Here is a 57,671-nt window from a genome sequence, read left to right on the forward strand (position 1 = left end):
TAATTTTTCCGATGGAGTTAATTATGAAGAAATATTAAACATATTAGCCGATTTAGATATAGAATTTGAAGAAGAAACATTTATTGAAACTGAAGTAAAACCAAACTTAACTTCATTAGAGCTATATTCATTGATATCAAATGAAAAGAACCTAAACAGATGTATTGAATATTTAGAAGAGTATTTGAAAAAAAATAAAGATTCAAGTCATGAAATGATTATTTCAAATTTTGAAAATGCTTATTACCATAAAGAGATTCAAGAGTATTTGAGAAAAATAAATTACAATACTAACCCAGAAATAAAGGAACCTTTATTTAAGTCTAATTATCTCAAAAATATTTATAAACAAATAACAAACGATAAACAATTAACAACTCTCACTTTACTTAAAATTCATTTTCATGATGAAATTGAATTTTATAAATTAGATTATTGGATTGAACAACCTCTATTTTCAGAATATTTTCACCCGAAACTACAAATAGATATAGTAGATAGTTTTGTGACTTATCAAAGCACCTCAAAATTCTTAATTGAGAAAATTTATGATTCTAAAAAATTACAAAATATTGATCTTTCTGACAAAAGAGGTTACGGAATAGGAATGAAAAACCTCTTTTTTGATAACCATTTTTATCTTGATGAAACTATTGAAAATATTCTTTTTGAATTAAAACCATTATTAGATTTAAAAAAATGAATGATATTGAACTAATCAAGTTAGCCGTTATTGAAAAAAAAATTGATAAGGCTTCAAACTATCTATTCGAATATCTAAGAACAAATACTTTTAATAAAGACTTTTTATTAGAGATCTTGTCAGAAGCTTATCATTATGAAAAGTTCAAAAAGATAATTGATGATTTTACATTCAAAAAAGAGGGAATTAAAAATAATATAAATATCTCTGATGAAGTAAAAGAAATAAGAACAGAAAAAGATCTTCAAAAAGCTGTTCAAAAATTGGATAGATTCTTAGATAAATATAAGGAACTTTCTAATCAAGAATTAGAAGATTACTTTTTAGGATCTATACATAGTGAGTTATTACTTGAAATAATAGATGAAAACACAACAATTTTACCCCAGAATCAAAATCATACACAAAACAAACCTGATGAAGAAAGTTATGAAAATCTTATACAGAGAATCATAAATACAAAAGAATCGAGTGAACTTGTCTCTAAAATAAATGATTTCCACAATAAATATACATTCACTTCATTTTCACAAATAGATGATTTATTTAAAGGTGCGAAATTATATGATCAAATAATTGACATTATCTATCAACTAGAAATAAATAAGGATTTTGAAGAAAACTTAGAAGACCCCTCTTATTTAGTTAGCGATCTAACTTATGATGATGATGCAAAAGAACCTAACAATGATGAATTAATTGAAAAATATAGTAAAGATCCTTATTATAAAATTTTAATTAAAGACTTAACTACAAATAAAGAATTTGTAACCTTAAACTATATATTAATTGAAATCAATAATACCCAATATTGGAAAATTGATATTTGGACAGTTAATATTGATGACCCCACATATTTCCATAAAAAAGCTATATTAAAAATTATTGCATCATTCCCTACATATAAAAGTACTGCAGAATACCTAAAAGATGAGTTTTATATGGAATACAATATAAAGACTTCAGATTTGTCAGACGAGAAGGGTTATGGTGAAGGCATGAAAAATATTTTCCAAAAAAAAGATATTGACTGGGATAATAAAATTACTGAATACCTTAATGGAGCAAGAGAAGTCTTTGAATTGAAATTATAATTTCAATTCAAAGACCTTAGATAAATTTTGATATACCCTTAGCAATTCCTTCTGCCATCTTTGGAGGTACAGCATTCCCAATCATTTTATAATTAAATCCCATTGATTCATTAAATTCATAATCTTTAGGAAAAGACTGAAGCAACGCAGCCTCTCTAACTGTAATTGACCTAGCCTGTTCCGGATCGGGATGAAGAAACATTAACCCATCTTTATTCAAATGTGCTACAATTGTTGGAGATGGTTTATCCCATTCAAGGTTTCTGTATTTAGCATGTTTAGAATCTTTATTAAACTTATGATTATAAAATGCTATTTTATCTTTAGAAGGTTTATCATTCCAACTATCCTTTATCCATTCCCTGAAAAAAGAAATATCTCTATCATTTTGAAAACGTGCTATTTGATTTTCATTGATATTTTCAAGATCTAAACCATTAGGAAGATGAGATACCTTTCTTTTAAAAAATTTTTGAGGTTCCTTTAATGGGTAATGCTTAGGTTCATTGCCTATGGCACTTTTTATAGATATTTTATTATTAGAAAATTGGTCTTTAATTGAATTATAAACATCATCCAATGTTATTGAATTTTCTTCAGACCACTTTTTATTAAGTCCTACTAAAATTACTCGATTTCTCTTTTGAGGAACACCAAAATCTACTGCTGAAAAAATGGCTCTTCTAAGCTTATTAGGTTTCAAAATAGAATACCCTATTTCATCAAAAGCTTCAAATATTCTTTCTGTAACAGGTTTCCCACCTGGTGTTGCACTAAGCATTCCAGGAACATTTTCAAAGACAAATAATTTTGGAGTAAACTCTTTTACTACTTTTACAAAACTCTCAAATAAATAATTACGATAGTCTTCTTTCATTGAGTCCTTATCTTGAGCTCTACCTGCTATTGAATATGCTTGGCATGGTGGTCCTCCAATAATAACATCCACACTTTTATTTCCAACCAATCCTTTTAATCCTTTTTCTTTAGGTAATTCACCGTTTGATTTCCCATAATCTAAAATGGATTCTTTTGTCCAATTACCATTAATCAATTCCTCAGATTTTTGAATATCAAAATGGATAACACTATTTCTTGCTTCTTCACTTGAATGATTCCATTTTTTGTGAAGCCTATTTCGTAAAGTTCTTACCATGGGTAACTCCCATTCTACATGAGCAAGTCCATGATTACTTTTATCAGCATTAAGAAAGCCTTCAGAAAGTCCTCCACAACCTGCAAATAAATCTATGAAGTTCATATTTATTTATTTAAGCTATCCAATACTATTTTAAATTGCTTTGCAATCTTCGAAGCCAATAATGGTGGAACAGCATTTCCAATTTGTTTAAATTGATTTCTTGTGGACCCAGTAAAGAAATACCAATCAGGAAACGATTGTATTCTAGCAGCTTCTCTAGGTGTTATGCTTCTCGGCTTTTCCCCTGGGTGAACATAGGAATTACCATCTGTTTCTAGATGTGCTATTATTGTTTTAGATACACCTTTGGAATTCAATTTAAAATATTTATCACCAAAACTTCTAACAGCTTTATTTCCTTCTTTATCAACAGAAATACCGTATGTAACTTTTGAAAGAGCTTTCTTATTTTTTGGATCATTAAGGTATTTTCCTTCCACAAGGTGCTTATATATAAAAAGATCTCTTTCGTTATTATACCTAGATTTATGGTTAAATAAATGTTCAGGGGTAATTAACTCACCATTATAAGAATTGATCTCATTTCTATAATTTTTTGATTTATTTTGGTCAACTATTTCTAAGAATTCACCTTTTGATATATTTTCTCCAAAATAATTATGTTTACCAAATGCAATTTCATTTTTAGAATCATAATTATTAGGCTTAGGGTTTACTCCAATTTGAGGTAAATCAAAAATTGTTTCTTTTAAAGTTAATTCTTTTTTTACTTTTTCTTGGAGTAGTAAATCAAAGATATATTTAGCTGTAATATCTTTTGAAACTATATCATTTCTAACACCAATAAAGAATATTCTTTCTCTATTTTGAGGAACACCAAAATCTTTAGCATTCAATATTTCAGAATGTACATTGTACCCTAAATTACCAGTTTTTCTTAATGTTTCTTCGATAAGATCTCTATAACCTGAGGCTGATGCTAATCCTTTAACATTCTCAATAAGAACTAATTTTGGAGATAATTTTTCAGCAAATTTTAAGTAATATTTAAATAGTTGATTTCTTGGGTCATCTATAAAACCTTTTGCCCTCTCCTCAAGAGTTGCTTTTTTTGAACGACCAATCATTGAAAATCCTTGACAAGGAGGACCTCCTACTAATACATCAACTGAAGTTATCTCACTCAAGATTTTATTAATATCATCATCATCTTTTACTGAGGGTGCTTTTTTTCTAAGATTCTCTTCTGCCATTGTCTTAATAACTTTATGGCCTTGACTTTCCTGCTCAACAGCTCCTACACCCAAGTGTTCATATAATTCAATAATATCACCATGAATAATACGATCCAAATTCATTTCCGGGTGTAAATACTTTGCTGTATTGTATTTTAAAGTATCTAGTGCTGGTTTAGCAATGTCATTAGCAATTTCAAGATCAAAACCTTGGTTACCAAAACCTATTGACAAACCTCCTGCACCTGCGAATAAATCTATATATGTATATTTTTTAGTCATATTTTTATTTAAAAAGCGAACAAAACTACAAAAAGAAAAAATAAATTTTACATTCTATGTAGCTATATTGACAATGAAAAAGTGAAGACCGTATCTATGATACGGTTTTCACTTTTTAACATAAAAATTATATGCTTTTTAATTATAGTTATTTTGTAAAAATCTGTTTATTTCAACTACACCAACCATAACATCAATTATTCCCTCTTGATTGATTACTAAAAGGATAGCTTTAGGCACTTCATTATTTATGTTTTCCAACCATTTTTCTAGTTTTGGTGAATTTCTATCTATACCAAGCAAAACAGCTTCAGGATTCCTTTTAGGATTACTCTTTCTTGTATTAGTTAAAATATATTCTACTTTGTGTGATTTATAACAGACTTCAACAAGTGAATCATCCGTCCTCCAATCTTCATATAATATATTAGCTAATTTGGTATTGATTGCCGTATTATGATCTTTTCGCTCTATTATCAATTGTACCATAATATTTAAACATTAATTCCAAACTTATTACCAACTTCAAGAAATGTATTCATAGAATCATATTCATTTGTTAGTAATGGCTCATTCCTTCTTATTTTAATAAAAACTTTCTTAGAAATTGCCAAATCTTTTGGATCTAATTTACCAGATTGTTCAGATAACAAAGTAATTCTATCCCAATCATCTCTAGTAATTAATTTTAATCTATTATATATTTCAGAAACATTATATTTATTTTCTTCCTCTTTGATAGTACTCAGTTTTTTCATTTTATCAACTTCAAGATTAAGACTTTCTAATTTTGATAAAATATCCACACCATAATTAATTTCTCTTTCTGATAATGGTTTATTTTGAATTAATTTTTTTCTTATTTGTTGAACCATTACTTTTTCTCTTGTTGTTAAAACCTGTGATTCAGTTTTAATCCAATTCCACAAACCATCCCAATATTGTATTCCAACATTTTTAACTTTTTCCAAATCTAAGGTAACTTCCATTGCACCACCTTCCTCTTCATTTGCAAATCTTGGTGTTGTGTCTTGATTTACTAAATAGTATTTAATTCTTTCAAAATCAAGCTGGTAATTAGTATTTTTTAGATCTTCCCATGCACTTATTTTTTTAGCATATTCACTTTTTAGACCTGTAGTTGTATTTTCAAAAAAGTTATAAGTATGTTTTAGTAACGTAAATAATACATTTGTTAAATTTTCATCAATAGTTTGATCATCCCAAATCTTAGAAAGGTTTAATTTATTTTTTGTCAATTCATGAAAATAAGATAAAGTATAAGCCACTGTTAATGCCTTTATATTTGTATCACCAATATTATTACCTTTTCTCTTATTACCGAATAAATTATCGGTTGATTTAAATAAAATTGCATTTGCTATTAAATCATGATAATAAGCAACTGTAGGAACTTTTCCTTTGTATTCTTTTTTAACAATTTTCATGAACTCAGTGTAATTCTTTTGAGCTCCTTTTGAAACATTATAAGGTTCTCTATTCCAAATATTCATGAATTTTGATAAATCTGATTTAGATACTAATTGTTGTTTAGGGTATTTAGTATCAAAAGCTTTTTGTCTAGCAGGTGTAAATTCTTTGTTTCTTGCTTCTTTATACTGACCTTTAACCCTTTCAAAAAACCAAATTGTTTGCTTAGATTTATCATGAGGATCAATAGCAAAAGTTCTTCTTGAATGATTTTCAATATGTTGTAAGAAAGGATTATTAGATGTTAAATCAATCTCAGTTACCTTATTTTGGCTATTAGCATATCGAGATATTAATGGTACCTTATCATGTTTTTCTACTTCATCTCTAATAACAGTAATTTTAGTCTGTACAAAAACCTTCTTAAGGTCTACATTATTCTTCTTACCAAAATTTCTTCTAGTATAATATAATGAAGCTGTAGTTTGACCACCATTAACTATTTGAAAATCAGTTAATCTTTCAATTCTAGGAACTCCCGATGTTGCATCAATTTTAATATTCAATGCTGTAGTTGCTAACCCATTATTGTATGGTAAAAACATGTCAGGATCATCAATAATCGTACTTTTAATTCCTTTGTTTACTTTACCTGTTTGCTGGAGAAAAGCACGTACATTACTTTCTAGTAATCTTGTTCCATAAATTTGATACAAATCAGCTAATAATTCACCAGGTATTATTGCTAAATAACAATCATACTTATCATTCGCTGTAGGCATTTGTAGACATTCAATTGTTGTATCAAAATCATTTTTAAGATCTATTTCAATAGGCTCTGTATTGTATTTCGATCTGTGTAAACGATTAAGCCTTTCAATATCCCAAACATGAATGTTTAATTGGACATCAGAATTTTTCTTTAATTCAATTTTAGGTGTATCTGATAAAACTTGAGCATTAGTTAACACATAAATGTTTGCTCTTACAAATGTGTTTCTTTTTTCAAATATTACCTCTGCAGCTTCATGAGCAGGGTTAGAAGGGTCTAAAAAGTTAGGCCCTGATTTAAAAGATCTATTAAAAAAAGATTTAGCTTGGTTAATAATTTTTTCTAAAGTAGCTTTTGTTGATATCGTATAATGATTATCAGTATGAATATATGAAGTGATAAATAAATCTACGGTTTCATAATTCTCATCAAAAGCATATCCATTTAATTTACATGTCACCTTTTCTTTAATATCTTCTTCAATAAAACTTGCCACACGAGCAGCGTCTGTTTCTTGTGCATCTGTAAGAACTTCTAAAACATATTCCGTAAATTTATCTTCTTTTGATGCATTATCTTCATCAGCATAATATGATGCATCGATATCAATGTAAAGTTCTTTTAAATAATTTTTTAGTTCAAAATTTATATTATTATTCATTGCTATTATAGGTAAATATCAAAAGGTTTGTTGTTGTCAATTATATAGTTTTGTATAGCTGATAGTTCAATTTCATAAGAAATATTTACTATCTGTTTATTAGTATTTGATGACAAAATTTTCGGAAATTCATCAGTAACTTCATAAGTAAGAATATTCTTTTCATAATAGGATGTATTAGAATATAATTTATCATCACTTGGGTGATACCCTATTATTTCTAAATTAGAATAAAACCCTTCAATTAATGAATCATGTTCTAATAAGTGTTCAATTTCATAAATAAGACTTGGTAAGGTATTATCATCATTATTTTTCCTATCAAGTTCAAATAAAACTAAGTGTAAGTTTTCTCTATTAGTTTTATCCAATTGATACTCATTACTTATTTTTATTAAAGGATGATTTTTAATAGAAGTTTTAATCTCTACAGCAGAATTGTTAATAAAAAAATCTTGATTATCACCTTGTGGTCCTACCCATGATTTAATAACATCAAAAGAATCAATTTTTTCTTTTAGTAGTAGTTTTATGAATAACAACTCTCCATAAAGTCCAACTTGTTGGTTTGGTGTTAAACCTCCTTTTCTAACTTTCCCAAAAAGTTGGGACCATTTTGTTATCTTACGATAAATAATAGTTATTATCTCTTGTTCATTTTCTTTGTCATTACATTCCTCTACAACATCATTAATAAACAAACAGAAAATATCATACAAAGTAGAATCTTGAAGAATGAACGTAATATTATTTCTAGAATCTTTTCTAATTATTTTTTGTATTGTTACTCCCTTGAATGACTTCAACATTTCATCATTCACTGATACAGAGTCAGACAAGTCAATTACTAAAGTCTTTGCTCCAGTGATTAAAATCGTACCTATTGAAATATTAACGGATTGAGAAGAGTTTATTTTATTTGTAATAAAATCAACTTCCAATTCGGATTGATTCGTCTGTTGCTCAAAAATTTCTTTTATTCTATACTTCATAATTTTCTTCCATTTCAAATCCCTTATCTATATCTGTAGATCCTGACTTTCTTACAGAAAATTCTAATTTCACATCGTTGTCCTGTTCAGGAAATGATAAGGCAAAACCTATAATTGGTTTATCAAATTCTGTTTCGGTTGATTTAGGATCTAATGGGTAAATTATCAATACAGCTTTTTTCTCAGATTTTCTTCTTTCTTTGATAACATCTTTCTTAGGTGAAGATCCTATTCCATTTTGATCAAGATCAATATATCTATCTTTTGAACCTGTAATTGAGTTTTTATTGATCTGATATAAATTCCCAATATATCTCGTATCACTTATATCATTTCTAACAGTTAAACCTAACTCAACAGGTTCACTACCAACTTTAATTTTATAGTTATTTATTGGAGCTTCTTTTGAAATTATTTTTTTATTAGAGTCTAAGCTTCTATAAACCACATTCTTGGAAGAATTATTAATTAATACAATTGACCATTGTTCTATGGTTCCTAAACCTTCTTGCTTTTCTATATATTGATTTAAAATATCACCATTTATATTTGGTTGGTTGGAGATAAAACCAGCTAAAAATTCAGTGATAATATTTGTATCAAAATTATTTTTCCACAAAAAGTTATTACTTATTTTATGGGCATCATCAATTTTCAGTTTCGAAAGTAAAATTTCAGCTTGTTTAAGATTATTCTCTAACGAACCTATTGATCTGTCAAGAGAATATGTTTCTAATAATGATCCAGAAAATGAAATATTCAAAGTTTCAAATTCTTTCATTTTTCCTGCTGATGTTATGGCAAGTTTTGTTGGGCTATTTAGAACCTTTAGTCTAAAGTCTTTAGGTGATTTACCTTGGTATGACATCATATCAAAGTCGTCTCTCATAACTTCTGTAGCAATGGTAACATGTCTAAACCATTCCATCAATTCTGTTGTTGTATATAATCTACACAAATCACCATATCCTGGTCTATAACCAAACCATCTTCCCATTTGCATTAAAGAATCGTACATTTTTGTTGTACGCAAAAAGTAACTTATCATTAACCCTTCTAAAGTTACTCCTCTTGACATTTTATCTCCGCCAACTGCTATTACTGAATACCCTTTCTCATAATCATGGTAATTTAGATTTCCCACATTGGTATATTCTAAACCTCTTGTACTTGTTCTGCCATGTACTGCTTTTACTTCTATTTTTGTAGCAGCTAAAATTAATTCCGATTTGACATCTTCCCACTTTAGATGCTTTATCTTAGGGTCTATATACTTACCTTTTTGTTCTAAAATGTGTTGTGTAGTTGCATCAATTTTCTCATAAAACAATACCTCTAGTTCCTTTAAGATTCCTCCTTCTTTAATGTTTCTAAGGACTTCTTTTAATTCATTATTTACTAATCTAGCTACTCTATCTATCCATGCCACATATCTACCAATATGAATTAACATGGAATGGTCTTTATTTCCTTGTCCTCTTACTCTTCTAGCAGCAGAACATAAAACAAAGACTTTAATAGCCTCTTTTAAGCTTTGAGGTAAAGTATCGGGTAAATCGTCTTTATTATTTTTATTAATAACAAGTGGAAATTCTGGTTCTTGATCAGTTACATAGCTTATAATATTTAAACCTTCAATATCAATATCTTTTTCTATATCTCTGTAACCAAAGATTTGAGCCGCTCCCATATAATTATTAGGTGCAGGGAGGTTTATTATAAAGTCTTTAGGAAAAAGATCAGGACCAACTTCATACTCTTTTTCTTTTACTAGGTTAAGGTGTTCGTTTTTCCAATTATCCGGAATAAATAAATTAGCAAAAGGTGTTGCTGTATACCCTATAAATGATTTTTGATTAAATAAATTTAAAAGGGTTCTGATATGTCTATTAATTGTTTTTGCTTCCTCTATTTCTTTAGATGTATTTACAGAAGCGTTATCAGCTTCATCATCTATCATTAGCATAGGTATATTACTAATTTTCAGTTTACCCTCTGGTGTAGCATTAGCAAACCTAGTTAACCATGAAATTAGATTTTCTAAAACATGTTTTTGTTTTTTTATTACTAATACTACTGGATGTTTAGTTTGATCAAGACTAATATTTAACCTTGTTGCGATATCAATATTAAAATCCCCCTCATCATCTGCAGATGTAAAAGATTGAATAGGAATAATTCCTTCATCATGTATTTTACCGACACCTATTTTACTACCACTATTACCATTTATCAAATCGATACTAGATCTACCAATAAAACCTTCATCTATTCTACTTTGGGTTTGCGCCCTTAAGGTATTGTGAATACCTGCAATTACAATTATTAAACTATATCCAATATCTGCTGCTTTATTAATTAACCCAATGAAATTAGCAGTTTTACCAGATTGTACATGTCCAACTACCAAACCTCTTCTATCCCAAGAAATATTTTTCTCAGGTTTTACAAGTTTATCGATTATTTTATCTGTTTGTTCATCAATTGAATCAACTGGAAATGAAGCATCTTTTCTTAAAAGGTAGTCTTTATATCTTTTCCAATAATCCCACTTTATAGTGTGTTTTGCATCATTCAGCCAAGGTTTAACTTTATCATGTACAAGTTCTGTAGTTTCTTTAGTATTAATATTAAGATCTGCCAAAATCATTTCCAACATTTCACCTTTATCTAATGAAGAATAATCAGGCATTAGCATAACATTATTAATAGCATTGTTAATTGCATCCTCATCTTTTGTACTATTATTCAACATAATATGAATAATATTCTGAGCACTTCTGTATAAGTCTTCCATAATTAAAATTAATTTCTTAATGTATCTTCTAGTTGTGGATAGTTATTGAAAGGTTCCATATTAAGTATATGCTGAATTGCTTGATCTTGAGATAAACCATCATTCAGTTTCATGGTATATATAGTTCTAGCAATATTTACTGTATTTGGATCTAATTCCTTAAATGGTTTTCTCAAATCATGTTTTTGAGGATCTTCGTATTGGTTTTGAATAATTGTTTCTACAGGCAGAGATTTACTAACAAAATCTAAAACCTGTTTAACTTCTTTCTTAGTTATTGTATCATTATTTAATATTCGGTCAATTAATTGATGTTTATAATTTATGGAATATAAAAAGCCATTTTCTCTAGTTTTTACGACATTCCACAAAGGTTGGAAAGCACCTATAGCTGTAGAATTTGCCCTTCTCATTACTTCTTTTCCTCTGAACTTATGTACTTCAGATGCTTTTTTTCTCGCAATTAAAGCTACTTTTTCTAAGTCTTTCCTTAAATAAGAAGGTGGAATAGCAGTTGATTTTTTTATATCAATTTGCCAATCAAAATCAGTATTATTAGGTATATCAATAAGTACTCTAGCTAATTTATAATGCTCCATTTTTGGAAACATACCTAACCAACCTCCATGAATTAATAACCTTTCATTTCGGTAAACATAAAATCCTTGACTCTCAAACCAACCTTGATGACCTTCTGCTTTTTTTAATTGTTCTTCAGATAAATTGGAGGCATGTGGTAAAATATAACCTTTAACTTTTACTCTACCATTATACATTTCCTCTGTAGCCAACACCTCTCCACCGATCACACCTTTCATGAAGGGATCCCATGGGTCTAATTTGTAGCCATTCATGTATAAATTAATTTTTCCCTTTTCAATATATCTATGAAAAACCATTGACAAATGTCTTTCTACTTCTTCAATTTTTTCAAGAAAAACACTTTTAACGACCTCATTATCTATTGAAATATCTTCCCCAATAAGTCGATCTAACTTTTCCCAAATAACAACTGTCCCACTTTTGACATCATTTAGATTATCTAATAAATTTATATCTGAAATAAAATCTAGTAGTTTCCATTCACCTGTTTTATTGACAAAATCCAAATCCCAACATCTTTTAATTACTTGCATGTCTACTTTTTTAGTTGCAACAGTAAGCATTTTACATTGCGAAAAAGAAGCTGTCTTTAAACCTAAGCCAAATCTCCCTAAGTCATCATCACTTCTTTCATCATTTGGATTTTTACTACCTGGAGTCATTCCTTCAATAAGCTCTAGTTTAGACATACCTAAACCATCATCTTTTATAATTAACCTGCTTTTGTCTCCATCCCAATGATAATTTATCCATATATTTTTAGCTTTTGCGGTAATCGAATTATCAATTATATCTGCAATCGCACTTGGTAAATCATAACCTATGGCACGAAATGTATTGATCATTGCACTTGCCTTTGGTGGTACAATTTCAATTACATCCTCATTATATGAGTAATTTTCCAACATGATGTTCGTTTTTTTGAAAGTAAAATCAGTTATTATAGTTTTTTATAAAGTATAGTGAATTTATATATTCGTAGAATTTTATAAACTTTGGATAATGAATATTTCTTTCGTTTTTAGTCTATTTGGATACATAAAACCAATACTATTCAATAATTCACTTGTTTATACGAATATAAACTAATTTTCATTACTATTATTCTTCAAATAATTCTTAAATCTACATTTATTAGATAAAATTTACCTTAACACACTCCCTCATTCACCTTCTCAATCAACTCCTCTCTCATCTCTTTTTCAGACTTCCCATACAGGTTAATATCCGGATCATAAGACATTAATACTTTGTATTTATAAAGATCTTCAAAAGTACCCAACCAATCAATTTGTGTGTTTCTAAAAAGTGAATTGACTAACCGAAAGATTTCTTCGTTGGGAGGTTTTTTTTCGTAATTTTCTTGGAGCTGCTTTCTAATTTCGTTTATCTCTTCTTTATAATCTTCAGGTGAAGAATAATCCATGTACATGAAACTACCATTACAAAGGTTGTAGAATAATTCATGCTTGTCTTTGAACCACATCATTCCAGAAACACAACCACAAATTGGAGAATTGTCATAAAAGTGCATACCTAATTCTCTTTCACCTTTAATGTATTCAGTACATTCAGCATCCATGTCTTGAGTTACTTCTAGGAAGTTGTCTTCTGTGATTTCTACGAAGGTTAATTTTTCCATTTTGTTGTTTAGTTTAAATTATCAAGTGAATTAAAGTGGCTCGTGGACGTTGCAATGCAACGTCAGTACAAAGGGTTCATTTCTTAAATAGTTTCTATTTATAAGAATGAATACCTTTTTATTTACCTAGCCATAAATCTATTTTAATAATGATCCATTATATATGATATGAATGGATCTTTTCTTATCTGATGGTAAAGATGTAGTACACCTGTGCAACGTAACTGCACTTTAAATAATTCTATTTTTTTATTGTATCGTAAATGAAAGGGCGATGAACGTACCAGTGATACGTTGAAGAAAAAAACTACTAATCATTTGTATTTATTCACAATAGCTATTAAACTTGCATCGCATTGTTAATCAACAGTGTACCTAACTTGCAAAAGTTAGGGTATAGTTTAATTTTTTTATCACTGCTAAGCTATTCTCTCTTACTGCAACGATGATTCACTCTTCACTATTAACGATTTATATCTCCCAGATGAAGAATGTATTTAGAAAAGAAAGAATTTGATCTATTGAGGTTGGGTTTCAGGCATTGAATTGAATTTTTCAAAGACATTAGATAGGAATTTGCCCTATCCGAGTCAGTTTTTGTGCAATTCCGTTGCCTTTTTGTCCAATTCGAGTCGGTTTTTGGGGTATTCAGGTCGGTTTTCGTCCAATTCCATTGCCTTTTTGTACAATTCGGGTCGGAATTCATGGTATTCGAGTCGGTCGACGTCCAATAACGCCTTGGATTCATCCAATTCGTCTCGGTTTTTGAGGTATTCGGGTCGGTTTTCGTCCAATTCCGTTGCCTTTTTGTACAATTTGGATCGGAATTCATACTTCAAGATGACATAAAGAAACAACTCTTCTTTTCAAATCACAGTACAACAGAAACAGCTTAACTAACTATTTAATGTCATGCAATTAAGCAAATTAACTGAAGCACAACTTTTAGACCGTGCACAAATTATCTACACCAACGCCGTTACTGTAGAGTCTATCCGTAAAGAATTGGAACTTTCTGGCTATGATGCAAAAAAAATTGAGGAAGGCAAGACTTTCTTCGAGGAAGCAAGCAACATCAAAAAAGAGAATGATCAGAAAGATCTTGAGGTGAAACAATTATCGGAAGAGTACAAAATGAAAAGTGCCCAACTGAGCGATACCTACAAAGCACATCGTGATGCCTTAAAGCGTATGTTCAAAAACGAAGCAACCACCTACAAAGCTTTGGGTCTAGATATAGTTATGAAAACAAAATCCATCGATTTTATCAATGAAACAGATAAGCTCTATTCTGCTTTATTGGCTAACGAAGAAGTACTAGAAAAAATCAAGATGATTCGCCTTAATACAGACATCATCAACGAAACTAAATCACTCATCAACGAAGTGGCTCTTCTAAGATCTCGTATCTTCCAATTGAAAGCAGAAGCTCAAAATCTTACGCAAACCAAAAAAGAAAAAATCAATGACCTAAAAGCAAAAATGAATGAAATCATTCTTGTGGCTGAGGTGGCGTTGAAAGGTCAGGACCAGATGTTGGAGGCGTTTGGGGTGGTTGTTAGGTAGTAGGTAGCAGGTAGCAAGTAGTAGGTGCTGAGTTAACGCTCGTTTTTAACTTAAAATCTCTGCTACTTCTACCTTGGTTCTTAATATACTAACTATTAATAAGGCATAATATTATGAACTGAGGTTTGGGAAACTTCGATCTGAAACCTTGGTTCTTTTTTTAGTTTGTATATAGCAGATAAAAAGTAGAGCTTATGAAAGCATCTTGTACGGAGGTTGCACTGCAACGTCCCACGTACCGGTTACACGAACCCATTAACATTTCACGTTTTTCACTTTTCATTTTTAACTTTTAATTTCCATACCTATCTATTTAATTATCAATCAACAAAATCAAAAATAACTTCATCGTTTTATTGTAATACAATTAATTATAAATAACTTGCAGCAGCTATTAACAAATTTCTCATAAAGCAATGAAAACTACATTTTTTCTACTAATCGTCTTGTTCTCAGTGCCCTTTACGACGTTTGGACAGACGGACTCTATTCCTGTAATATACTCTTACGACAAAGCTAAATTACATGAAGTTTTAAAAAGCAGTGATACTACTACTATTACTGTAAACCTTATTGAAAAGGAAACAAAAACAGTAAAAGATACTGTTATCACATCAAGTGAAAGTTCTACATATTACTTTAAACTATATTCAGATAGTATAGTAACAGAAAATGTAAAAGTATCTCTTGAAAACGAAAAGATTACTTCTATAGGAATTAAAGATTCTCAAAAAAGGACCTTTTCATATTTCAAAATTGATTCAATAGAATCTTATAAAGATTTAAGGTATAAACCCTTATTTCTAAAAGCCAACAATGGATTTTATTATGATTTCTCAAATGAGATATACTCCTACTTATTAGAAAACGAAAATAAATTATTCCAGATTAAAAATGATAAAGTAAAATATTACTCATTTGTCAAAAGCAATACTAATACAAACTTGATTTCTGAAATTAAGATAAACTACAATGACACAATTCTTTATGCAAAGAATTTGGATAAGTCTCTTTCTGATTTATATGATAATTGGTACTCAATAGAAGTTGATAATAGTTATGACTCTTTAAGCAGAAATGATTCTACTACTGCTAATTCAGACATTAAAAAAATCAAACTTTCAGAGTTAATTAGCTCTAAAGAAATGGGGTTTAATGAAAGTAAAATAAAGAATAAAGATACTTTTTTAGAGGGTAGCAAAAAAAATGAAACGAATGAGTTTACAATTACTGGAACTAAAGGATATAGAAAAGAAAAAATTAAATCTGTTGTCTTAAAAATAAGAGACAATTTAATTACAAAAGGTCATATCCAGCTTGATAAGCAATTAATCAAAATGGGTCGAATTGATTATAAAGATCAAATCGGAGAAAAAATATATCTAAAACCTAATAAAACCTCAGATGGTATTAATAGAGTCGAAAATAGTTATTTCCATATTAATGAAGTTTTTAATATTGAAAACCTAGAAACTAATATTGAATTTAAGGATGTAAAGCTTAATCAAGAAAATCCAAGTTTTGAGATTAAAAAAGTCAATTCAATAGATAATTATATTACCGGTACGGCTTTTACAGATGTTTTACGATTATTTGGTGAGGAGGAAAATACCTATTTATCAACTGAATTTAATTCACGAATTTCATTAAATAAAAAGCATTGGAAAGCCACAAATAATCGATTTTTATTCTTCTCATTTGTTGATCTGAAATTCCGTTGGTCTCAATTTGATGATGATAGTAAATATCAAATTATCGATAGATCATCAACTAAAAATCAAATAACAAATGAAAATAGTGATCAATTTTCTACTCAAGTAGGTGGCGACTCTCTTCAGAATCAATTTAGCCAAATAAGGTTTAATCAACTTTCATACCTTGAAGTATCTGCAGCAATCAACTTAATGAAAATAAAATTAGGTTCAACAAACTTTTCAATTAATGGTGGTATTGATCAAAAAATGTCTGATGTCTATTTTTCACAAGATTCTGTATTAAAAAAAGTCAGAGCATATTCTTATTTTGTAGAACCTTGCCTGGAAATTTATCAGGATGAACATTTTGTATTTAGTGGTAGATATCAATTTTATTGGCAATCTCTTTTAGGTGAAACAGAAAAAAACCATTATCAATTCTATGGTAACACATATTTTGACCTGAAATATCATCCAAATCCCGATAAAAACTCTAATAGTATATACGCAAGAATGATGGTTATGCACGATTGGGGAAATAATAAAGCCTTTACCCAAATGCAAATAGGATATACATTTAGTATTGCTTCCTGGATTACCAAGTTAGACTAAAAAGAAAATAAATTTATCACATATAGTTAATAGCTAAAATAGGCGATGAGAATTAATTGTTCTCATCGCCTATTTTTTACTTAAGTTAATTCTAAAATCTCTAAGAGCTCCGGTGTCCAACGAGATGGCTTTGGTAAATTCTTGCACGGACTGATTACACAGATCTGATACTGACAGTTAATTGTTAATCTCAACTATTCATCCGGTTCGTGGGACGTTGCAGTGCAACGTCCGTACATGGAGAACATGGAGCACATGAAGAACATGGAATGGGATATGCTCAAATAAATTAGGTGTTTTTTATACTCTCCTCGGATACAAATAACCACTCCTATTAGTTATTCCCTATTACTTATTAATTCAACTCATATTCTCCTCACACCCAAACATGGGACAATGCAATACAACTTCCATAAAAATTCCATCCCTTCCCTCTTACTTCTTACCTCTTACTTTTTTACAACCCTTACAACTTTCCCTAATCTCGTTTTCAAAAAATACACCCCATTTTCTAACATACCAGCTTCAAGCGTGATTTTATTTTCCGAAGATGAGATTTCAACAACAGATTCCGTCACCTCCCTGCCCATCATATCAAATAGTTGGAAGGGGTCAAGATCGTTGCTTTCTATGGTGAATTGATGTTGGAATGGATTAGGATAAGCGTATAAGTAAATATCGTTATCGTTGGATTGAAGACGGATGGATGGGAAGATTTCCTCGGTGCCATCAAAGTTAATTTGTTTTAGTTGATAGAAGACTGTACCGGTTATGGGTTCATCATCAAAGAATTTGTAGTGCAGGAGGGTTTGGCTGTTTCCGGCTCCTTTCACTTCGCCTATCTCCTGCCAATTTCTTCTGTCTGTACTTTTGCTGAGTACAAAGCGGTCGTTATTGATTTCAGTGGCTGTCGACCAACTTAGTTTAACGGTATTGCTTTCTTTTGATGCTCCGAAATCGATTAACTCTACTGGTAAATCGTTGGATGGATCTGCGGTAACGAAAGTGATGTAATTTTCTCCATCCTCTAGGTTGGAAAGGGTTAAACTTGAGGTCACACGTTGTGCCGCTTCGTCTCCCGACAGCTCTGCATTTCCGTAATTTACCCATTCCCCACTCACGTATCGTCCTACTCCCAAAGTGGTATAATCTCCGATATCGGAACAGTCGTCCCATGTAATATCCACATTTACGGCATGACCTTGAGTGTTTGTAAGCTTCCAATATTCGCAAGTCGACACATTTTCGATGCCCAATTCTTTATCTTCTAATCCTGATGAACCTGCGTAAAATTCTGCTGTAAATCTGGAGTTACTTGTTGGTGGAGCACTAATACCAATGGGATGAAGCGCCGTAGCATCACCTAATGGAAAGGTAAACGCATCCAACCCTACTTTTGTAAAAGGACCTACCACATGAGAAGTCGTTGAAACATTGGCGACCACTCCTCCATTGCTCAGCTCAAGCGTATTGAAAATATCGGTGTTGACCAACCCTTTAGTGAAATCTATTTGATACCTCACTATGGTCGGCACACTAACAGTAAGCTCTCCATCGGTGTTGACAATCAGACTAGATATACGAGCAGAAGAACTTCCACTTAAATCGATTATACTTTGGTTGGAAGTCCCGTTAAATTCCACGACTCCACTTACCCCTCTCGCCAATTCAACCACCGAGGTAGTGTTTAAATACACATCCCCTTTATATTCCGTTTTCGATACCGAAGTCTCCTCAATTGTCCCCGTAGAAGTGGTCTGATACGTCACGTCTTTATGATAAATATTGCCATTATTATTGGCCGTCCTCAACGTACCTGTACCCGTATTTCTTATCGTCGTATTTTCGTAAAACTGATTATTACCTGTCGAGTTCAGATTATTACTCCCCGACTGTGTTATGCTTGTTTCCCCATAAAAGTGACTATCTGATACTAAAATTTCGGGTGCCTCTAAAGTGATATTTCCATTAAAAGTAGAGGCCGCCACAGTCAACAAAGCATTTGATATTGACAATTGCTGTGTAGTAGTCCCATTCTGCGTGAGGTTATTGATGCTGAGATCTGTTTGATAGTTGCTCGGATCGTTATCTTTAATCTGAATCACCTTAGTATCCGCCAAAGTGGAAGTTCCCCCTTGTGCGCCAAAACGGATATAATCGCTATTTGTCGATGTATTTTCCAATATCACATTACCGTTAAAAGCAACCGTCGTCCCCGAGTTTTTACTCACTTCTATCCATGAGCTATTCGCTGTTGCATTATTGATCAAATGAACATCACCATTAAAGATAAACTGACCTGATTCTGCAACAACCACCTCCGATTTAGTATTCACTGCATTGTTGGTAATACTTACCGCTTGATGAAAAGTAGCATCACCACTCTTCCCCAAAACAATTAGATTCTGATTCGCCGTAGACGTATTCTGTATATCCGAAGTACCGAAGACAAAGGCCTCTCCTTTATCGGGAAACCTCACTTCTTTTTTTGTCCCTGTCAACCCATCGTTTTCTATCAGTAAGTTGCCATTAACTGTGATTTTAGATTTTGCATTTCCACTCAAATAGATCAACGACTGATCTGAAGTAGCCGAATTACGTACCGTCAAATTTTGATCGATAGTGATTTGTCCGTTTACCGGAAATTTGATCAACTCATCATCAGCCGAACTTTGTGTTTCGAGTAGCACATTTCCCTCAATAGTAAACTTCGCATCGATATTATTTACCGACAACAAACTACTTGATACCGCCCCGCTCGTAGTACTGAGATAGGTGAGATCACCTTTAATTGTTGTTGTCCCTACCTTCACCAACATCACCGTACCAGTATCGTTATTTTCTATCCTCACATCGCCCTCAAATAAATTGGTTTGATTACTTGCGATTTCCCAATAACCAGAAGAATTATGAATAAAAGTCGCCGCTTTCTTAAATGTACTCGACCCATTCGAATGCGGATTAACAGGCACCCCAGTAAGCGTAAAACTCACCGTCTCCCCAAACGTAGCACCCGAATAATATATTTTACCACTGCTGGCCACCACATCAACATTTATCATTGTATTTCTAAATAATAAATCTCTGTCAGCATCATTTACTACCAAAGAACCATTATCCAATGTCCCCCCTAAAATCTGAATATCCCCAGCTCCAGATACCGTTAAAGTAAATCCATTAAAATCAATCGTCCCCGTATAATTGGCATCAATCGATACACTTGCCACCTCATAATTGGCATCAAGAAGTACATCTGCTAACCCTTTATTATCAAAAAAGATATCATCTAAAGCACTCGGTACAGAGAATCCCCCCAATCCTCCAGAAACGTCCGACCAATTGTTCACATCATTCCACGTAGATGTCCCCGAACCAATCCAATATCGGTTATCAGCATTAGTAGTAGTGATGAGAAGTAAACTAAAAAGAATTGTAATTAATTTATCCATGTGTGTCTGGTTGAAGTAATAATACGTTTCAATTATACCTCATTTTGGACTTTAGAAACTTTGGAATTCTAAATGAAAAGAAAAATTAGGTAATAGGTAGCAAGTAGTAGGTAGCAGGTGCTGAGTTTACGCTCCTCATAACGCGGGCAAAAGTTCGGAAACTTGCGCTAGATATAAATGATGAATTATCTAATACCACATTCTCCTTAACGAGTCGACTTCAGTCACTCGTACGCGGACCACTTACACGAACCATCTACAATTTCTCCTCAACATTCTACGTTTTTCATTCTTAACTTTTCATTTTTAATTGAATTAAAGCTCGCTCTTCACTCTTCACTTGTACAAGTTGAAAACTTGTACATCTCCTACTTTCTTAATAACTTATAACTGAATCAATTATCTTCATCGGATATGCGTTTGTATTTGTGAACCATAAGAAAAACGTATGAAACTAATTCAACTATTTGCTTTACTGTTATTTGTAGGTTTGGGAGTTTCTTCTCAAGCACAAACAAGGTTTAAAATCTCGGAGATGGAAGCTTATCCTCGTTTAACGGAGATCGAAAAAGCTCATTTTGCTGGATTGGAAGTAGACGCAATTGTGAATAAAGATAACATCGAATTAAGTTTCATTACGGGTGGAGATGATAAAAATCCGTTTATCAATACCTATGATTTCAGAGAGAAAATTCAAGGAGAAAAGATATATACTGAAAATACTTCCGATGGTCACGTAATGGTGATGATCACCTACAAGAAAGGCTTATTCGAGAAAGATGAGCTGACCATGCGACAGTTTAGTCCGAATGGCGACTGTATCGGGTCTTTCGTATTTAAGGAAGAAAGAAATTAGACAATTAATTCACACAACAATTACGGAGGTTGTTTCATATTTTATGAAATCAACCTTTTTTTTATGAATGAAAAGTTAAAAATGAAAAATGAAAAACGTGAAATGTTAAGGGTAACGTGTAAGTAAGGCGTGAAAGAGGTTCGTGTAAGTGGTTCGAGTACGAGTGACTGAAGTCGACTCGCTGAGGAAAGTGGATATCGAAAAATCAGAGTAACTTTTCGCTTATCAGTTATTCCCTACTACTTATTAGTTACTCATATTCTATTTCCAGAGTACTGAATTCAACATTTAATGAAGGAGTTTTTGAGAATTCAATCTCGCATTTACCTTTTACTTCTTACCTCTTACTTTTTTTAAACATATTACCTAAAAAACGAGGTCGGGAGACCTCTAAAGTCTATAGGCACAGATGTCGCTTCGCTTAACATCTGCGCCAGTATTAGTTTGGCCACGAACCATCTCTACGTTACCCCCTAACATCTCACGTTTTTCATTTTTAACTTTTAACTTTTCATTTCAAAAGGAGTTTAGCATTTGCCACTTCAACTCCATTCACTACTCTAAGAAAGTACATTCCCGAAGGAAGGTTGTATTCTAAAGGTTGGATATAAGAGGTTTGGTTTTGTTCGGTGATAGTAAAAGTATCTATCAGTTTACCATATTTGGTGTAGATACTCACTTGAGTTGGGGTATTAATTGACATCCCTTTTATATAAAGTTGTCCTTTTTGCTGGTTAGCAAGTGGATTCGGGAAAACTTCCACAGTAAGTAAGCCTGTATTTTCAGAGATAACTTGAATTGGTCCAAATGTTTCTGATGATCCATCGTAATCCACTTGAACGAGTTTGTAAAAATTTTTAGTTGAAGGATCGGTATCTATAAAATTGTAATCTATTCGGTAATTACTGTTCCCTGCCTGAGAGGTAACTGTCCCTATCTTTTCCCATTTGATTTTGTCAACTGATCTATAGACATCAAATTTTTCGTTATTTATTTCTGTGGCTGTTGCCCAGTTTAGTGTTATAGTTTGATCTTCGTTTTTTATACCATTAAAGAAAATAAGTTCTACCGGTAAATCCCCATCATCTGTATTGATGATGATTTCTTCGACTGTTGCTGCCATCATTTTGCTAGAAGACGCTATGTATTCAATTTCAGAGGCTCCATCGACAAAGGAAACTATAATTTTACGAGTGTCTGCGAAGTAATCGGTGATTTCCGTTTTTATTGGATCAGTAAAACCATCACGATCCGAGCCTCCGTGATGCAACAATACGTTATCATTTACAGTGGCATTCTTCACAGACCATTTGATTTTCTGAAGAATATCTTCCAACTCATCAAGGCTGGTAATTTTGCTATTAAAATAGATTGAACTCGATGATAATTCACCATCATCAAATCCTTCTCCTCTAAGTTTGATGTATTGATTATACCACCCTGAAGCAGTTACTACTTTTATTGTTGTAAATGGCTCTGTTGTTAATTCTCCATTTCCTTGATCTGTTGGATCTATTTGAGCTCCTTCCCATAGGTTTAAATCATAATTATGTTGATCAACATTTAATCCATCGTCTGTAGAAAACGGATTAGAGCCAATATTTCTATCAAGTAATGCTCGCTCTTCATCAGAAAGCCTGGAACCATCGTTTGGTGTTTCATAACTTTCTTCGATGAAAATATTCTTAGCGTTAGCAGGATCAACAAAATCGAGGTTCGCCTGTCCTCCAATATAGATAAGGCCATTACCATTAATATCTATATCGCCAAAACCTCCATTATCGGAACGATCTGAGTTTAATAAATCGCCTGTAATAATCATGTTCCCCTCCAAGGTGATGTCGGTATGCGTACCTATATCCAGATTCCCATCGATAATAAGCATTGAGCCTTCACGGATAACTAATTCTACAGCGTTAACCCCAGGGTTGGTATTTCCTGTACCTCGAGTAGATAGGGTGTATGTACCTTGAAGATCAATAGTAAAAGTAGAATTGTCTTTGATTTCTAGATCGTAACTTGCTCCATCAGCTAAATAAGTAATGTCGGAGGTGGCTGCACTTGTTGTCTGTGTAGCATTAATTACATTATCCCCTGTGAAGGTTACATCTTTGCTATAATCCTGAGCAAATGAAAATTGCCCACATAGAATGAGGGTCGCAACGAGTAAAAGGTGTTTCATTAGAATAGAAAAAAGTAGTAGTTAATTTTTTAAAGTCGTAAATACGTGAGCGAATATAACATTATAAATGACACTTTGTGAATTATCATTCACTTTTTAAGAAAACATTGGACGGAATGCTACATGTTTTGTACGATATGACACATTTATTGTAGAGTTCGGTGTTAAAAAGGCTCTTTTATTACAATATTTTTGTCGATGGAATGAGGTATTTGGAATAAATTAAAAATGAAAAGTTAAAAATGAAAAACGTGAAATGTTAGTGGTAACGTGGAGATGGTTTTTGAAGGAGGTTCCTGTAAGTGGTTCGTGTACGAGTGACTGAAGTCGACACGTTAAGGAATGTGATCTAAGATAATTCATCCAAAGCATTAAATCTAGCACGAGTTTCCAAACTCGTGCCCGCGTTATGAGGAGCGGAAATTCAGCACCTGCTACTTGCTACTTGCTACCTACTACCTAATCTACAGATGTCGCTTCGCTTAACATCTGCGCCAGTGTTGACAACGAACCACCTCCACGTTACCCTTAACATTTTACGTTTTTCATTTTTAATTTCCAACTAATTTTTAATTTCCAAAAGCCATTTTTGATACGCCTCAACAACCTCAACATCCCTCACTTTCAACATCGATTCATTATTAAAACGCAACGATCTTGCTCTGAAATTGTGGGCTCCGGTCCATACACAGCTGTTTTCTCCGTCGTTAATATAGATGGTTTTGTTGTGGATGCTTGGTGAGGAGATCCATTTAAGGGTAAAGTTATCGTAGGTCTGATCCCATTCGATTAATCGGTTTTGCCAGTCTTTATCGAGGTTATCGGTTCTTGATGGTGGGGCAATAATAGTCAGGTCTGTGCCTTGATCAAGTAATCTTTGTAATGTGGAAACTAATTGGGGTCTATCGTCTTCCCATTTTGAATTCATGATGATCACTTCTGCTTCGGGAGAAGTTTCTTCGAATATATCCATGATGATATCAGCGCCTGATGTTTTAGGAAGAAAACCCACCTTGTATTCGCTGTTATCTACCCATAAGAAGTTCCAATGTTGGAGGGTTTGCTCCTCTTCTACTTCAATCATTTGATGAAAATTATGGAGGAATGACTCGTACACAAATTCGTTATCAACTAGGAGCATATCCTGATATTTCGAATTATCACTTGCTGTGAAGTTGTAGCTTGTCGATAGTACGATATTCCTTCTAAGAGAATCGGAAGTGCTAATGGCCGAGCTGAGCACGTACTTATTATGATTAATCGCCTTACTATCGAGGTAATTATTGTATCTCAAAAATGTAGTGAGGCTGTCTTGAAAAACTTTAGCGGTGTAATTGTTCACCTCGTCAGAATCAAGAATCATATGCACGTTTACTCCTCTCCTTTGAGCTGCTAAAATGTTTTCTCTTAATGTACCTTGAGAGAATTTAAAGATGTTGATATACAAGTCTTCACCTGATGGGGTGGCATCGATAATATCTTGAATGGGCTGTAGAAATAAAGTGTTATCAGATTGTAATTCCTCGGCGGTAGGTAAAACCGTGATGGGGAACTTGGTATCAAATACCGGTCCTTCTGGAACGTAAACGATCTCGTCGTTGGTGGTGGTGTCACATGAGAATGCAACCAACGCCAATAAAAAAAATGATAAAATGTGTCTCATGGTGTGAGTAAGGGCGTATCGCATACACCCGCTTGTATGTTTGAAAAAAAAGGAACCACTTCCGTGGTTCCCCTAAATAAATTGATAATTGGTTTAAGTTATTTTGTACCAAAAGCACCAATGTAATCCGCCGATCTCGGAACAGTATATGTTTTTCCAGCAACACTAATTGAACCATACATTGGCTCAACATTTACAGAACCAGCGTCCAATGCTGGAGAACCTGATTTTAAGTGGAAATCAAATTTTGTCCACTCATCAAAAGTTTTGTCTTCGTTAGGAGTTGGGAATTCGTCGTCTTCTGTTGTTAAAGAGATAGTGAATTCGTTTACTACATCATAGTTTTCAAACATTGGATCGTTACCTGCGATAGAGTTTTCAGCAATTTCTGTCAAGAAACCATTGCTTGGAGCAAATTCTGAAGTCATTCTAGCGTGGTTACCATAGTAGTATTGATTGTCGATTGTAGTGTTTTCCATATCAACGTTAGTACCTTCAAGGGCATCACCTACCACACGCACACCGTAACGACAGTTTACAATCATGTTGTTTACGATCATTCCTCTAGCAGTTTCTTCGATGTTTACAGAACCACCACGACCTGATTTATTTCTTCTCCATCCACCTGAAACGATAGTGTTATTGTAAGCATTGATGTTCGTTTGTACATCTACACCACTTTTGTTTGACCACTTAGGACCGTTTGTAGCGATGTGGTAGAATAAGTTATAAGCGATATCGCCTGTAGTACCTTTTTTGATGTTTAATGCCTCACCACCTGTTGAACCGATGTAAGCAAATACATTGTTGTAGAAAGAAACTTGACCACCTTGTGGACGGAAAGCATCGTCTGACATATACGCAACTACTGAGTTATGAACGATTACTTTTGTTTCTGGATTTTCAGAGTAGAAACCGTAAGATGGCTCACCAACTTCCATGTCTACTACACCTTCTTGGATAGAGATATGGTCGTCTGTTAGCGTAGCGTTACCGAACTCCATAACCACGTGATCCATCACGAAAGTTTTTGCTGTAGAAGTACAGATAAAACCACCCCAAGCTTGTAAGTTGAAGATGTTTGCTTCTGTTCTGTCAGCTTCAGGAACTGTTACATAGATAGGCTCATCAGCAGTACCTAATGCATGCAAGTTACCTTTGATATAGAATTCTGGAGCAGCAGTTTTGTTCGCCAATACTTTAACGCCAGGCTCGATAGTTAATGTTACGCCTTCTTCGATCACCACGTGACCACCCCAATTGACTGTGATACCTGATTCCCAAGTCTCATCTTCTGAGATTACATAAGTAGAAGTAATACTAATATCTTCAGCTTCTTCTTCCTCTCCACCTGGAGTTTCAGGAGTCTCTGTATCATCATCATCAGATCCTAATAAATCTTCTTCGTTTGCTGTACAAGAGAACATGAAGAAAAGAGTTGAAAGGAAGAATACACCTTTCACCAAGAAGTTGTTTAAATTTTTCATTTTGAACGATTAATAAATAAGAAAGATTAAGTTATAGTTTGTATTTTAATCCAATTTGGAAGTTGCGACCATAGCGATCGTCTCTAACTACCAAGTTATCTCCTGGAGCACCTTGAGCCGGATATTTGGATTGATTTTCTGTTGAAGGTTCTTCGATGTAAAGAATACGATGTGTATCCAATAAGTTTCGGGCTTTGACAAATACTGTCAGTCCGAAATCGAAGTGTTTTTCCATGGAGAAGTCCATTTGCCACATGGCTTTCTGCCAATAGTCTTTTTCGTAATAGACCATTAATTGCTCGATACGTTTACCTGTAAACACATTCGCCAATTGAATGTCTAATCCATTTTTCTGGTTCTTGTAAAGTAAGGAAACGTTACCAATATGTCTTGCTTGTCCTTGTAACGGACGCTCCTGATCCACTTGTAATGGAACGATATTCGAAGAGTTATCTTCCGGATTTTCTCTAGTATACAAGATCTTTGTCGTCGTAATACTAGAGTGTGTGTAGGTATAATTGGCTTTTATACCGAAGCTTCTGAAATACTTTGTGGCATCTACTTCTAGTCCGTAATTGACTGCCGTACCATAGTTTCCTGGCTGTACAAAAGTGTTTCCCTTTTCATCGACCACAATACCGTTTTCGATAGGATCCATAATGTTTTTGTAGAAAGCACCGATGAAAAGATTATCTCTAGTCCCTGGGAACATTTCATAACGTAAATCGAAGTTATCTGTGATCGTTCTCTTTAGGTCTGGGTTACCTCTTTCTGCAAATTCACTATCAGAAATTTCTGCTCCGATTTCGTAAGGGATAATCTCAAAGAATCCCGGACGAATAACCGATCTAAAGTAAGAAGCTCTAAGATTAGATTTTTCATTTAACATGTAACGGAAATGAAGTGAAGGCAGGAAATCCACATACTCCTGAGAGGCTGATGGCTCTTCACCATAACGAGGATATCTTAATTCGTACCCTTGGTCCGTATGTTCAGCTCTTACACCACCTACAATTTCTGTTTTCTTTGATGGAGCGATTTTATACTCTCCATAATACGCCAAAATTCTTTCGTGAGCATCATAATTTAGAGGGTTGGTCTGACCTCCTCTAGGGTTCGTCAATACCCAATCTACTTGATTGTAGTACCAATCTTCGTCCACTTTAGTTTCGTCGTTTAGTGGTTTGAAGTTGTATCGGATATAAGAGTTAGTACGTGCTTTATCTCTGTACATTCCACCGACTTTCAACTCTCCAAAGCGGTTTAAATCAAAGATGTTATTGATATAGGCCGTATAATCTCTATCCTCGTTGTCTTCCCACTGTCTATACTGACCACCAAAGTCTTCTACCCTTACTTGCTTCGGTACTCCATTTACATAAGATGCATTTCGTGTAAACACCATTTGATCCGGACGATTTCTCGTAGCGATGGAATACACTCCCGACCAATTCAGTTTCCAATTTGGCAGAAGTTGGTGATTACCTTGTAAAGTAGAGTTATAGATTTTTTGCTCAGTCGTTCTGATACGAGTAATTAAAGAAGCAGTACCTGAATTAGTTTCTGGATTGTACTCCCCATCCCATAATCTAAATCGCTCTGTCTCTCTAACTTGATCTTCTCTTTCGAAAATCAAAGCATTATACATACTGATACTGTGCTTATTATTGAAGATATAATCAATTTTATTGTGCACACCACCTCTAGACATTTCTGATGAATATTGTCTATGCTGATACGTATTTAATGACATCACATTGTTGACAATATCCGCAAAACCAATACTGTAAAAGTGAGTATCAGATCCTCTGTGGAGTTTTTGATAATTACCCGCAACTACAACTCCTAACTTTCCATCAAAAAATCGATTACTGATGGATGTACCAATATTAAAATCAATTGGATTTGTCTTTTTGGAAGGCACTAGGTTGTTCGTCGTAAAGTCTTTAAAGGTAGCTTCATAACCCTCAACTGCTCTATGATGTGGAGCCACTCTATTTGTCAACGATTGATTGTAAGTTAGGAAATCCTGACCGCTGCCTTCCATAAATAAAGAAGACATACCTCCTGAAGCATTGATTTTGAAGCTGAAATTATCCTTGGCATTTTTCATGATCAAGTCCATCACACCACCTACGGCATCACCTTCCATACTTGGTGTCAATGCTTTTGTTACCTCAATACGATCCAATAATTCCGAAGGGAACATATCTAGAGGTACATATCTGTTTTTATTATCGGGAGAAGGAATCTTCACTCCATTCACTAAAGTATATGAATACCTTTTGGGCATACCTCTAACGATAGCATAACTACCTACACCTGCGTTACTTTGCTCTAAAGATACACCTGAAATTCTTTGCACCACATCTGCCACATTAAGGTCCGGCGACAATTCTATAGTGTTTGCTGATACTACATTCAATACCATTGCTGAATGTTGCTCGGTTGCTCTGGCGCTGGCATCAGAATCAAGTTCTCTTTGTGCCATGATTACCACCTCATCCAATTCTTGTTGATCCGTTTTCAATACAAAATTAACTTCTGTATTTCCGTTTAACTGAATTGATTTTCTTTGTGATTCAAATCCAATAAAAGAAGCCACTAAAGTGATTTGACTTCCTTGCTGTCCACCTTTAATAAGGTACATACCGTTAAGCCCCACCATTGCTCCATTAGTAGTCCCTTCAATAACTACTGATGCACCAATGAGTGCTTCCCCACTTTCGTCTGTAATAGTTCCCTTAATAGTTTGTCCTAATAAAGAAGAGTTATATGTCAGATAAAAAATTATACTTAATAGAAGAGTCTTGTACATTCGTTTGTTTTAATTAATTGCTGACGCAAAAATGAAGGACTCATTTCTAAAAGTAATCACAATGTGTATTATCAAATTTTTAAACTCGATGAACTGTTTGTTAAGACTCAGAACGAATATTAATTCCCGTTTAAGGTGAATTTTGTTATTCACATTTCTTTAACACGAATGCCCTAAAAGTTAAATAAACGGCTATTATTTTGTCATATTCCACTCACAAACTGTCATTAAATTGAAAAATTTTTTAAACAAAAGCATGAAAACTACTCTCTTATTTCTATTCACATTCTTCCCCTTGTTCACTTTTTCTCAAGGAAAAATCGATCAAGTTCGAAAAAATATTAAAAAGCAGGATACGAAAACTTATTCTAAGTCTTCCTCTTCATCAACTTCTTACTCTAGTAATTCCAATTCCAATAATAATTTTTCTGTATTAGGCACACTTGTGATGGGTATTGTTGATGCGATTCCATCAGAAAGAGAACTTACACAAATGTATGGTGCTCCCTTACGATTACAGAAATATCCTTATTATATGGAGGGTGGTGGTAAATTTTCGAGATATCCAGAAGCCAAAACCTCTTTCACAACAGAATTCGAGATGAATTATGTTACAGAGATGCAAAATTTACAATCTGGTAATATGAAGCTAAGGTTAAACTTTGCTCCTAAGTTTAGTATCTCCGGTAAAGGGAACTATTATCAAGAAAAAATTAATGAAAACACCTATGATCATATGGGTACTTTACATTTAAATGCTTCCTATCATTTACTTGCCTATACAGGAATTGACGCTTGGATAGGCATTGGTTACTCCCACCTCTTCTTAGACGATGGCTACTCTGGTGTAAATATGAATTTGGGTACCGAACTCTACCTTTTTAAGCCAGTCGGCCTCTACACCGAGTGGTACTTCTCTGGATTATCTGATGATGTAGACATGCGCGAAGGTACAATTGGATTGAAATGGTATATGAAATCGTTTTATGTTCAGGGTGGTTATAATTCTTTACGAATTGTTGGAGTGGACTTTTCTGGGGTGATGTTTGGGGTTGGGGTGGTGATGTGATGATTACTTACCTAATAATTATATCAAGATACTAATACTACTCAAGGAGGGGTTCCACCCCTCCTTGGGGAAGTTGAGTTGACCGAAAGGATAATGAATAATCAGATCTGCTTTGGATGAGAGGTTTATGATTTGTTCCGTTGTTGAAGGGTTACACCTTTTCTGGAAATATATAAGTTGATGGTGAGTGACTATTTTGCTATTCACAATCTTTAAATACGAAACATTGTAATATTCATCAAATGATTCAATTTTTGGCACTTTTAACTTACAAACTGTCATTAACTTGAACGATTTTTTAAATATTACAATGAAAACTACCCTATTATTTTTCCTAATCAACTTCCCGTTTCTCATATTTGCCCAAAGCAAGATAGATCAAGTCCGAAAGAACGTGAACAAAAAAAAGGAATCTAATACCCAAAGTACTTCCACTTCTTCCTCCAGCAGTTCTTCCGATGAAGATTTTGCTGCTATGCTTGAAAAGGTATTAGAACTATTCAGCTTTATTCCTTCGGAAAGTGAACTCACTCAAATATATGGGCATCCTTTGCTCTTACAACGATTCCCATATCATAAAAAAGGAGGAGGTAAATTTTCAAGAAACCCAGAATCAAAATCCTACTTTACTACCGAGATCGAGGGAAACTATTTTATGGGTACAGAATATGTACAAGGAGGTAATATAAAGACAAGGTTAAACCTTTCTCATAAGATTAGTGCATCTGCAAAAGGTAACCTCTATCAGGAAGAAGTAGAAGATCAGCTTCAAAATTTAGGCACATTATATTTAAATGGATCTTACCACATCCTCTCATTTACTAGAATAGATACATGGGTTGGTGTTGGTTTTTCTCAATTATTTCTTGATGACGGTTTATCTGGTTATAATTATAACCTAGGGACAGAATTATACATATTCAAACCTGTAAGTCTCTATACAGAATGGTATATTTCAAAGTTTGACAACGATATTAGAATGACTGAAGGAAGTATTAGCATGAAAGTATACATCCACCGCTTTTATCTTCAAGGTGGTTACAATTCTTTGAATATTGAAGGTGTTAACTTTTCTGGGGCTGCGTTAGGATTGGGAGTCGTGATATGATAAAAGCCCCGGATCATCTCCAAGGCTTTACTTAATGGTCAATAAAATTTTCATAACAGGAAAAAATAAAGAGAGGAGGCTTTAAAACCTCCTCTTTTGCTTATCACACAACCTCACTCACTAACTTAATCCACAACTTTACCGTGAGTGCGGTGGTCATAATTTTAAAGGTTTTGATAATTAGTCGTAGAACTTATACTGTCCTTACACTTCATCATCATTTTTTTTCAAATTTTTTAAAATCTCTTCTTTTTTCGCTTCAGAGAGCGTCGCATCCTCATGGCTTTTGCCGATAAACTTCTGTAGTGTATTTCCTAATTGATCACTCATTACTCTATACTGTTTACATGCTTTACAAATAAAAGTATGAAACGATAATTGTAATTTCTCTTTAAAGGAAATCCCTACTTCTGCTTCTTTATCGATTAATTCCGATGCTTTTTTGCATGTAATCATCATCTTAATTCTTAAACCAGTTTAACTGTAGGCAATTTCTTAAACTTAATTTCGCTCTGTGGATCAGCTGCCAATAATTAGACGTTGTAATTTCTAAATCATGACAGATTTCCTCTGCTTTTTTTTCATCTAAAAATTTAGAGGTGATGGCGATGCGAGATCGGTCGGGTAAATTCGATAAACAACCGGCTAAAACCTTCTGAAAATCGGAGTTATCCAATAGGTGTTCATCAGTATCTCCCCAAAAATATGGGTTGTTTCCTTCTTTCCAATGTCCCTTCTCGTTAAAGAAAAAATCTGAAGTCACTTTCTCTTTCTTCTTCTCTTGCTTTCGAAAATGGTCCATCAGTTTATATTTAAGGATAGCCGTCAACCATGTTTTTGGGCTACTTTTCCCTTCAAATTTATCAAATGATTGATGGGCAGCAATGAACGTCTCCTGAACAAGATCTTCAGAAAGCTGCACATCGTTGGTCCTTTTTAAAACCCACCTATATAAATCATCTGCGTATGTATTTACCCAATCGCTGATCATAGTATTATTTATAATATGTTGTTATTAAGGGTATTTATTTTCAATTATAAAGCCAAATGCTGGTTTGAAATTAAAAATTTTAAAAATAGGTAGTAGGTAACAGGTAGCAGGTAGTAGGTTCGGAATTAACGCTCCTCATTATGTTAACACGAGTTCGCAAACTAATAATAAATATAATTTCTAATGTGTAAGTGGTTCGTGTAAGTGGTCCGCGTACGAGTGACTGAAGTCGACTCGCTGAGGAATGTAGTCTAAGATAATTCAGCGTAAGGCTTTACATATTAGTTATTACTTATTCCCTATTAATTAAAAATTACGAGCGTTAATTTAGCACCTACTACCTACTACCTACTACCTACTACCTAAAATTCCGCTCTTCACTCTTCCCTATTCACTCTTCACTTGTATCAGTGATGATGTTCCGCTTCTGCCTTTTTCATTTCCGCCATCAAATAATAAGCGTTGTTTAAAGCAAAGTCAGCAGATATTTCTACTTCTTCTAAAAGTTTGATTTCTATCTGACCGTTATCCTCATTGCCTATATTTACTTGTACGGGTTTAAACGACCACTCTTTTCCTTCTTTCTCAACGGTAAAGACAAAATGCTCTGTTCCTTCTTGTACCACCGCTGCTTTTGGCAGGGCTGATACTTCGTTGGAGTTGAACATAATCTTTCCTCTTACATAGGTTCCAGAAATAAGTTCCTCCTTTAAATCGTGGATATCTGCATGAAGATGTACTGCTTTAGGTCCTTCTTCGAAAGCTCTACCAATATTAAAAATACTAGCCGTTCTAATTTTTTCAGGGTGCATTTCTGTCGTGAATATTACTTTCTGACCTTCTTTTACTTTGGCAACGTCTTTTTCATAAACCATTAGATCGACATGAATATCTTCTAGATTTATGACATGAAACATTTCAGTTTGTGGAAGTACATATTGTCCTGTCTTCACACCTACGGCTTTGATATATCCCGATAATGGTGCATAGACAGGAACATTTTCAAAAATCTGACCTGACTTAATCTTTGATGCGTTTAAACCCAACATCTTAATTTGTGCTGATAAACCGTTGACATCACCTAAAGTACTGTAATAATCAGCACTCGCCTTTTGATATTCTTTTCCTGATCCCACTTTTTCATCATATAATTTCTTCTGACGTTCGAACTCCTCCTTCAAGAATTCCAATTGATGGGATTTTACTTGATAATCGGTCTGCAACTTGATCAAATCAGGGTGATATAGGTAAGCCAACAACTGTCCTTTTTTCACCTTTTCACCTTCAATCACATAGATCTTCTTGATATTCGCCCCAATGATTGCCGTCACAGCCGCATCGTTTTGAGGAGGCACTTCTAACGTTCCGTTAGTCATTACATATTCCCCAATGTCCATTTTCTGTAGCTTCCCAAGTTCCATATTCATGTTCTTAAACTGAAGCTCAGAAAGGTGTACTTCCTCTCCATGATCATCATGATGTTCATCGTGATGATCCTCATGTTTTTCTGCCTTACCGTTAAAACATCCCGTAAAGAATATCACCGATAGTATTAAATAAATATATTTCATGTCGATTTATTTGTTCATTAGGTACTCTAATTGAATAATTACCTGATTGTAATTATTCACCGTAGTTAAATAGTTGTATTTGATGCCCAAACTCTGATTAATATTCTGGAAAAACTCCACATAATTAATCGCTCCCAAATGATAGCTTTTTTGAGCAAACTCAATAATACGTTCGGCTTGAGGCAATGCTTTTTCTTCGTAATGCCTTAAGCTTCCTTCCAATTGCTGTTTCTGTTGATGCAATCGATAATATTCCCCTTTTAACTCTATGGAATATTGATCGGCGGCGACCTGCGACATCTGTGCTTTCAGTTTTGCTTGATTGATGACCGCTTTTTCTGAGCCGAAGAATAATGGAATTCCTACACCTACTTTCACCCCTTGGAATCTCGTAGATGAACTCGCCGCAGCTCCGTTCTCTAGTATACTTCCGGTCATGGAATTATTGAAATACCCCAACTTTATATTCGGAAGCATTTTGGCGGATGCCACTTTCTTTTCGGCTTCCGATATCTGAATCTCCTGTTTGATCTGATTCAATTTTGGGTGATGCATCAATTGGTCTGTGGATAGAAATTCTTCTATGGATCTTTTCTTTTGAGCATTTGTCTGAAAAGTGAAACCGATAGTATCTTGTAAAAGCACTCTCAACTTATTTTCTTCAATCAAAATATCTGATGATAGTAAGTAAAGGTCGTTTTCAATTTTCATCACCTGAGTTTCTGCAGAGGCCAAGGCTAGATAATTAGTCGCTTGCGTTTCATAACGCACCTGCGCTGCTCGTTGAAATTCTTTGAAGATACTGTCCTGATAATTCATCAATTCCTCTTTCTCCTTAAGATAAGTGAGGGTCTCCCAAGCTTTCTTGATCTCCCGTTTCATCTCACTTTTGGTCAATTCCAAACGGTACTCTGCAGCGCTTACTTTTTCTTTGGCCAACCCTTTTTGCTTACCATAGACGGTGGGGAAATTGAAATTTTGGGTCACCTCAAAACCAAGATCATTGTGGTAACTATTGTACTGACCATAATTGGCATCTAATTGTAATTTATCAATATCAAACGCTCTTTTCTTCTCCACTTCCATCCACTCCACTCCTTTTTGTGCATTGATGATATATCCGTTTTGAATCATGCCAATTTCAACTGCTTCATCTTGTGATTTAATCAATCGATCTTGTGCGTTGACGACATTAAAAAGAGAAGGAATACCAATAAATAAAGTCAACATAGTCAACACTGAAGGTGCCACTTTTATACTCTCTTTCTTTTCCATCATTTGATATAAAACAGGTAAAACAAATAAGGTTAAAAGTGTGGAAGTGATCATTCCTCCGATCACTACAGTGGCCAAAGGTCTTTGTACTTCAGCACCTGCACTAGATGAAATCGCCATAGGTAGGAAGCCTAAAATATCGGTTAACGCTGTTAATAAGATCGGTCGTATTCTTCTTTTAGCTCCTTCAGTAATTCGATCTTTTAAAGGTAGATTTTCATTGGATTTCAACTCATTCCATCCTTCGATTAACACTAAACCATTCAGAACCGCTACGCCAAATAACACGACAAATCCAACACCTGCAGAGATGCTAAAAGGCAAGCCTCTTCCCCATAGTCCGACGACTCCTCCTATACAAGCAAAAGGAATTGCAACATTAATCATAAGGGCTTGTTTCCAAGATTTTAAAGCGATCATCAAAAGAATAAAGATGGACGCTAAAGCCAATGGCACAACAATTTTCAGACGTCTATTGGCTCTTTCTAGGTTTTCGAATTGCCCTCCGTATCTGATAAAATACCCTGGAGGCAAGTCCAATTGTTCATCTAAGATCTGCTGCACATCATTAACGACCGATTGAATATCTCGCCCTCTCACGTTAATACCCACATAGGTTCTTCTTTGGGTATTGTCCCTACTAATTTGCATGGGACCCAACTCATTTTTGATCTCAGCAAGAATGTATAAAGGAATTTGTTTTCCATTCGGTAAAGTGACAAACAATTCTTTTAACTGTTCAATAGAAGAACGTTGGTCTTTTTCGAATCTCACGACCAAATCAAATCGTTTTTCTCCTTCAAAAATTAACCCTGCCGACTTTCCTGCAAATGCCGTTTGAATAAGATCGTTCAGCTGTTGGATATTCATACCATATTGTGCGATCTTTTTTCTATTGTACTTAATGGAGTATTGTGGAAGTCCATCCGTTGCCTCCACTCTCATGTCGCCAATACCTTCTACACCAGCAATTAACTTAGAAATCTCGTTGGCTTTATCCGCTAAAATATTCAGATCTTCCCCAAATAACTTAATGGCAATATCTTCCCTTACACCCGAAATCAACTCGTTAAAACGCATTTCAATAGGCTGGGTAAACTCATAATTAATTCCAGGAACTTGAGATACTTTCTCTTTAATCTTTTGAATCAGTTCTTCTTTGGTTTCCGCTGAAGTCCATTCGGATTTTGGTTTGAGAATGACTAAACAATCGGCTACATCAAATGGCATGGGATCGGTAGGTACTTCTGCAACACCAATACGGCTCATGACCTGCTCGATCTCCGGAAAATTCTCTTTCATGATTTGCTCTACCTGAGTCGTCGCTGCAATACTTTCCTCAAGGGATGATCCCGGTTTTAGGATGACATGATAAGCGATATCTCCTTCATCCAATTGCGTCATAAATTCTCCACCTAGAGAAGAAAAAATCCCGAGAGTAATGCATAACAATACTAAGCTACTTCCAATCACCCACTTCACATTTGATAATGCCTTTGATAAAAGTGGTACATAAAGGTTTTCTAGGTATTTGATAAATTTCGTTCCCCAACCATCACTATTGTTCTCTTTTACTTTTATAAATAAAGAGGACATCATCGGAACGTATGTGAGACATAAAATCATTACACCCAGCATGGCAAACATAAAAGCTAAAGCCATTGGTTTGAACATTTTACCTTCAACGCCTTCTAAAGTAAGGATTGGTGCAAAAACAATGAGGATGATTAACTGACCAAAAAAGGCCGAGTTCATCATCTTAGAAGAGGCTTTGTAAGTGACTTCATCCTTTTGATCAGAGGATAGAAGACCACTACTCCTTAATTTACTGTACATCAAAAAGATGGTGGCTTCTACAATAATTACCGCTCCGTCGACAATAATTCCGAAATCCATGGCACCTAAACTCATAAGGTTGGCCCATACATCAAATTGATGCATCAGAATAAAGGCAAAAAGTAATGATAAAGGGATGGTGGAGGCCACGACGAAACCACCTCTCCAATTGCCTAATAATAGCACTAATACAAAAATGACAATCAGTGCTCCTTCTATTAGATTTTGATATACAGTAGATGTTGTTTTATCAATTAACTTGTTTCTAGCCAAGAATTCTTTGATTTGCACTCCTTCAGGCAGCGATTTTTGGATGAGGTCTACTCTATCTTGAACGGCATGAATTACTTTTCGAGAGTTGGCTCCTTTCAGCATCAAGATCATACCACCAACGGCTTCCCCTTCACCTTCTTTGGTGAGTGCACCGTATCTTACTGCATGACCATATTGCACTTTACCCACATCTTTGATAAGAATAGGTAATCCACCTTGGTTAGCCACAACTATGTTTTCTATATCCTCTATAGATCTCGCCAAACCTTCTCCTCGAATGTAATTGGCTTTATGATTTTTGACGATATAAGCCGCTCCTGAGTTTTGATTGTTTTTTTCTAAAGCCGTGAAGATTTCATCCATAGAAATACCCATTGCATTTAGTTGGTCAGGTCTAATGCTGACTTCATATTCTTTGATGTAGCCCCCAAAAGCATTGACTTCTACCACTCCAGGAACCATAGCCATCTGTCGTCTAATGATCCAATCCTGAATTGTTCGAAGATCTGAAAGGGAATATTTGTCCTTAAATTCTGGAGCAACCTCTAAAGTATACTGATAGATTTCGCCTAGTCCAGTACTAATTGGACCAATAAAAGGTTCTCCAAAACCTTGAGGTATCTTTTCTCTTACTTCAGGTAATTTCTCTGCCACTAATTGTCTTGGAAGATAAGTACCCGCATCGTCATCAAATACTACGGTAACTAAAGAAAGTCCCGATCGGCTGACCGACCTGATCTCTATGACATCCGGTAAGTTTGCCATAGAGAGTTCAATAGGATACGTAATAAATTGTTCAACTTCTTCAGTACCCAAACTAGGGGCCTGAGTAATGATTTGTACTTGGTTATTGGTGATATCAGGTACAGCATCAACAGGTACTTTGGTAATGCTCCAAATACCCGCAATGATCCAGAATATCATCATAACCCCTATCAATAACTTATTCTTTATTGAAAAGGAAATGATCTGATTAATCATTATATATAAAAAAAATAGATGTGTTTGTAGTAATACAAGTAGGTTGAACTCATATTAACATACACTGTAAACGTAAATTTTAAAAAAATAAATGGATGTGATAAGCAAATGAAATCTCGCTTATCTAAGAAAAGATACTGAGTTAGGAGGACCCCGAAGAGTGACATCAGTATATGTGAGTTGTTGCTTTAGTTTTTGATATAAAAACGAAGGTACTTTTTCCTCCGTTTGTTCAATATTTAGGTATTCTTGGAATAGAAAACTAACCACATCAAAAGACTGTACAATTGAATGGGTAAGTTTGTATTGTATTGACTTGACAACATCCTGTGAATTTTCATCATGATGTATTTGTGCTAATAAACATGATAATAACCCATAGAAATTGTCATCACAATTGTCTTTAAAATTAGATGGCGATGAGAGTTGTTGATTGTGCTGACAAGAATACTCATGATCGAGAGCATCATGATGGACATGACCCACCAAGCTATGCAATACAGAGACCGCATAGGCAAAGATCATGAGAAGTAATATAGATATCTTTGTCAGGTTCATTGTTGCAAAGATATAAAAAAACGTAATGCAACAATAAGGCAAATTCAATTATAAGATAGAAATTGATTCTTGTTCAGCACCATAATCTATAGTATCACCTGATTTTTTCCCTTTAAATAAACGATACATAGGTGAATCTGTCGTCATACCTATAATCCTCTTTCCTTGATAAGTAAGGTATGGAAGGTGTGCTCCAACAACGAATATTGAACTTTCGGTTTCGAAAATCACTCCTTTAGAAATTTCATTGAAGGCTTTAATTCTCAATAAGCTTTTGATACGCTTTTTTCTTCTTTCTTTATCTTGGGGTTCCATTCCTGCGTGGTCAATAGCTTGTAACAAGAGTTTGTAGATTTTGGCTTTTCGGCTTATCATAAGTATTACAGTTGGTTCTAATTATAAAACAACTGTAGTACATAAAAGTTTCGAATATGGGTATTGTGCAGGTAATATGAAGTGATTGTGCAATTGGTTCTTGTGTAAAACGAGGATGTCTCAAAATTCAATAAAACCTCGTATCACAAGCCCCGGAATTAATTACAGGACTTGTGATACGAGGTAAAGTGGATAAATGAGATATCCTCTATATTATTTTTTCACCCAAACTTCTACATTATCTGGACCTCTCCAGATGTAGTTGATAGATTTTGAAATGGATGATTTTTCTGGATCATTATGGAAATAAATAGATACAGTTGGTACTTTCATTCCCCATTTAGAAGACATTTTTAAATCGCCTGCTCTCATTAATGCAATTTGAATATACCCTTTAAAAGGATATACCACTAATACGATTTCTCCATTATTCGCTTTCTCCTGAGCAGCAGTGAATGTAGCTTGGTTGCCATCTCCCAACATTTTCCAAGTTTTGTCTGCAGCAATTTTATCATAAGCTTCAGTCATCGTTAGATACTGTCCACCTACATATTCATCTTTAAAGTCATTTGTTTTAAAGATCTCCGTTAAGGCCATAGAAGTAAACTGTCTACATTTACTTGGGTCTATCCCTTTTTGATTACAGTCTCTAAATTCTTTAAGGTGGGTGGTCAAGATTTGATCAATCTCTTGAGGTGTTAAGGATTGTTTCACCTCATCATGTTCTTCTTCTTTTGCGACTAATAAAGCTTCATCAGATTCTATAGTCGCATCTATTTTAGTTAATAAAAAGGAACCTTGTTCAACACCTTCAGTATTTAAATAGACTCCTTTGTACATATAAGAAGCCATCACTTTACCTTGAAATTTCTCCCCATTCTTTTGGTTTAAAATGATCGAACCATCTTCTTTTTGTTCGCCAGATAGTAAGTGTTTTTCTTGAGTGGCTTCAAAAATACAGTACCCCTCGGCTTTCTTATCCTCGCTTAAATTGTATCTGATCCTTACTTTTAATTCTGAATTAATTAAACCTTCGAAGACAAAATCTTGTGCAAAAGAAGGAATCGATAAAAATAGGATCGTAAAAAATGAAATTACTCGTTGGATAGTCATAATTTTAATTAATTGTATGGCTCATGTAGATGAGCAAAAAAATCTGTCGCAAAATACTACTTTTAATTTAGAAATTATTCATTCATTAAAATTAGATGAATAATATCTCTTCAAGCATTTATATCATGAAAAATGATTTTAGAACACTCCTCCATCAATATTTTTCTTTAGGTGAAAATCAAAAAGTCTACCAAAGGGGAAGTTTTATTTTGAAATCGGGGGAGATGGCTTCAAAAATATATTTAATTCATTCTGGTGCGGTTAGGGTGACTTTAGGTGATGAACATGTAATTACTATTCGTCTTGGCTATAAAGGATCAATTATTGCATCGGTCCCATCTTTCTTTAATAATCAGCCTTCGCTTTACGATATTGAAGTGATTAGAAAATGTTCCTTTTCAATACTTGAGAAAAGAGAATTTGAACAACTCATTCAAAATAACATGGAAATGAAGGACCTTTACATCACTGTATTAGAAGATTTGATAAGACAACAATCGGAAAGAGAAATAGACTTGCTAATCAGTACACCACAAGAGCGATATCAAAGAGTATTTGAGAGAAGTCCACAACTTTTCCAGGAAGTCCCCCATAAATACATTGCTCAATACTTAAGAATGTCTCCAGAAACTTTAAGTAGAATAATGAAATCTTGATTCCAATCAAGAATTAGCGTCTCAAATTGTAACATCTTTGTATTATATAAATTTCAAGAAAATCAAAATCATTGCTCACTTCAAAATTTTAGTTTTATGAAAATCCAATACACTGAATTATTCGATCAATTAAAGAAAGATGTACAAAATAATCTTGAAATATTGCAAAATATTACCGATTTCTCCGAAGAAGAGCTCAACAGAAGAAGTCATGAAAAAAGTTGGTCGGTTTTAGAATGTCTCTATCATTTGAATTTATATGGTGAAATCTATATTCCATTACTGAGTGATGCCATCAAAAAATCTGATAAAACACAGAAAAAAAGCTTTAAGAGTGGAATGATAGGAAATTATTTCACTAAGCTGTTATCACCGAAAAATAATATCATAAAGAACCCAATGCCTGCTCCTTCAGATAAAAATCCAATAGGAAATCAATTAGATCTTACAGTTCTGGAGATTAGAAAACAACAACTAGAGGAGTTACAAAGCTTATTGAATCAAAGTGAGGGATTAAATTTAGAAAATATAAAAATTCCAATATCAATTAGCAGGTTTATAAGATTAAAAACAGGTGATACTTTTCGGTTTTTAATAGCCCATGATGCAAGGCACTTTATTCAATGTCAAAATATTATCATTGAAAATGTACCAAATTCTAATTTTGATAAAAAAACAATTTAAGGAATTGAAGGATAACTAGAATTGTGTGAACTATATAAAGAATATGAGGTCATTATTTTTCATCTGTTTAAGAAAAAATTAAATTTGATTAACAATAATAACCCACACAACGCGAAAAAATTACACACAACCCAAATACTAACTGTTAAACACTTTAAGTGTTGAAACCTATCCATTAAAGGATAGGTTTTTTTATTTCATTTATCGAAAATTGGAGTAACTTTATTAAAGGAAATATTTTTTCACTATCCTACAGAACACTTTGAAAGAAAATCAAACTAACCCCAAAAAGGTATCTATTACCAAAGTATTTAAAGATATTGTTTGGCCAAGATGGAAACTACTTTTGATTGGTCTCATCCTAATTATTATCAATCGATTATGTGGACTTGTTTTGCCAGGAGCAAGTAAATATTTAATGGATGATGTGGTCGTCAATAAGGATTTTGAAATGCTTAAAACGGTTGTTATTGCTGTGATATCAGCCATTTTTGTTCAAGCGATAAGTAGTTTTGCATTAACTCGTTTGCTTTCTGTAGAAGCACAACGTTTAATTGCTCAACTTAGAGTAAAAGTTCAAAAACATGTGATGTCTCTCCCTATCAGTTACTTTGATAATACGAAATCAGGTGTTTTGGTTTCTAGAATTATGAGTGATGTGGAAGGCGTTAGAAACTTGGTTGGAACAGGTTTAGTTCAATTGATTGGCGGTTCGATTACCGCTATCATTTCATTTTTTCTTCTTATCAATATTAGCCCTTCAATGACTTTCTTTGTTTTAGTGCCTATTTCCATATTCGGCCTAATTTCTTTGAAGGCATTTAAATTTATCCGACCTATTTTTAGAAAAAGAGGAAAAATAAGAGCTGAGGTTACTGGTAGGTTGACGGAATCGTTAAATGGTGTGAGAATTATTAAAGGGTTTAATGCCGAAGAACAAGAAAATAAGATATTCGAAGCAGGTACTATTCGTTTATACGAGAATGTAAAAAAGAGTTTGACTTCTACTGCGATCATGACCTCTTCTTCTACTTTTCTGCTTGGAGTAGCGTCTACCGGAATTATGGGTATTGGTGGTTATAAAATAATCCAAGGTGAATTATCGATCGGTGATTTCTTGGCTTTTACCTTGTATTTAGGATTCATGATCGCTCCTATTGTTCAAATGAGTAACATTGGGTCTCAATTGACAGAGGCCTTCGCCGGTTTAGATAGAACAGAAGAATTAATGAATCTAAGCGGAGAAAATGATGATGATAAACGAAAAGAAGAAGTACCAAATACTATTCAGGGAAACATTATTTTAAAAGATGTCAATTTCGAATATGAAGAAAATAAAGAAGTTCTTCATGATATAAACATTGAAGCCAAAGCGGGTACAATTACTGCATTAGTAGGTTCCTCTGGGTCTGGTAAAACAACTATTGCTAGTCTTATTGCAAGTTTTCTGAATCCAACTTCTGGTAAAATATTTATTGATGATCAAGACCTTAGATTTGTAGATCTATATAGTTACCGTCAACACTTAGGTGTAGTTTTACAAGACGATTTCTTATTTGAAGGAAGCATAGAAGAGAATATCAAGTTCTCTAACCCAACGGCAACAGAAGAAGAATTTAAAAATGCGGTGGATGCTGCTTACGTAAGTGAATTTACAGATCGTTTTGAAGAAGGACTTCAAACTATCATCGGAGAACGTGGAGTCAAGCTATCTGGAGGTCAACGTCAGAGAGTCGCTATTGCTAGAGCAATTATTGCTGATCCTAAAATTATTATTTTAGATGAAGCCACCTCAAATTTAGATACCGAAAGTGAAGCGCTTATTCAAGAATCGCTTGATCGTTTGATGAAAGGTAGAACCACGATCGTTATCGCTCACAGGTTAAGTACAATTCAAAAAGCAGATCAAATCCTCGTTTTACATCAAGGAAATATCATTGAGCAGGGAACTCATGATGAATTAATTGAAAAAGAAGGACGATATCATCAACTATATAAATATCAAGCTAGAATATAATACACCACTTCACTTTGTTATACACTTAACAATAATAGTCACATAGTACTATAATTTTGATGTTTTTAAAGAAATAAATTGGTTTAGACTTAAATAACTAATAAAAGGTCATTAACATCATCTTATTTATTCACTATGTTATAGAACAATTATAGCTTTTAAGTGATGATAGTCACTGTTTATTTGTTTGTTTTTAAACATTATTGAGTTAATGTGATTTAACTAAAAACATAAATCACTTAATAAGTAAATAGAATTAGTTTGTTTTGCACTCAATTAACACAAATTGTTACCTTATTATTTTCTTTACAACGAATAATGAAAACTAATTCTATATTTAAAAACGTCAATAAAGACTTCCCCGCAAGTATTGTTGTCTTTCTAGTAGCTTTACCCCTATGTTTAGGTATTGCACTCGCGTCTGGAGCCCCACTGTTATCTGGAATTATTTCTGGTATTGTTGGTGGTGTAGTTGTAGCTACTTTTAGTGGATCTGCTATTGGTGTAAGTGGCCCTGCTGCTGGTTTAGCAGTTATTGTATTCCACGCTATAGACGACCTTCATTCTTTTGAAGCATTCTTAATGTCTGTTGTATTAGCAGGTGTTTTACAAATTATACTTGGTTTATTAAAAGCAGGTGTAATTGGTTATTATTTCCCCGCCTCTGTGATTAAAGGGATGTTGACAGGTATTGGTATCAATATCTTCTTCCAGCAAATTCCCAATGCATTAGGATATGTTGGTCCAGCAGATGAATTAACGTTAGCTATGTCTAATGTTTCTACAGGACCCATGATAGTTTGTGCTGTCTCATTATTATTATTAATACTATGGGAAGAACCAATTATTAAGAAGCACAAATTCCTTTCTCAGATCCCCGCTCCTCTAGTTGTTGTTGCCTTTGGTATTGGTTACCATTTATACTTTATCAACAACGGTACATTACAAATTATGCCGGAACAGTTAGTACAAATCCCTGTTATTCATAACTGGGCTGAATTTGTTGCTACCTTCCATTTTCCAGACTTCTCGGCTATCACGAATCCTGAAGTTCATACTATTGCATTTACAATGGCAATTGTTGCTTCACTAGAAACGTTATTATCTGTAGAAGCTGCAGATAAACTAGATCCTCAGCATAGACATACGCCAACCAATAGAGAATTAATAGCACAAGGTACAGGTAATATCGTATCCGGTTTAATTGGTGGTTTACCTATTACGCAAGTTATTGTACGTTCTTCTGTAAATGTAAACTCGGGAGGTACTTCTAAGTTATCGGCCATTTTCCACGGTGTATTATTGTTTGTTTGTGTATTGGCCATTCCAGAAATATTGGATTTTATTCCTTTGGCGTGTCTTGCTGCCATCCTTTTACAAGTGGGTTATAAGTTAGCAAAACCAGCCAACTTCAAAATGATGTTCAATAAAGGTTTAACATCATTTATTCCTTTTATTGTTACTGTAGTTGGTGTTGTATTTACTGATTTATTAGAAGGTATTGCGTTAGGCTTGTTGGTATCTATCGTAGAGATTGTTTACAACTCCATCAAATCGCCTGTTGAAGTAGAATTTAAACCTGAACAACATTCAGTTCCTATTGTTATTGAACTTTCGCATCAAGTTTCTTTCTTAAATAAAGCAAAGATCAAGAAGATTTTAGATCAGGTTCCAAATAATAGAGAAGTGATCATTGACTCATCAAAAAGTCAGTCTTTACACACGGACGTTCAAGAAATGATTGATCAATTTATTAATGAAGAAGCGGTTAAGCGTAACATTAATGCTCGACAAATTGATAACTCTTCTCAGAAAATTAAGCTGGCTTAGAATTTAATTGAGCTCATAAATATAAAAAAGGCCGTTTCTTACGATTAAGAAACGGCCTTTTTGATTTTTATATTCTTTATTGTTTAGCCTCCATAAAATGACCAAGACATACCCAATCGTACTACTGATGGTAAATCTGTAAAACTAGTGGATTCGAATTGTGGAGACCTTGTTTTACTGAACCATGTTCTTGTTTGGAAAACATCTTGTGCGACAACCCACAACTTTCCTTTCCTATTGGCAATATATCTTGACATACTTATATCCACTCCACTTGCAGGAGTAACCGTACCATTGTATTCTATTCTCTCTGAAGTATAATATCCAACCACTCTTAAACGGTAATGATTAAAGAATTTAGCTTTATAGGTTAATTTACCACTCAGCATCCATTCTGAAGTTGGTAAGGTTTCATCAATTCTTTGATTATAGATATCATTATACACGTCCGCTGATAAAATCAAGGATTGATTTTTTGCTAGGTGCCAGTGTACATAAAAGTTAGTCCCTAAAGTGTGTTTATTGACAATATTACCATAAGTGGCAATAATAGTATCACCTTTCGTTTCGTAGACTCTCTCAACACCATCAGTTAGATTTCTATAGAATAAACCTACTCTAGTAGATACTTTTTCTTGTTGGTTGGTTACTTGAATATTTAACTTCTGGAACTTCTGCATCGATAGATTCGGATTACCAAAACTGATAAACAAAGGATTGTTATCATTAATCGTAGGATTTAACGCTCTATCTGATGGAGGAGTTAAACGGAAAGTATAAAAGATATTACCCATCCATTTTTCGTTGAACTTTTTGGATAAGTTGAAATTAGGGTTGATTACCCAAAAGTTATTATTCGTATTAAAAGTAGTGTCCGGTTGAACTATGTTAGACTCTACTTTTGAATTTTCTACAGAAACACCTGCTCTGAAGTTCCAATCGTTATAGAAAGAATATTTCCATGATGTGTAACCCGAGAATCTTTGATTTAAATAATCAGTATCCTGCTTACCTGCTCCCCTTTCGGTTTGAGAACCATCAGTAGCTAAGTTATAAAATGATTCATCAATAGTTTGTACAGTTGTACTATTTCTAAAACCAGTCGTTAATACACTCCTATCGTTAAACGGATGAACATATTTTACAGAAACAAAATAGTTTTGAGATGGTCGACTTCTTTCGGTAATTCTCGCATCGTTGTATTTCCAAGACGAATCCAATAAATACTCTGTATTTGTAGTATTACCATTATATTGTTCAAATTCATCCATAGAATAGCGTAATCGCACTTGGAACTTCCTACCTTCTTGCATGAAGTTTTTATCATAATTCAGCTGTGCTCTAATTCTATCCGAATTTCTTTTGTTAAGGATGGTTCTATAATTATTTCTATAGTTTGGATCTCCAACTACATTAAATAAATATTCATTTTCATCACCTCTATTATCTTGTTCTTTGCGTTGGTAGCTGACGTTAAATCTAATTTTATCATTAGGAGAAAAGGCATAAGTTGAGTTCCAATTCACATGATAGTTCGTTGTTTTATATAAATCATCTCGAGTAGACGAACGCTGATTATTATTATAGTTTAATCGTTCGTTTTCTCTATAATAATTCATTTCCTGATGTCTATAACCTGCGTTGATGGAAGACGACCATCTATTTTTAGACATAGAGTAATTTATGTTCGCTTTGTGCTGTGTTGGCGAACCTCCTTCTATTAAAGCTCTAAGGTGATTACCCAATTTCACATCTTCTTTTAAAACAATATTAATTGCAGCAGTGGCCGAAGTAAACTCTGCAGGTGGATTATTAAGTAACTCCACTCTATCAATTAATTGCATTGGAATATCTTCCAAAGGATTCTCGATATCCGTTTCTTCACCGTTTACTAAAATCACCACACTTTCGCCATTAGCCGATACTTCTCCATTTTCATCCATTGAAATAGAAGGCATTGAAGAAATGATATCTTCCATGTCTGTACCCCCATCGGAATCTACATTGAAACTCATACCTTCCGAGGTCATGTTTACATTTTCTCGTTCGGCAGTTACGGTAACACCTTCTAATTCCGTTACCGTTGATTCCAGTTTTATCTTACCTAGTGATACATTTAGATCATCATTGATATTCAATGCTCTTTCGAAATGCTTATAGCCGGTAAATAAAAATCGGATGACGTAGGTATCCTTTTGAGTGACTTCAAGATCAAAATTTCCGTCAAAATCAGTAATAGTCATTGATAGGATGCTATCATTTTTTACCAATGCTACATTAACATATGGTAGAGGGTCTTCGTTATCTTGGTCTAGTACAACACCTGTTATATGTTGTGCGTGAGAAGTAAACACACATAAGTGAAACAATATAAGTAGTAAATATCTCATTATTTAGTTTAAAAATTATAAGTCACAATTTGTTAGCTTTTTTGGGGAGAATTGTATCCCTCAGTAAAATTTATGGCAAAATACAATAAAGTTAGTTAAATACACACCCTCTTGTGATTTGTTTAAATTTGAAAATAATCATTGGTAATGTTTCAAAAAATGAAAAATCTATTCTGAAGAAAATCGTAATTGTAAATTAATCGTAATAATTATGTGATAAAATATTAAAAAGTTAAAGATTTTAACCGTGTTCTTTATCTTTGTGATGTTATCTCTTTTTTAAGACTTCTGGGGGATACACTTTAAGAATCAGAATTTTATTAGCTATGACTAAACTCCTTTTAAAGTTAAGTTTCACTTTAGGGTTACTAATAATTATATCAAATAGTGTTTTCGCACAAAAAAAACATCAATTTTTTGCGGGTTACACTAGTGCACATTCAGTAGGTGATGAAAATACCATCGACTTGAAAGGGGCTGAAATTGGTTGGTTTTATCAAATTGGCAATTCAAACTTTAACACTGGATTAGGGGTAGGTTATTTATCATCTGGAAAATCTACTCAAAATGGTATGATTGGTAATGGACTTATATCAACTAATCTAAAGAATATAGCCATTGTACCTATTGATCTAAAGTTTAATTATACTATTCATTCCGGTCGCTTTTTAACTCCATATTTTGGGTTAAATTTCAGTGCCTATTATATGACTAACGATATATATATTTCCCCACTAATGGATTTTGGACCTACCTATTCTACCACTATGTCTTATTGGAAGTACGGTTTAAAACCAGAAGTTGGTGTACGATCAAAAGTATTTAACACCATCAATTTCTATGGTGCTGTAGAATATAACCACCTATTTGATGAAGAAAGTGAATATTTAAACCTTAGATACTTAAGTTTAAAAGTAGGATTGATATTTTAAATCATTAAAAACTTTATATAAAAAATGCCGATACATTGTTAAGTGTATCGGCATTTTTATTTACATCAATAAATATTACATCGCGTACTCATTGATTGGCTTGATAAACGACAGTTTACCATTTTTATATTTTAATAGATCTTTACGACCTCTGTTTAAAGCAACTCCTTCATAATCAGCAATGATTAATTTTTTACTCCCTTCACCTTTCACAGATAGTGTGATAAATTTAAATGGTGAATCTTCTGGAGTAATGATGATAGTTTCTTTTCCTGCTTTTAATTTTTCTTTGATATAATCAAGGTAAGGATATAGATAATCACTTTCATCAAGTCTCCTTTTTTGCATGTATTGTCTTGTTTTGATTACAACACCTGTAGTAAGTGCTGCTCCCGCTGCGATTGCAGTAACTAATGCAGTTGCTTGTCTTTTTTTCATATCTATATTTAAGTTTTTTGGTTTATCTTATTTCTATTTAAGATACGAGGAAAAGAAGTATTTGTTTACAAAAAACCATTAATTATTTTGATATAGATTATCAATTTTAACATTAATTACATTTCACCAATCAAACAAGGCGTTTAAGATCAAACACTTACCATATAAACACAAAAAAACGCTTCAATTTCTTGAAGCGTTAACATATCTTATTTCACTATAAAAATTATCCCTTTATAGCTTCTGATCCTACTTTGTTGACCAACTCTTCGCCATTTTCATAAGCGGTTAAGTTACCCAATGTTACTCTTGCAATTTGTGTTAATGCTGTATCAGTAAAGAAGGCTTGGTGACCTGTTACTAAAACATTAGGGAAAGACATCAAATTCAACATTTTTTCGTCTCTAATCAAAGTCTCTGATAAATCTCTGAAGAATAATTTTTCTTCTTGCTCATATACATCAATTCCCAAGTATCCCAAATGACCTTTAGCTAACGCTCTAATCGCTGCTTCAGTATCAATTAATCGACCTCTTGATGTATTGATCAACATTGCTCCTTTCTTCATTCTCCAAATTGTATGATCATTAATAATATGATGCGTTTGTGGAGTTAATGGACAGTGTAATGAAATAATATCAGATTGTTCTAACAGCTCATTTAGAGTAACATATTTAAGTAGTTTACTTTTCTCTAAATCTTTGTTAGGGTATAAATCAAAACCAATCACTTTACAACCTAAACCTTTCATGATATTGGCGAAAATTTGTCCGATTTTACCAGTACCAATAACACCAACAGTTTTACCATGAATATCAAAACCCGTTAAACGGTCTAATGAAAAGTTACCTTCACGAACTCTGTTGTAAGCTTTATGCGTTTTTCTATTTAGAGTAAGAATTAACGCTAATGTATGTTCGGCAACTGCATATGGAGAATAAGCAGGTACTCTCAATACGGCAATATTGTGCTTTTCTGCTTCTTCAAGGTCAACGTTATTAAAACCTGCACATCTAAGTGCGATCACTTTAATATTAAAACCTGCAAGGATACCAATCGTCTCAGCATCAACCACATCGTTTACGAATACACAAACGGCATCAAAACCATTGGCTAACTGAGCTGTCTTTACTCTTAATCTTGATTCAAAGAATACTAATTCGTGTGTGGTATTAATTCCTTCTAGTTTAAAGAATTCTTTATCGTATGACTTGGTTCCAAATACAGCAACTTTCATATATTGATTGTTTTATTATTTGATTTAAATTCTATGTAAAATTAAAAGTTTTTTTTGAATTACAACGATGATTATCACCCTTTTATAAACTTAAAATAGACACTTAAAATTGATATATATACTCTATATCAAAAAAGTAAGGTTACACTTTAAAGTCTATCAGTAACTTATAAAAATGTGATTATGGCACTTAATGTTAAATATTTTATGAAAAGTTTTTGGTTAAAACTCTTCAATTATTTCAACATTAACCTACAAAGTGATTTGATCTCCTGTTTTTAAGATTTTACCAATCGATTCTTCTGGAATATTAAGAACAATGCCGCACATATAAGCATGTGCATAAAGCGGATGATCCAAAAGTTGAGGCTGTAACTTTGTTCTTTCTTGTACAAATGTTTTTTGAAAACCTCTCATGACCTCTGAAGTATAAGAATTTCTTGTGGGTACAGGACAACGTTCACAAGGTTTATAAGCGTTTAATCGAATTGAATTACTAAAGATTCCCTTTGGATGTTCTTTATCTATTCCAATCCACTCATCTTCTTCAAAGGCTCTTTCAGTTGAAATAATTAGATTCATTCTCATTCTTCTAATTACCTCTTCTTCGGGTAAATCATATAATTGGGAGGTCCATTGAATGGTTTTATCTGATATTAAAGAAGCCCCAACATTTCCTCCACTGTGATCGGGGAATCCAGTTTGAGGATTTCCTTTTACTTCTACCGATTCTTCAAAATAATCTGATAAAAACTGATTCAGAATATGGATATCATCTTCTAATGAGAAAAATTGAGTTGTAGCTTCTGATCTTAATTCAACACTCTTGGTGTTTAAATCAAATTTTGCTCTTAATTGATGAACTGCAGGGTACTTTTTGCCATTAACTGTTCTCCCATCACTTTTTCTGAAAATCCCCCATCTCCTATCAAATTCTAAGGTTTTACCCTCAGTAATTTCAACTTGATCTACAGCAATAGGATCTAAAGATTTAATAGGATATATGTTTATTTGTTTAATTTCCATGATTACTTCAATAATATGACCTTTTTTAACATTATCAACGAATCTCTATGTTATGTAATACGTATAATAGATAAACCACAACTATTAAAACCATGAAGCATTTAATTCTAAAGAAGGAAATCCACCTTGGTTACTCATTAATAGTACCAGAAGTTTCAAAGATGCCAATTTCATTAAATGACTTGTTATCCTATATGAACTTCCCTATTAATGAATTATCACATGAAGTAGTACGACATGTGATGCTCCAAAGTAAAAATGATGATTCATTTGATGAACGCATTTTTGAAAAAAAGATGTCTGTTGATGACATTTTAAAACAAGCAAATTATCAATTCATTTACAATCTAAATGATGAAAAATTTGCAGAACAACATCTCGATGAGGTAAATGCCGCATGGGATGATTTTCTTGAGAAAATAACCCAAGGCTTGATGATGTTGAGATATAGCATTTTAGAGGCAGTAGCTCAACAGAAACAACGCTTATATTCCTAAATATAATTGCTGTGCATAGATATTATGCAAAATAAAAAGGCTGTTGTAGAATACGATTATTTCGTGATTTACAACAGCCTTTTATTTATTGCCATGCTCCGATAATAGCACCTTCAATAGTTAAAAACAAAATCTGATAACCGGCATCTATCAACCATAATTTTATTGAGCGACGTTGATAGAGGTAATTAATTCCCATAGAAGTGCCTACAAACATTAATCCTACCATTAAACCATGAAAAGCTCCTAAAGTTGCATCTAAACTCTGTCCGGAATGTGCATTAAACATAGCTAATCCAAATGAAGTTATTAGCATTAGAACGAAACTACTGCCAAAAATTAAAGGCATATTCGCTTTTTGAAGATATTCATCAGTAAAGCCCAATTCTTTTTGCCAAGCTTTTCCAAAAATTGCAGAATACCAGATGGCTCCTAAAATAAATGCTGCAATAGCTGCGACAAATACAGCTAAGAAGTTGATGTTCTCAAAGTTCATAGTAGATAATATCAATTAAACAATGCTTTCAATATACTAAAAAAATTGAGTCTGTTCTTCTTGTAATGCATTAATATCTTGAATTAACTGTTTCATTTCCAATCGTAACGTCCCATTATAGATACCTCTAATTCTTTGTTTTTGATCTACGAGTATCACATGTTCAGTATGGAGAAATTCTGTAGAATCTTTTGTAAAGCCAAGGTCTTCTTCAGCAAAATAAGATGTTCTTGCTAGAGAATATATTTCAGACTTTTTACCCGTTAGAAAATGCCAATTATCCGATTTGATATTATTCTTTTCGGTGTATTCTTTTAAAACTTCAACATTATCTATCCAAGGAGTCACAGAAAATGAAAGAATATTCACACTATTATCATCTTCAAACTGATGATGGACTATTTTCATATTTTCCGTCATCACCGGACAAATACTTCCACAGCTAGTGAATATGAAATTCGCTATATGAATTTTATTTTGAATGGTACTTTTAGAGATACTTTGGTTGTTTTGATTTTTCATTTCAAAATCACCAATATGATGCGTGATAACATCAGCGACTCTCTCTTCCTTATCAATGAATATGGGCGAAAAATCTGGAGTATTGTAAAAGGGTAAAGTCAACTTTGGCTTTTCACAACTACTAATTGATATGAACAATAATAAAAACAAACTAAAATTTTTCATCATAAACATTTATACAATTTTTAGTCCCTAATAAACCAAATCGTCTCCCGTCTTTCTTTACATAATTGGCTTTGATTTTCCCGTTATCATACCAGATTTTCTGGGAGCCTTCTTCTTGTCCATTGACATAATTCTGATCACGTATTAATTGTCCAGACAAATTCCAAGCTTTACAATTCCCGTGGTATAGATCATTTTCTAAATGATATAGAAATTGTGTTTTATGATTATGATAGTAGCCAATATGTACTCCTTCTTTTTTACCATCAATAAAATATCTTTTTTCCTTTAAAGTATTTTGAGGATAAAATTTTCTCCACTCACCATCCTTTTTACCTTGATGATAACTCCTCACTTTTAAAGTATCGGTAATGTTTGGGTACACCCAATAAATTTGTCCAGAGTACAATTCACCATCAACATAACAGTTCCCTCCTTTTAAAACAATTTGATGATTATCAGCAAGAATCATATGATTAATTCTTGCTGATGTCACTATTTTATTTTCTAAGGATGAGTTGCATGAAAACTGAAGTAGACAAAAGAAAATACTAATCAGTAGATGTACCTGGCGTACCATAATATCCATTTCCGTTAATGTAAGGAGCCTCTGATGTTACATGATAATGATAGGTGCCATCAGGATAATCTTCTGTTGCATGAGTGTGACCATGGTAATCGTCTAAATCATCATTAATTACTGCACTACCATTTTCCATTGGTCCATACACTGGGAATCCATCTAAAAGGAAACCTAACAATCCTTCCCTGCCAATTGTATCCTGAGCCGTTAAAAATGTTGGCTCTAAATGATAATGATATACACCCACATTTTGTGGGTGACCATTGTATTGATCAAAAGAATAAATTTCGTTAGTCAAAGGTTGATTATTTGGACCAGCATACTGGTTATAAAACGCCACTCCATTTAAAGCAATACCCATAGTTCCTAATTGTGTTTCTTGATGATTAGAAGCTTCTGTTGGATTTAAAGGTATTTTTACTGTTCTATCTACTGAGGCAATTACATTAGGGTTCTTTGCGAAATCCTGATTATTATATGCTTCATACCTTTCCGAGGCCCATTCTGTATTTTGATAATATGGGCTATTGTGATCAGGAATTCCTTCCATTTCGATAACCACCATGTCATTTTCTAAATAAATATCTGTGGCTCCATAAATTTTCTTGTATACATCTGGAACATCTGCAGTTGGTGTTTCATCATCCTGATCATCAGATGAATCATCACTGTTTTGATCACTTGGTAAGGTGGTAGGCGTAGTGTTATCAGCCTCTTCTGAGTCACTGCATGCAAAAAATAAAGTAGTCGATAATATCAATAATGATATGCATTTAAATAATTTCATAGAGTAGTTTTAAGAAATAAATAATAAGTTATATTCAGTATAGAGTGTATTTGGGAAGTTGTACTCAATATTTGTAAAAAAAATTACAATACGGTATCAAATTCGTCGTAATTAAGTAAATAAAGAGAGATTTCTTCTACTGTTTTCTGTGCTGTTTTACCAACCCCATAAATTGTTGCAGAAGAGTACCCCGTCCAATCACCATATCCTACAGCCCATAATCCTTCATGTCCAAGAATTTTGGTACCGCATGTTTTAATTTTATAGCCATCAACAATTTCTAGACTTTTGAGAAAAGAGAAATTTGGTCTAAATCCAGTACACCAAATAACAGCATCAAAAGGTTCTTCTATTTTATCTTCCCACATTACTCCCCTTTCTGTAAAAGTAAATGTAGATCTTCGTGAGGTAAGATCACCTCTATCTCTAGCTAGTTTCACCTCCTCCAACATTACAATATCACCAAGCAATTGTTTTTGCTTTATCTTTTCCTCATCAGGATAATCTTTATTCGCTAAGTCAAAAAGATAACGACCATCGACATCATCAGGCAAAAATTTAGGAGGCACTTTGGTTGCCCATTGTACTTTTTTTGATTTAGAGACTTCAGAAACAATTTGTGCTGCACTATTACCCCCACCAACAATCAAAATATTATCTCCTTTAAGCTGATTAATATTTCTGTAGTAAAAAGAATGTAGAATCTGTCCTTTATAATCTCTTATACCTTCGTATTTAGGTATATAAGGAGTACTTGTAGCCCCCGTACAGGCCACGACAATTTTAGAAACAATTTTTTCCTTTCCAGTATTAATAATGTAGTTTTTTCCAGACTTCTCAACATTGTGTACTGTTACTCCTCTTTCAATAGGCATGTCGTACCTCTTTTCATAATTAGACAAGTAATTTACAAATTCGTCTTTACTCGTATATTTTATATTTTGAGGAGTAGGAATCATCCAACCTGATAATGAAGAATAAATTCCTGGTGAAAAAAGTAAAAGTGAATCCCAACCTCTTGTCCATGAACCTCCAGGTTGGTCATTTTCATCAATTATCAGATAGTCGATACTGAGCATTTGTAGATAATATGCAACAGAAAGGCCGGCTTGACCTCCTCCTATTATTATTACATCAAAACTTCTCTGTTCGCTCATAGATTCACTTTTTGATCTTTTTTGTGATATTTTGATCACATATACTTTTTATACCACAGGGTAACTATCATAGTTATCTGAAGAATAAGCAATTTTTTTGCCGTTATCGAAATAAAAGTCCAATCTACCTACTTTAATACCGGCATAACCTACTTGTGTAATGAGAACATCTTTACCATCAAGATTCTTTCTGATGGTAGGTTCATCTAAAAAAGTATGAGAATGTCCTCCAATAATAACATCTATATCTTTGGTTTGTTCTGCAAGGTGTAAATCATCCTCCTCTCCATCAATATAAGCCTTATAACCAAGGTGTGAGAGGCAAACAACTAAATCGCATTTTTCTTCATGCTTTAACTTTTGACTGTATTCTTGAGCGGCTTCAATACCACTACTCCAAACCGTTTCTTGATAACAAGCCTTAGAGACCAAACCATCTAGTTTTATGCCTATTCCAAAAACTCCTATTTTAATTCCACCCTTATTAAAAATTTTATAGGGTTTGGTTTTACCGTCCATAGAAGTATTGGTAAAATCATAATTAGCTATTAAAAAAGGAAATTCTGCATGAGGCAGCATATTAGATAAACCATCTACTTTATTGTCGAAATCATGATTTCCTAAAGTGGCGGCATCATATTTTAGCATACTCATCGACTTGAATTCTATTTCTCCCTTGAAGAAATTAAAATAAGGAGTTCCTTGAAAAATATCTCCTGCATCTAAAAGTAAAACTTGATCCTCTTCTGCTCTTATTTTATCTACAAATGTTTTTCTCCTGGAGACACCTCCCATATTAGGGTATTTTTTATGTTTCTCAGGAAATGGATCAATCTGACTATGCGTATCGTTTGTATGTAATATTGTCAATTTTACCGGCTTATTTGGTAAAGCTAAAGACTCTAAAGGCATTAAAAATCCCAAACTAGTTAAAGCTGTAGATTTCGATAATATTTTTACAAATTCTCTTCTTGTTTTCATGATGATTATTTAACGTAATACAGTCTTTTATTATGCTCTACCTTTATAACTTTTTTTGCTTTACAATAGTCGATAATTGAATCTCTAATTAAAAGATCCGTTTTTACCATTTTTGATCCCTTTTGGAAAAAAAACATTTGATCTCCACCTGTATACAAGTAATCTGATGTTACCACTTTATATTCTTTATTGGGATCAAATTTCTTCCCATTTATCATCGGGTGAATAGGCTTTTTATTCTTAATTCCTAAAGTTAAACCATTGGTAGGTTCTTGGAATTTTGCTAAATACTCAAACATTTCAGTCATTGCTTCTCCTTTCATAGTTACAATAACTAACATATTATCAAATGGCATTAATTTGAACGCACTTCTGTTTGTAATATCACCTTTATATATGGGTGCTCTTAAACCTCCATTGTT

The 57,671-nt window shown here is 33.4% G+C and carries 45 protein-coding genes (2 of these 45 only partly in view); 13 read left to right on the forward strand and 32 right to left on the reverse strand.

The window, feature by feature from the left end:
* Both KMW28_RS12895 and KMW28_RS12900 read left to right on the forward strand, forming a co-directional pair.
* On the forward strand, nt 1-703 hold the end of the coding sequence (locus tag KMW28_RS12895) for a hypothetical protein (protein ID WP_169663059.1). The gene continues 1,244 nt to the left of window position 1, outside the view; the window shows 703 of its 1,947 coding nt (coding positions 1,245-1,947); its start codon lies beyond the left edge, outside the window; its stop codon occupies nt 701-703.
* Nucleotides 700-1,797, forward strand: coding sequence for a hypothetical protein (locus KMW28_RS12900; RefSeq protein WP_169663058.1), 1,098 nt, complete (start codon nt 700-702; stop codon nt 1,795-1,797). The genes KMW28_RS12895 and KMW28_RS12900 overlap by 4 nt, the downstream gene beginning before the upstream one ends.
* Nucleotides 1,798-1,813: 16 nt before the next feature.
* On the opposite strand, the gene KMW28_RS12905 is transcribed toward KMW28_RS12900, so the two are convergent.
* From KMW28_RS12905 to KMW28_RS12945, 9 genes are all read right to left on the reverse strand, one after another.
* The gene (locus KMW28_RS12905) at nt 1,814-3,058 is read right to left on the reverse strand and encodes a DNA cytosine methyltransferase (protein WP_169663057.1); all 1,245 of its coding nucleotides are present in this window, start codon (nt 3,056-3,058) and stop codon (nt 1,814-1,816) included.
* A 2-nt stretch (nt 3,059-3,060) separates the two neighbouring features.
* Nucleotides 3,061-4,476 carry a DNA cytosine methyltransferase gene (locus tag KMW28_RS12910; RefSeq protein ID WP_169663056.1) on the reverse strand — a complete coding sequence of 472 codons (1,416 nt, stop codon included), beginning with the start codon at nt 4,474-4,476 and terminating at the stop codon, nt 3,061-3,063.
* 138 nt (nt 4,477-4,614) lie between these two features.
* Entirely contained in the window at nt 4,615-4,965 is a 351-nt protein-coding gene (locus tag KMW28_RS12915; RefSeq protein ID WP_169663055.1) for a hypothetical protein, read from the reverse strand.
* Between the two features lie 5 nt (nt 4,966-4,970).
* Nucleotides 4,971-7,340, reverse strand: a complete 2,370-nt coding sequence (locus KMW28_RS12920; protein ID WP_169663054.1) for an AIPR family protein — start codon at nt 7,338-7,340, stop codon at nt 4,971-4,973.
* A gap of 5 nt (nt 7,341-7,345) precedes the next feature.
* Nucleotides 7,346-8,332, reverse strand: coding sequence for a PD-(D/E)XK motif protein (locus tag KMW28_RS12925; RefSeq protein WP_169663053.1), 987 nt, complete (start codon nt 8,330-8,332; stop codon nt 7,346-7,348).
* Nucleotides 8,322-11,129 carry a Z1 domain-containing protein gene (locus tag KMW28_RS12930; protein WP_169663052.1) on the reverse strand — a complete coding sequence of 936 codons (2,808 nt, stop codon included), beginning with the start codon at nt 11,127-11,129 and terminating at the stop codon, nt 8,322-8,324. The genes KMW28_RS12925 and KMW28_RS12930 overlap by 11 nt, the downstream gene beginning before the upstream one ends.
* 8 nt (nt 11,130-11,137) lie before the next feature.
* Nucleotides 11,138-12,640 carry an ATP-binding protein gene (locus KMW28_RS12935; protein ID WP_169663051.1) on the reverse strand — a complete coding sequence of 501 codons (1,503 nt, stop codon included), beginning with the start codon at nt 12,638-12,640 and terminating at the stop codon, nt 11,138-11,140.
* A gap of 242 nt (nt 12,641-12,882) precedes the next feature.
* Entirely contained in the window at nt 12,883-13,374 is a 492-nt protein-coding gene (locus KMW28_RS12940) for a hypothetical protein (protein ID WP_169663050.1), read from the reverse strand.
* Nucleotides 13,375-13,964: 590 nt separating this feature from the next.
* Nucleotides 13,965-14,189: a hypothetical protein gene (locus KMW28_RS12945; RefSeq protein WP_169663049.1), complete on the reverse strand. Its 225-nt coding sequence runs from the start codon at nt 14,187-14,189 to the stop codon at nt 13,965-13,967.
* 97 nt (nt 14,190-14,286) lie between these two features.
* On the opposite strand from KMW28_RS12945, the gene KMW28_RS12950 reads away from it, so the two are divergent.
* The gene (locus tag KMW28_RS12950) at nt 14,287-14,940 is read left to right on the forward strand and encodes a hypothetical protein (protein WP_169663048.1); all 654 of its coding nucleotides are present in this window, start codon (nt 14,287-14,289) and stop codon (nt 14,938-14,940) included.
* A gap of 416 nt (nt 14,941-15,356) precedes the next feature.
* The gene (locus tag KMW28_RS12955; RefSeq protein ID WP_169663047.1) at nt 15,357-17,246 is read left to right on the forward strand and encodes a hypothetical protein; all 1,890 of its coding nucleotides are present in this window, start codon (nt 15,357-15,359) and stop codon (nt 17,244-17,246) included.
* A 449-nt stretch (nt 17,247-17,695) separates the two neighbouring features.
* Here KMW28_RS12955 and KMW28_RS12960 read toward each other — a convergent pair whose 3' ends face one another.
* Entirely contained in the window at nt 17,696-20,695 is a 3,000-nt protein-coding gene (locus KMW28_RS12960; protein WP_169663046.1) for a T9SS type A sorting domain-containing protein, read from the reverse strand.
* Between the two features lie 448 nt (nt 20,696-21,143).
* Between KMW28_RS12960 and KMW28_RS12965 the strand changes: the two genes are divergently transcribed.
* Nucleotides 21,144-21,551 carry a hypothetical protein gene (locus KMW28_RS12965; RefSeq protein ID WP_169663045.1) on the forward strand — a complete coding sequence of 136 codons (408 nt, stop codon included), beginning with the start codon at nt 21,144-21,146 and terminating at the stop codon, nt 21,549-21,551.
* Between the two features lie 511 nt (nt 21,552-22,062).
* Here KMW28_RS12965 and KMW28_RS12970 read toward each other — a convergent pair.
* From KMW28_RS12970 to KMW28_RS12985, 4 genes are all read right to left on the reverse strand, one after another.
* Nucleotides 22,063-23,733, reverse strand: coding sequence for a T9SS type A sorting domain-containing protein (locus tag KMW28_RS12970; protein ID WP_169663044.1), 1,671 nt, complete (start codon nt 23,731-23,733; stop codon nt 22,063-22,065).
* 562 nt (nt 23,734-24,295) lie between these two features.
* Nucleotides 24,296-25,396, reverse strand: a complete 1,101-nt coding sequence (locus KMW28_RS12975) for a phospholipase D-like domain-containing protein (RefSeq protein WP_169663043.1) — start codon at nt 25,394-25,396, stop codon at nt 24,296-24,298.
* Nucleotides 25,397-25,494: 98 nt separating this feature from the next.
* Nucleotides 25,495-26,883 carry a hypothetical protein gene (locus tag KMW28_RS12980; RefSeq protein ID WP_169663042.1) on the reverse strand — a complete coding sequence of 463 codons (1,389 nt, stop codon included), beginning with the start codon at nt 26,881-26,883 and terminating at the stop codon, nt 25,495-25,497.
* 31 nt (nt 26,884-26,914) lie between these two features.
* A complete protein-coding gene (locus KMW28_RS12985) occupies nt 26,915-29,701 on the reverse strand; it encodes a TonB-dependent receptor (RefSeq protein ID WP_169663041.1) in 2,787 nt (928 codons plus the stop codon).
* Nucleotides 29,702-29,957: 256 nt separating this feature from the next.
* Between KMW28_RS12985 and KMW28_RS12990 the strand changes: the two genes are divergently transcribed.
* Together KMW28_RS12990 and KMW28_RS12995 are read left to right on the forward strand one after the other, a co-directional pair.
* The gene (locus KMW28_RS12990; RefSeq protein ID WP_169663040.1) at nt 29,958-30,770 is read left to right on the forward strand and encodes a hypothetical protein; all 813 of its coding nucleotides are present in this window, start codon (nt 29,958-29,960) and stop codon (nt 30,768-30,770) included.
* 394 nt (nt 30,771-31,164) lie between these two features.
* Nucleotides 31,165-31,878 carry a hypothetical protein gene (locus KMW28_RS12995; protein ID WP_169663039.1) on the forward strand — a complete coding sequence of 238 codons (714 nt, stop codon included), beginning with the start codon at nt 31,165-31,167 and terminating at the stop codon, nt 31,876-31,878.
* A gap of 204 nt (nt 31,879-32,082) precedes the next feature.
* On the opposite strand, the gene KMW28_RS13000 is transcribed toward KMW28_RS12995, so the two are convergent.
* The 7 genes from KMW28_RS13000 to KMW28_RS13030 all read right to left on the reverse strand — a co-directional run bounded on the left by KMW28_RS13000 (nt 32,083) and on the right by KMW28_RS13030 (nt 40,851).
* Complete coding sequence (locus KMW28_RS13000; protein WP_066206259.1) at nt 32,083-32,337, reverse strand: hypothetical protein; 255 nt, start codon at nt 32,335-32,337, stop codon at nt 32,083-32,085.
* A gap of 1 nt (nt 32,338) precedes the next feature.
* Nucleotides 32,339-32,869 (reverse strand): sigma-70 family RNA polymerase sigma factor, encoded by a 531-nt coding sequence (locus KMW28_RS13005; RefSeq protein ID WP_169663038.1) that lies wholly within the window; start codon nt 32,867-32,869, stop codon nt 32,339-32,341.
* A 407-nt stretch (nt 32,870-33,276) separates the two neighbouring features.
* A complete protein-coding gene (locus KMW28_RS13010; protein ID WP_169663037.1) occupies nt 33,277-34,440 on the reverse strand; it encodes an efflux RND transporter periplasmic adaptor subunit in 1,164 nt (387 codons plus the stop codon).
* 6 nt (nt 34,441-34,446) lie between these two features.
* Nucleotides 34,447-38,805 carry a CusA/CzcA family heavy metal efflux RND transporter gene (locus KMW28_RS13015; protein ID WP_169663036.1) on the reverse strand — a complete coding sequence of 1,453 codons (4,359 nt, stop codon included), beginning with the start codon at nt 38,803-38,805 and terminating at the stop codon, nt 34,447-34,449.
* 120 nt (nt 38,806-38,925) lie between these two features.
* On the reverse strand, nt 38,926-39,330 hold the full coding sequence (locus KMW28_RS13020; RefSeq protein ID WP_169663035.1) for a hypothetical protein: 405 nt from the start codon (nt 39,328-39,330) through the stop codon (nt 38,926-38,928).
* Nucleotides 39,331-39,411: 81 nt separating this feature from the next.
* Nucleotides 39,412-39,738: a hypothetical protein gene (locus KMW28_RS13025; RefSeq protein ID WP_169663034.1), complete on the reverse strand. Its 327-nt coding sequence runs from the start codon at nt 39,736-39,738 to the stop codon at nt 39,412-39,414.
* A gap of 213 nt (nt 39,739-39,951) precedes the next feature.
* Entirely contained in the window at nt 39,952-40,851 is a 900-nt protein-coding gene (locus tag KMW28_RS13030) for a hypothetical protein (protein WP_169663033.1), read from the reverse strand.
* A 125-nt stretch (nt 40,852-40,976) separates the two neighbouring features.
* Between KMW28_RS13030 and KMW28_RS13035 the strand changes: the two genes are divergently transcribed.
* The 4 genes from KMW28_RS13035 to KMW28_RS13050 all read left to right on the forward strand — a co-directional run bounded on the left by KMW28_RS13035 (nt 40,977) and on the right by KMW28_RS13050 (nt 46,038).
* Complete coding sequence (locus KMW28_RS13035) at nt 40,977-41,507, forward strand: Crp/Fnr family transcriptional regulator (protein WP_066212995.1); 531 nt, start codon at nt 40,977-40,979, stop codon at nt 41,505-41,507.
* A gap of 96 nt (nt 41,508-41,603) precedes the next feature.
* A complete protein-coding gene (locus KMW28_RS13040; protein ID WP_169663032.1) occupies nt 41,604-42,191 on the forward strand; it encodes a DinB family protein in 588 nt (195 codons plus the stop codon).
* Nucleotides 42,192-42,453: 262 nt separating this feature from the next.
* Complete coding sequence (locus KMW28_RS13045) at nt 42,454-44,208, forward strand: ABC transporter ATP-binding protein (RefSeq protein ID WP_205958139.1); 1,755 nt, start codon at nt 42,454-42,456, stop codon at nt 44,206-44,208.
* A gap of 318 nt (nt 44,209-44,526) precedes the next feature.
* On the forward strand, nt 44,527-46,038 hold the full coding sequence (locus tag KMW28_RS13050; RefSeq protein WP_169663031.1) for a SulP family inorganic anion transporter: 1,512 nt from the start codon (nt 44,527-44,529) through the stop codon (nt 46,036-46,038).
* Nucleotides 46,039-46,121: 83 nt separating this feature from the next.
* On the opposite strand, the gene KMW28_RS13055 is transcribed toward KMW28_RS13050, so the two are convergent.
* Complete coding sequence (locus tag KMW28_RS13055; RefSeq protein ID WP_169663030.1) at nt 46,122-48,428, reverse strand: outer membrane beta-barrel protein; 2,307 nt, start codon at nt 48,426-48,428, stop codon at nt 46,122-46,124.
* A gap of 326 nt (nt 48,429-48,754) precedes the next feature.
* Here KMW28_RS13055 and KMW28_RS13060 point away from each other — a divergent pair, with 326 nt between their 5' ends.
* Entirely contained in the window at nt 48,755-49,360 is a 606-nt protein-coding gene (locus KMW28_RS13060) for an outer membrane beta-barrel protein (RefSeq protein ID WP_066206231.1), read from the forward strand.
* Nucleotides 49,361-49,435: 75 nt separating this feature from the next.
* Here KMW28_RS13060 and KMW28_RS13065 read toward each other — a convergent pair whose 3' ends face one another.
* The 3 genes from KMW28_RS13065 to KMW28_RS13075 all read right to left on the reverse strand — a co-directional run bounded on the left by KMW28_RS13065 (nt 49,436) and on the right by KMW28_RS13075 (nt 52,061).
* On the reverse strand, nt 49,436-49,798 hold the full coding sequence (locus KMW28_RS13065) for a hypothetical protein (RefSeq protein ID WP_066206229.1): 363 nt from the start codon (nt 49,796-49,798) through the stop codon (nt 49,436-49,438).
* Between the two features lie 226 nt (nt 49,799-50,024).
* Complete coding sequence (locus KMW28_RS13070; RefSeq protein ID WP_066206226.1) at nt 50,025-51,035, reverse strand: 2-hydroxyacid dehydrogenase; 1,011 nt, start codon at nt 51,033-51,035, stop codon at nt 50,025-50,027.
* A 252-nt stretch (nt 51,036-51,287) separates the two neighbouring features.
* Nucleotides 51,288-52,061 carry an MOSC domain-containing protein gene (locus tag KMW28_RS13075; RefSeq protein ID WP_169663029.1) on the reverse strand — a complete coding sequence of 258 codons (774 nt, stop codon included), beginning with the start codon at nt 52,059-52,061 and terminating at the stop codon, nt 51,288-51,290.
* Between the two features lie 92 nt (nt 52,062-52,153).
* Between KMW28_RS13075 and KMW28_RS13080 the strand changes: the two genes are divergently transcribed.
* Nucleotides 52,154-52,558, forward strand: coding sequence for a hypothetical protein (locus KMW28_RS13080; protein WP_066206221.1), 405 nt, complete (start codon nt 52,154-52,156; stop codon nt 52,556-52,558).
* Between the two features lie 85 nt (nt 52,559-52,643).
* On the opposite strand, the gene KMW28_RS13085 is transcribed toward KMW28_RS13080, so the two are convergent.
* The 7 genes from KMW28_RS13085 to KMW28_RS13115 form a co-directional block, all read right to left on the reverse strand.
* Nucleotides 52,644-53,054 (reverse strand): DUF1761 domain-containing protein, encoded by a 411-nt coding sequence (locus tag KMW28_RS13085; protein WP_169663028.1) that lies wholly within the window; start codon nt 53,052-53,054, stop codon nt 52,644-52,646.
* 36 nt (nt 53,055-53,090) lie between these two features.
* The gene (locus tag KMW28_RS13090; RefSeq protein ID WP_317171213.1) at nt 53,091-53,744 is read right to left on the reverse strand and encodes an SCO family protein; all 654 of its coding nucleotides are present in this window, start codon (nt 53,742-53,744) and stop codon (nt 53,091-53,093) included.
* Nucleotides 53,728-54,237 (reverse strand): toxin-antitoxin system YwqK family antitoxin, encoded by a 510-nt coding sequence (locus KMW28_RS13095; RefSeq protein WP_169663027.1) that lies wholly within the window; start codon nt 54,235-54,237, stop codon nt 53,728-53,730. Before KMW28_RS13095 ends, KMW28_RS13090 begins: the two co-directional genes overlap by 17 nt.
* Before the next feature lie 55 nt (nt 54,238-54,292).
* On the reverse strand, nt 54,293-55,111 hold the full coding sequence (locus KMW28_RS13100) for a YHYH protein (protein WP_169663026.1): 819 nt from the start codon (nt 55,109-55,111) through the stop codon (nt 54,293-54,295).
* An 83-nt stretch (nt 55,112-55,194) separates the two neighbouring features.
* A complete protein-coding gene (locus KMW28_RS13105; RefSeq protein WP_169663025.1) occupies nt 55,195-56,268 on the reverse strand; it encodes an NAD(P)-binding domain-containing protein in 1,074 nt (357 codons plus the stop codon).
* Nucleotides 56,269-56,316: 48 nt separating this feature from the next.
* Nucleotides 56,317-57,249 carry a bifunctional metallophosphatase/5'-nucleotidase gene (locus tag KMW28_RS13110; protein ID WP_169663024.1) on the reverse strand — a complete coding sequence of 311 codons (933 nt, stop codon included), beginning with the start codon at nt 57,247-57,249 and terminating at the stop codon, nt 56,317-56,319.
* Nucleotides 57,250-57,254: 5 nt separating this feature from the next.
* Nucleotides 57,255-57,671, reverse strand: partial view of a 5'-nucleotidase C-terminal domain-containing protein gene (locus KMW28_RS13115; protein ID WP_066206201.1) — the 3' portion only. It continues 315 nt past the right edge of the window; the window shows 417 of its 732 coding nt (coding positions 316-732); its start codon lies off the right edge, out of view; its stop codon occupies nt 57,255-57,257.

Origin of the sequence: Flammeovirga yaeyamensis, assembly GCF_018736045.1 — a bacterium.
Classification (GTDB): domain Bacteria; phylum Bacteroidota; class Bacteroidia; order Cytophagales; family Flammeovirgaceae; genus Flammeovirga; species Flammeovirga yaeyamensis.

What these genes read in the sequence shown, in the direction of transcription:
- KMW28_RS13085 (WP_169663028.1), bottom strand. Translation starts at nt 53,054, where the DNA reads ATGAACTTTGAGAACATCAACTTCTTAGCTGTATTTGTCGCAGCTATT.
- KMW28_RS13020 (WP_169663035.1), bottom strand. Translation starts at nt 39,330, where the DNA reads ATGATCTTTGCCTATGCGGTCTCTGTATTGCATAGCTTGGTGGGTCAT.
- KMW28_RS12915 (WP_169663055.1), bottom strand. Translation starts at nt 4,965, where the DNA reads ATGGTACAATTGATAATAGAGCGAAAAGATCATAATACGGCAATCAAT.
- KMW28_RS13110 (WP_169663024.1), bottom strand. Translation starts at nt 57,249, where the DNA reads ATGAAAACAAGAAGAGAATTTGTAAAAATATTATCGAAATCTACAGCT.
- KMW28_RS12930 (WP_169663052.1), bottom strand. Translation starts at nt 11,129, where the DNA reads ATGGAAGACTTATACAGAAGTGCTCAGAATATTATTCATATTATGTTG.
- KMW28_RS13005 (WP_169663038.1), bottom strand. Translation starts at nt 32,869, where the DNA reads ATGATCAGCGATTGGGTAAATACATACGCAGATGATTTATATAGGTGG.
- KMW28_RS13070 (WP_066206226.1), bottom strand. Translation starts at nt 51,035, where the DNA reads ATGAAAGTTGCTGTATTTGGAACCAAGTCATACGATAAAGAATTCTTT.
- KMW28_RS13035 (WP_066212995.1), top strand. Translation starts at nt 40,977, where the DNA reads ATGAAAAATGATTTTAGAACACTCCTCCATCAATATTTTTCTTTAGGT.
- KMW28_RS12940 (WP_169663050.1), bottom strand. Translation starts at nt 13,374, where the DNA reads ATGGAAAAATTAACCTTCGTAGAAATCACAGAAGACAACTTCCTAGAA.
- KMW28_RS12950 (WP_169663048.1), top strand. Translation starts at nt 14,287, where the DNA reads ATGCAATTAAGCAAATTAACTGAAGCACAACTTTTAGACCGTGCACAA.
- KMW28_RS12960 (WP_169663046.1), bottom strand. Translation starts at nt 20,695, where the DNA reads ATGGATAAATTAATTACAATTCTTTTTAGTTTACTTCTCATCACTACT.
- KMW28_RS13080 (WP_066206221.1), top strand. Translation starts at nt 52,154, where the DNA reads ATGAAGCATTTAATTCTAAAGAAGGAAATCCACCTTGGTTACTCATTA.
- KMW28_RS12920 (WP_169663054.1), bottom strand. Translation starts at nt 7,340, where the DNA reads ATGAATAATAATATAAATTTTGAACTAAAAAATTATTTAAAAGAACTT.
- KMW28_RS12910 (WP_169663056.1), bottom strand. Translation starts at nt 4,476, where the DNA reads ATGACTAAAAAATATACATATATAGATTTATTCGCAGGTGCAGGAGGT.
- KMW28_RS13090 (WP_317171213.1), bottom strand. Translation starts at nt 53,744, where the DNA reads ATGATGAAAAATTTTAGTTTGTTTTTATTATTGTTCATATCAATTAGT.
- KMW28_RS13055 (WP_169663030.1), bottom strand. Translation starts at nt 48,428, where the DNA reads ATGAGATATTTACTACTTATATTGTTTCACTTATGTGTGTTTACTTCT.
- KMW28_RS12990 (WP_169663040.1), top strand. Translation starts at nt 29,958, where the DNA reads ATGAAAACTACTCTCTTATTTCTATTCACATTCTTCCCCTTGTTCACT.
- KMW28_RS13065 (WP_066206229.1), bottom strand. Translation starts at nt 49,798, where the DNA reads ATGAAAAAAAGACAAGCAACTGCATTAGTTACTGCAATCGCAGCGGGA.
- KMW28_RS13100 (WP_169663026.1), bottom strand. Translation starts at nt 55,111, where the DNA reads ATGAAATTATTTAAATGCATATCATTATTGATATTATCGACTACTTTA.
- KMW28_RS13030 (WP_169663033.1), bottom strand. Translation starts at nt 40,851, where the DNA reads ATGACTATCCAACGAGTAATTTCATTTTTTACGATCCTATTTTTATCG.
- KMW28_RS13040 (WP_169663032.1), top strand. Translation starts at nt 41,604, where the DNA reads ATGAAAATCCAATACACTGAATTATTCGATCAATTAAAGAAAGATGTA.
- KMW28_RS13105 (WP_169663025.1), bottom strand. Translation starts at nt 56,268, where the DNA reads ATGAGCGAACAGAGAAGTTTTGATGTAATAATAATAGGAGGAGGTCAA.
- KMW28_RS13015 (WP_169663036.1), bottom strand. Translation starts at nt 38,805, where the DNA reads ATGATTAATCAGATCATTTCCTTTTCAATAAAGAATAAGTTATTGATA.
- KMW28_RS12925 (WP_169663053.1), bottom strand. Translation starts at nt 8,332, where the DNA reads ATGAAGTATAGAATAAAAGAAATTTTTGAGCAACAGACGAATCAATCC.
- KMW28_RS12980 (WP_169663042.1), bottom strand. Translation starts at nt 26,883, where the DNA reads ATGAAAAATTTAAACAACTTCTTGGTGAAAGGTGTATTCTTCCTTTCA.
- KMW28_RS12935 (WP_169663051.1), bottom strand. Translation starts at nt 12,640, where the DNA reads ATGTTGGAAAATTACTCATATAATGAGGATGTAATTGAAATTGTACCA.
- KMW28_RS13000 (WP_066206259.1), bottom strand. Translation starts at nt 32,337, where the DNA reads ATGATGATTACATGCAAAAAAGCATCGGAATTAATCGATAAAGAAGCA.
- KMW28_RS13025 (WP_169663034.1), bottom strand. Translation starts at nt 39,738, where the DNA reads ATGATAAGCCGAAAAGCCAAAATCTACAAACTCTTGTTACAAGCTATT.
- KMW28_RS12985 (WP_169663041.1), bottom strand. Translation starts at nt 29,701, where the DNA reads ATGTACAAGACTCTTCTATTAAGTATAATTTTTTATCTGACATATAAC.
- KMW28_RS12955 (WP_169663047.1), top strand. Translation starts at nt 15,357, where the DNA reads ATGAAAACTACATTTTTTCTACTAATCGTCTTGTTCTCAGTGCCCTTT.
- KMW28_RS12965 (WP_169663045.1), top strand. Translation starts at nt 21,144, where the DNA reads ATGAAACTAATTCAACTATTTGCTTTACTGTTATTTGTAGGTTTGGGA.
- KMW28_RS12905 (WP_169663057.1), bottom strand. Translation starts at nt 3,058, where the DNA reads ATGAACTTCATAGATTTATTTGCAGGTTGTGGAGGACTTTCTGAAGGC.
- KMW28_RS13050 (WP_169663031.1), top strand. Translation starts at nt 44,527, where the DNA reads ATGAAAACTAATTCTATATTTAAAAACGTCAATAAAGACTTCCCCGCA.
- KMW28_RS13075 (WP_169663029.1), bottom strand. Translation starts at nt 52,061, where the DNA reads ATGGAAATTAAACAAATAAACATATATCCTATTAAATCTTTAGATCCT.
- KMW28_RS12975 (WP_169663043.1), bottom strand. Translation starts at nt 25,396, where the DNA reads ATGAGACACATTTTATCATTTTTTTTATTGGCGTTGGTTGCATTCTCA.
- KMW28_RS12900 (WP_169663058.1), top strand. Translation starts at nt 700, where the DNA reads ATGAATGATATTGAACTAATCAAGTTAGCCGTTATTGAAAAAAAAATT.
- KMW28_RS13060 (WP_066206231.1), top strand. Translation starts at nt 48,755, where the DNA reads ATGACTAAACTCCTTTTAAAGTTAAGTTTCACTTTAGGGTTACTAATA.
- KMW28_RS13010 (WP_169663037.1), bottom strand. Translation starts at nt 34,440, where the DNA reads ATGAAATATATTTATTTAATACTATCGGTGATATTCTTTACGGGATGT.
- KMW28_RS12970 (WP_169663044.1), bottom strand. Translation starts at nt 23,733, where the DNA reads ATGAAACACCTTTTACTCGTTGCGACCCTCATTCTATGTGGGCAATTT.